46 protein-coding genes (1 of these 46 only partly in view) are annotated in these 42,209 nt (G+C 47.4%); 43 read left to right on the top strand and 3 right to left on the bottom strand.

Features of this window, described 5'->3' with window-relative positions:
- Nucleotides 1-45: 45 nt before the first annotated feature.
- From HR45_RS13750 to flgA, 3 genes are all read right to left on the bottom strand, one after another.
- Complete coding sequence (locus HR45_RS13750; RefSeq protein WP_187327383.1) at nucleotides 46-474, bottom strand: flagella synthesis protein FlgN; 429 nt, start codon at nucleotides 472-474, stop codon at nucleotides 46-48.
- Entirely contained in the window at nucleotides 474-791 is a 318-nt protein-coding gene (gene flgM / locus HR45_RS13745; protein ID WP_037443920.1) for a flagellar biosynthesis anti-sigma factor FlgM, read from the bottom strand. Before flgM ends, HR45_RS13750 begins: the two co-directional genes overlap by 1 nt.
- Before the next feature lie 76 nt (nucleotides 792-867).
- Nucleotides 868-1,575, bottom strand: a complete 708-nt coding sequence (gene flgA, locus HR45_RS13740) for a flagellar basal body P-ring formation chaperone FlgA (protein WP_037443957.1) — start codon at nucleotides 1,573-1,575, stop codon at nucleotides 868-870.
- 190 nt (nucleotides 1,576-1,765) lie between these two features.
- Here flgA and HR45_RS13735 point away from each other — a divergent pair, with 190 nt between their 5' ends.
- The 43 genes from HR45_RS13735 to HR45_RS13525 form a co-directional block, all read left to right on the top strand.
- Nucleotides 1,766-2,686, top strand: coding sequence for a chemotaxis protein CheV (locus tag HR45_RS13735; RefSeq protein WP_037443918.1), 921 nt, complete (start codon nucleotides 1,766-1,768; stop codon nucleotides 2,684-2,686).
- Between the two features lie 138 nt (nucleotides 2,687-2,824).
- Nucleotides 2,825-3,658 (top strand): CheR family methyltransferase, encoded by an 834-nt coding sequence (locus HR45_RS13730; protein WP_037443915.1) that lies wholly within the window; start codon nucleotides 2,825-2,827, stop codon nucleotides 3,656-3,658.
- Nucleotides 3,659-3,838: 180 nt separating this feature from the next.
- On the top strand, nucleotides 3,839-4,237 hold the full coding sequence (gene flgB, locus HR45_RS13725; RefSeq protein WP_037443913.1) for a flagellar basal body rod protein FlgB: 399 nt from the start codon (nucleotides 3,839-3,841) through the stop codon (nucleotides 4,235-4,237).
- A gap of 2 nt (nucleotides 4,238-4,239) precedes the next feature.
- A complete protein-coding gene (flgC, locus tag HR45_RS13720) occupies nucleotides 4,240-4,662 on the top strand; it encodes a flagellar basal body rod protein FlgC (RefSeq protein WP_037443912.1) in 423 nt (140 codons plus the stop codon).
- 13 nt (nucleotides 4,663-4,675) lie between these two features.
- The gene (locus tag HR45_RS13715; RefSeq protein ID WP_430742025.1) at nucleotides 4,676-5,359 is read left to right on the top strand and encodes a flagellar hook assembly protein FlgD; all 684 of its coding nucleotides are present in this window, start codon (nucleotides 4,676-4,678) and stop codon (nucleotides 5,357-5,359) included.
- A gap of 49 nt (nucleotides 5,360-5,408) precedes the next feature.
- Entirely contained in the window at nucleotides 5,409-6,773 is a 1,365-nt protein-coding gene (flgE, locus tag HR45_RS13710; protein WP_037443908.1) for a flagellar hook protein FlgE, read from the top strand.
- 170 nt (nucleotides 6,774-6,943) lie between these two features.
- Nucleotides 6,944-7,687 (top strand): flagellar basal-body rod protein FlgF, encoded by a 744-nt coding sequence (gene flgF, locus HR45_RS13705; RefSeq protein WP_037443905.1) that lies wholly within the window; start codon nucleotides 6,944-6,946, stop codon nucleotides 7,685-7,687.
- An 11-nt stretch (nucleotides 7,688-7,698) separates the two neighbouring features.
- A complete protein-coding gene (flgG, locus tag HR45_RS13700; RefSeq protein WP_037443902.1) occupies nucleotides 7,699-8,487 on the top strand; it encodes a flagellar basal-body rod protein FlgG in 789 nt (262 codons plus the stop codon).
- A 12-nt stretch (nucleotides 8,488-8,499) separates the two neighbouring features.
- The gene (flgH, locus tag HR45_RS13695) at nucleotides 8,500-9,177 is read left to right on the top strand and encodes a flagellar basal body L-ring protein FlgH (RefSeq protein ID WP_037443900.1); all 678 of its coding nucleotides are present in this window, start codon (nucleotides 8,500-8,502) and stop codon (nucleotides 9,175-9,177) included.
- Between the two features lie 11 nt (nucleotides 9,178-9,188).
- Nucleotides 9,189-10,277 carry a flagellar basal body P-ring protein FlgI gene (locus tag HR45_RS13690; protein WP_037443898.1) on the top strand — a complete coding sequence of 363 codons (1,089 nt, stop codon included), beginning with the start codon at nucleotides 9,189-9,191 and terminating at the stop codon, nucleotides 10,275-10,277.
- 17 nt (nucleotides 10,278-10,294) lie between these two features.
- Entirely contained in the window at nucleotides 10,295-11,356 is a 1,062-nt protein-coding gene (gene flgJ / locus HR45_RS13685; RefSeq protein ID WP_052074739.1) for a flagellar assembly peptidoglycan hydrolase FlgJ, read from the top strand.
- Entirely contained in the window at nucleotides 11,346-13,271 is a 1,926-nt protein-coding gene (gene flgK / locus HR45_RS13680; RefSeq protein ID WP_037443896.1) for a flagellar hook-associated protein FlgK, read from the top strand. The genes flgJ and flgK overlap by 11 nt, the downstream gene beginning before the upstream one ends.
- A gap of 12 nt (nucleotides 13,272-13,283) precedes the next feature.
- The gene (gene flgL, locus HR45_RS13675; protein WP_037443893.1) at nucleotides 13,284-14,489 is read left to right on the top strand and encodes a flagellar hook-associated protein FlgL; all 1,206 of its coding nucleotides are present in this window, start codon (nucleotides 13,284-13,286) and stop codon (nucleotides 14,487-14,489) included.
- 104 nt (nucleotides 14,490-14,593) lie between these two features.
- Nucleotides 14,594-15,391: a flagellin N-terminal helical domain-containing protein gene (locus tag HR45_RS13670; RefSeq protein WP_037443891.1), complete on the top strand. Its 798-nt coding sequence runs from the start codon at nucleotides 14,594-14,596 to the stop codon at nucleotides 15,389-15,391.
- Between the two features lie 235 nt (nucleotides 15,392-15,626).
- Complete coding sequence (locus HR45_RS13665) at nucleotides 15,627-16,424, top strand: flagellin N-terminal helical domain-containing protein (RefSeq protein WP_037443889.1); 798 nt, start codon at nucleotides 15,627-15,629, stop codon at nucleotides 16,422-16,424.
- Between the two features lie 119 nt (nucleotides 16,425-16,543).
- Nucleotides 16,544-16,927 carry a flagellar protein FlaG gene (locus tag HR45_RS13660; RefSeq protein WP_037443887.1) on the top strand — a complete coding sequence of 128 codons (384 nt, stop codon included), beginning with the start codon at nucleotides 16,544-16,546 and terminating at the stop codon, nucleotides 16,925-16,927.
- A 22-nt stretch (nucleotides 16,928-16,949) separates the two neighbouring features.
- Nucleotides 16,950-18,317, top strand: coding sequence for a flagellar filament capping protein FliD (gene fliD / locus HR45_RS13655; RefSeq protein WP_037443885.1), 1,368 nt, complete (start codon nucleotides 16,950-16,952; stop codon nucleotides 18,315-18,317).
- A gap of 10 nt (nucleotides 18,318-18,327) precedes the next feature.
- On the top strand, nucleotides 18,328-18,654 hold the full coding sequence (locus HR45_RS13650) for a hypothetical protein (RefSeq protein WP_037443883.1): 327 nt from the start codon (nucleotides 18,328-18,330) through the stop codon (nucleotides 18,652-18,654).
- A gap of 6 nt (nucleotides 18,655-18,660) precedes the next feature.
- Nucleotides 18,661-19,065, top strand: coding sequence for a flagellar export chaperone FliS (gene fliS / locus HR45_RS13645; protein ID WP_037443881.1), 405 nt, complete (start codon nucleotides 18,661-18,663; stop codon nucleotides 19,063-19,065).
- A 282-nt stretch (nucleotides 19,066-19,347) separates the two neighbouring features.
- Nucleotides 19,348-20,778: a sigma-54 dependent transcriptional regulator gene (locus HR45_RS13640; protein WP_037443879.1), complete on the top strand. Its 1,431-nt coding sequence runs from the start codon at nucleotides 19,348-19,350 to the stop codon at nucleotides 20,776-20,778.
- Nucleotides 20,779-20,867: 89 nt separating this feature from the next.
- Nucleotides 20,868-21,947 carry a sensor histidine kinase gene (locus HR45_RS13635; RefSeq protein ID WP_037443877.1) on the top strand — a complete coding sequence of 360 codons (1,080 nt, stop codon included), beginning with the start codon at nucleotides 20,868-20,870 and terminating at the stop codon, nucleotides 21,945-21,947.
- A complete protein-coding gene (locus HR45_RS13630) occupies nucleotides 21,944-23,281 on the top strand; it encodes a sigma-54-dependent transcriptional regulator (protein ID WP_037443875.1) in 1,338 nt (445 codons plus the stop codon). Before HR45_RS13635 ends, HR45_RS13630 begins: the two co-directional genes overlap by 4 nt.
- A 151-nt stretch (nucleotides 23,282-23,432) precedes the next feature.
- Entirely contained in the window at nucleotides 23,433-23,771 is a 339-nt protein-coding gene (gene fliE, locus HR45_RS13625) for a flagellar hook-basal body complex protein FliE (RefSeq protein ID WP_037443873.1), read from the top strand.
- Between the two features lie 34 nt (nucleotides 23,772-23,805).
- The gene (fliF, locus tag HR45_RS13620; RefSeq protein ID WP_037443871.1) at nucleotides 23,806-25,515 is read left to right on the top strand and encodes a flagellar basal-body MS-ring/collar protein FliF; all 1,710 of its coding nucleotides are present in this window, start codon (nucleotides 23,806-23,808) and stop codon (nucleotides 25,513-25,515) included.
- The gene (gene fliG / locus HR45_RS13615) at nucleotides 25,505-26,545 is read left to right on the top strand and encodes a flagellar motor switch protein FliG (protein ID WP_037443869.1); all 1,041 of its coding nucleotides are present in this window, start codon (nucleotides 25,505-25,507) and stop codon (nucleotides 26,543-26,545) included. The genes fliF and fliG overlap by 11 nt, the downstream gene beginning before the upstream one ends.
- A gap of 11 nt (nucleotides 26,546-26,556) precedes the next feature.
- Nucleotides 26,557-27,456, top strand: a complete 900-nt coding sequence (gene fliH / locus HR45_RS13610; protein WP_037443868.1) for a flagellar assembly protein FliH — start codon at nucleotides 26,557-26,559, stop codon at nucleotides 27,454-27,456.
- Complete coding sequence (gene fliI, locus HR45_RS13605; protein WP_037443953.1) at nucleotides 27,425-28,765, top strand: flagellar protein export ATPase FliI; 1,341 nt, start codon at nucleotides 27,425-27,427, stop codon at nucleotides 28,763-28,765. The genes fliH and fliI overlap by 32 nt, the downstream gene beginning before the upstream one ends.
- Before the next feature lie 10 nt (nucleotides 28,766-28,775).
- Complete coding sequence (gene fliJ, locus HR45_RS13600; RefSeq protein ID WP_037443866.1) at nucleotides 28,776-29,219, top strand: flagellar export protein FliJ; 444 nt, start codon at nucleotides 28,776-28,778, stop codon at nucleotides 29,217-29,219.
- Nucleotides 29,220-29,366: 147 nt separating this feature from the next.
- On the top strand, nucleotides 29,367-31,118 hold the full coding sequence (locus tag HR45_RS19090; RefSeq protein WP_052074738.1) for a flagellar hook-length control protein FliK: 1,752 nt from the start codon (nucleotides 29,367-29,369) through the stop codon (nucleotides 31,116-31,118).
- Between the two features lie 52 nt (nucleotides 31,119-31,170).
- Nucleotides 31,171-31,692 (top strand): flagellar basal body-associated protein FliL, encoded by a 522-nt coding sequence (gene fliL / locus HR45_RS13590; protein ID WP_037443865.1) that lies wholly within the window; start codon nucleotides 31,171-31,173, stop codon nucleotides 31,690-31,692.
- Between the two features lie 36 nt (nucleotides 31,693-31,728).
- Nucleotides 31,729-32,757, top strand: a complete 1,029-nt coding sequence (gene fliM, locus HR45_RS13585; protein ID WP_037443863.1) for a flagellar motor switch protein FliM — start codon at nucleotides 31,729-31,731, stop codon at nucleotides 32,755-32,757.
- An 11-nt stretch (nucleotides 32,758-32,768) separates the two neighbouring features.
- Nucleotides 32,769-33,152, top strand: a complete 384-nt coding sequence (gene fliN / locus HR45_RS13580) for a flagellar motor switch protein FliN (protein WP_037443862.1) — start codon at nucleotides 32,769-32,771, stop codon at nucleotides 33,150-33,152.
- Between the two features lie 4 nt (nucleotides 33,153-33,156).
- The gene (gene fliO, locus HR45_RS13575; protein ID WP_037443861.1) at nucleotides 33,157-33,537 is read left to right on the top strand and encodes a flagellar biosynthetic protein FliO; all 381 of its coding nucleotides are present in this window, start codon (nucleotides 33,157-33,159) and stop codon (nucleotides 33,535-33,537) included.
- Nucleotides 33,534-34,280 (top strand): flagellar type III secretion system pore protein FliP, encoded by a 747-nt coding sequence (fliP, locus tag HR45_RS13570; protein ID WP_037443859.1) that lies wholly within the window; start codon nucleotides 33,534-33,536, stop codon nucleotides 34,278-34,280. Before fliO ends, fliP begins: the two co-directional genes overlap by 4 nt.
- 8 nt (nucleotides 34,281-34,288) lie before the next feature.
- A complete protein-coding gene (gene fliQ, locus HR45_RS13565) occupies nucleotides 34,289-34,558 on the top strand; it encodes a flagellar biosynthesis protein FliQ (RefSeq protein ID WP_037443857.1) in 270 nt (89 codons plus the stop codon).
- Between the two features lies 1 nt (nucleotide 34,559).
- Nucleotides 34,560-35,357, top strand: a complete 798-nt coding sequence (fliR, locus tag HR45_RS13560) for a flagellar biosynthetic protein FliR (protein ID WP_037443855.1) — start codon at nucleotides 34,560-34,562, stop codon at nucleotides 35,355-35,357.
- Entirely contained in the window at nucleotides 35,357-36,493 is a 1,137-nt protein-coding gene (gene flhB, locus HR45_RS13555) for a flagellar biosynthesis protein FlhB (RefSeq protein WP_037443853.1), read from the top strand. The genes fliR and flhB overlap by 1 nt, the downstream gene beginning before the upstream one ends.
- A gap of 126 nt (nucleotides 36,494-36,619) precedes the next feature.
- On the top strand, nucleotides 36,620-38,719 hold the full coding sequence (flhA, locus tag HR45_RS13550; RefSeq protein WP_037443851.1) for a flagellar biosynthesis protein FlhA: 2,100 nt from the start codon (nucleotides 36,620-36,622) through the stop codon (nucleotides 38,717-38,719).
- A gap of 12 nt (nucleotides 38,720-38,731) precedes the next feature.
- A complete protein-coding gene (gene flhF / locus HR45_RS13545) occupies nucleotides 38,732-40,129 on the top strand; it encodes a flagellar biosynthesis GTPase FlhF (RefSeq protein WP_037443849.1) in 1,398 nt (465 codons plus the stop codon).
- Nucleotides 40,130-40,133: 4 nt separating this feature from the next.
- Nucleotides 40,134-41,015 (top strand): MinD/ParA family protein, encoded by an 882-nt coding sequence (locus tag HR45_RS13540; protein ID WP_037443948.1) that lies wholly within the window; start codon nucleotides 40,134-40,136, stop codon nucleotides 41,013-41,015.
- On the top strand, nucleotides 41,008-41,727 hold the full coding sequence (locus HR45_RS13535) for an RNA polymerase sigma factor FliA (protein WP_037443846.1): 720 nt from the start codon (nucleotides 41,008-41,010) through the stop codon (nucleotides 41,725-41,727). Before HR45_RS13540 ends, HR45_RS13535 begins: the two co-directional genes overlap by 8 nt.
- Before the next feature lie 46 nt (nucleotides 41,728-41,773).
- On the top strand, nucleotides 41,774-42,157 hold the full coding sequence (gene cheY / locus HR45_RS13530; protein WP_037443843.1) for a chemotaxis response regulator CheY: 384 nt from the start codon (nucleotides 41,774-41,776) through the stop codon (nucleotides 42,155-42,157).
- A gap of 13 nt (nucleotides 42,158-42,170) precedes the next feature.
- Nucleotides 42,171-42,209 carry the 5' end (the start) of a protein phosphatase CheZ gene (locus tag HR45_RS13525; protein ID WP_037443842.1) on the top strand. 699 nt of this gene lie beyond the right edge of the window, so only the first 39 of its 738 coding nucleotides appear in the window; the start codon lies at nucleotides 42,171-42,173; its stop codon lies off the right edge, out of view.

The raw sequence follows: 42,209 nt of genomic DNA, 5'->3' as shown, positions 1-42,209 counted from the left end.
GCCACCTGCTATGCAGGTGGATTTTTACTATAAATTCTGAAACGATTAGGCTTTTAAATCATTACCTAAGGTAGCGATAGTTGAGGTTTTGCCCTTGCCATCATAGGTTAGGCTACTGGCATTGCGGCTCATTTGCAGCGCTTGAGCCAGACGATTAATACTGGCATTGCATAGTTCGATAAGTTTGCCGTTTTCTTGGTTTTTAACCTGACATTCTGACATCAATACCTTGGCATCGTTTACCATAGTGGCGATGGGCTCTTTGGCGAAGTCGTCTTTTTCTGGATGGTTGGCAAGCTGAGTATCAATTTCTTTGACGTTATCGAGCAACGTCGACTTATCACCTGCGAGGGATAGTAGCTTTTCAGCGTCGCGGCTGATCAGTGCTTGCTTTTCTTGGTCGATCAAAAACAGCAGGCGCTCGAGATTGAGCGTCTGCTTGTTCAGAAGCTGTTCCAAGTCTGGCAATTGCATTAAGCCTCCAGATTAACGTCGTTCATATCGGCTTCAAATTGCGCAATATTACCTGCCAGTTTCTCTGGATCGACTTTATAACGGCCTTCAGCAATTGCTGCTTTTATTTCCGCTACTTTTTTTACGTCGACGTCAGGCAGTGACGAAATTTTACTCTGTAGACCTTGCAGTTGCTGTGCTTGACTTGAGACAACAACTGAGTCTTTGCTGTTGCCAGCCACAGCAGTTTGTGCACTTTCAGAGCCTGCTGATGTACTGGTCTTTTGGGAGTTGACAGTTGTCACTCGCGGTTGATTTTGCAGTTGTTTAATGTCCATAGCCGTTCGGGCTCCAGCGTTGAATCTAGGTACTCAGACTCTTTATCGGCAGATCAGTTTATTGCTTGAGCAATTTTTACATTTTTACGCGAACTTCGCCAACTTTTGCGACTATGGCATCTATCACCTTGTTTGACCTAATGTTTTTTACTCTAATTTGTTCACCAATATTGCCGTCCTGCAGCGCTTCGCCAACGGTTTTTATCTGAAAGTTTTCGGTTGATGCCAAAATCGATACTTGGTCACCTTTACAGACAAAACAGACATTCGCAGCAAAAATTGGATAATCCTTAGTTGTTCTTCGTTTCAGTTTGGCACCAATGAGCGGCGTCATATCATCAAACTGCTGACCGTTCAGGCTATATTGATCAATGTAACGCAGTGTCAGGTTAGATTTATCCAGCACAGTCCCTTGGGACAAAGTCTCATTAGGCACGACGACAGGGAAGTTGATATCTACGCGCACCGACATAAAAACTTGCCATGGATAAGCTTGGTCTGCGACATCGCAACTCACTTTAACGGTGTTATTGCGACTGATGGGGCGGTCTGCGGCCAACTCTACTTTCAGCGGCGAAATGCAGTTCGGGAGCATTAAACGCGGATCTAGCGTTTGTGGTGAAATTTCCACTCTCGCAGATGTGGGCGCGTCGATCTTTTTTGACACCGTTTCTTTAGCTAACTTTTGTATAGCCGATATACTAGGTGTATCGGCTTGAGCGCCAGCCACTGTAACTGTGGCTAACAAGGCAGCGGAAAAAAAGTGTGCTAAATTTACTTTCATAATGAACAGGCTAGATAGATAAATAGTTTTACACTTATACTTCAGGCAGTTTAAAAAATACCGCAACATCATTCGATGCAACTGCGTCATAACTTTGACTGAAGCTCGGATTATCGGTGTAAAAGCAATATGCATGCCTTCCTGATATTTCAGTGAGGTTAGGGTTGTACAATCATTACAAGGCAGACTTATGTCAGGCATTCTTGAATCGGTCAATAAAAGAACCCAGCTTGTTGGACAAAACCGACTAGAGCTGTTGCTGTTTAAGCTAAATGGCAGACAGCGGTTCGGGATTAACGTATTTAAGGTCAAGGAAGTCCTACAGTGCCCACCTTTGACTTTGTTGCCTAAATTGAATCCCTTTATTAAAGGTGTGGCACACATTCGCGGAACCACCATTTCCGTTATCGACCTAAGTGCGGCAACAGGTGGTCGTCCCATTGAGGATGTGACTAACTGCTTTATTATTATTTCTGAGTACAACCGCAGTGTGCAGGGATTTTTGGTCAAGTCTGTTGAGCGTATCATCAACATGAATTGGTCTGCGATTATGCCACCACCACAAGGAGCAGGGCGTGCTTCTTATTTGACCGCAGTGACTGAGATCGATGGTGAACTGGTCGAAATCATCGATGTGGAAAAAATCCTAGATGAAATCTCACCCGTTAAAACTGATATCAGTAAAGAAGTTGATGAAGCGTTGACCATCGATAGAGAGCAGAATTTTCATATTATGGTGGTGGATGACTCTGCGGTTGCGAGAAAACAGATTATTCGTGCCCTCGATGCGCTCAATTTGCAAATTGATACAGCCAAAGATGGTAAGGAAGCGCTGCAAAAATTGAAGGCGATTGCCTCTGAAATGGATAACGTGTCCACCGAAATTCCGTTGATTATCTCAGATATTGAGATGCCAGAGATGGACGGTTACACCTTAACTGCGGAAATTCGTGACGATCCTAAACTCAAGCATATCAAAGTGGTGTTGCATACTTCGCTAAGCGGTGTCTTCAACCATGCTATGGTGCAGAAGGTTGGCGCCAATGATTTTATTGCCAAGTTCAACCCAGATGAATTGGCGGCAGCTGTTAACAAACATTTAAGTTTGTAACCTTTGCATTATATTGATGTATTAAAATAGAAGTGTCGCTTGTCATGCTGATAAAGCTGCGGTATAACGCAGCCCGATAAAGTAGCAGGACAGCGTTCACTCCTAAACGGCGATGTTCATCAACGACGGGAAGCCAAGGTGCAAGATAAGTCGCTCGCAGAAACCGAGTACAATCAATTTAGACTGTTTTTAGAACAGCACAGCGGGATTGTGCTTGGTGAAAATAAGCAATATCTCGTCAGAAGCCGGCTTGCGCCATTAATGGGTAAATACGGCTTGCCGTCCTTGTCCGAAGTCGTCAAACAATCAATGCGACCTACGGAACGTCAATTGCGTGCCGAAGTAATTGATGCCATGACCACCAATGAGACACTCTGGTTTCGCGACAAATATCCTTTTGATTTGATGGCAACTCAATTGTTGCCGCAATTTGCGAAGTTAGGGCGGCCATTGAAAATATGGTCGGCAGCGTGTTCATCAGGTCAGGAACCTTATTCTCTGGCTATGACATCGCTTGAATACCAGCAGCGTAAACCTGGCGGTTTACCGGGAGGCGTATCGATTCAGGCAACGGACTTATCACCGTCGATGCTAGAACGGTGTAAGAACGCAGAATATGACGGTTTAGCGCTCGCGAGAGGGTTATCAGAAGAACGTAAGCGTCAGTTTTTTGATGCTTTGCCTAACGGCAATATGCGATTGAAAGAAAATGTACGCCGTTTGGTGAGTTTTCGTGCCCACAACTTGCTGGAAAGTTACACGTTATTGGGCAAGTTTGACATTATTTTTTGTCGGAATGTGTTGATTTACTTTGCCCCTGAAGCCAAGGCAAAGATACTGCGGCAATTTGCTGCCGCTCTCAATCCGAAAGGCATCCTGTTCTTGGGGGCTTCGGAATCTATCGCCGGTCTGACTGACGAATTTGATATGATTCGTTGTAACCCCGGTATCTACTATCAGAAGAAAACCTGACGTCTCTGCCAAATCTCAGCTACTTATTGAAATGCCAGCTTGTTTAACAACAGCTGGCATTTTTATTGCTTGCTTTTTAACAAAGCATTGAGTGGTGGCATTTGTCGCAGTCAACATTGAATTGGTTTTGTGGCATGTAAATTGCTTTGTTTTAACTACTCAATGACGGAGGATAATTTTATGGCGATTAGTTTCGATAAAGCGCTTGGCGTTCACCAGTACACGCTGGGGATCCGTGCTGAGCGTGCTGAAGTGCTCTCCAGCAATATCGCTAACGCTGATACACCGCATTACAAGGCGCGTGATGTCGACTTTTCTTCCGCATTACAAGGGGCAATGAGCCATCAGCAAGGGCTGAAAATGGCCGCGACCTCTGATAAACATTTTGATTTACAAGCGCTGACTCAACAGAACGTGAAGTTTCGCGTGCCAGATCAACCCGATACTGGTGATGGCAATACTGTTGATATGCAACATGAGCAACAGGCATTTATGCAGAACTCTCTCGAGTACCAGATGTCGCTGGGATTTCTCAGTGGACGTTTCTCCGGTATGAAAAAAGCGATTAGAGGAGACTAATCATGGGGCTTTATAACATCTTTAATATCGCAGGTTCTGGTATGTCTGCACAGTCGGTGCGGCTCAATACCACTGCCAGTAATATCGCCAACGCTGATTCCGTGGCTAGTAGTGTCGATAAAACATATAAAGCCCGACACCCGGTATTTGAAGCTGAATTAGCGCGTGCAACCAACGGCCAGCAACAGTCAGAGTCTTATTCGGTAAAGGTGCAGGGAATAGTTGAGAGCGATAAACCGCTGTTAAAGGAATATTCGCCAGGTCATCCGTTAGCGGATGCTGATGGTTATATCTACAAGCCAAACGTTAATGTCGTCGAAGAGATGGCCGACATGATTTCCGCCTCCCAGTCATATCAGATGAACGTGCAGGTTGCGGATGCTACAAAGTCGATGCTGCAACAGACACTGCGTCTTGGTCAATAAGGAGAGTTAAATCGTGGCAATTAACTCATTGAATTCTCTACTGGATACTTCGAGTGCTAATGCGGCGACTTCGCAAGTTAGCAACAGTAACCAAAGTTTGACACAAGAAGATTTCTTCTCGTTGCTCAGTACCCAGTTATCAATGCAAGACCCGTCAAACCCGGTAGATAACGACCAAATGATTGCCCAGATGGCATCGTTTTCGACCGTTGACGGTATCGGCAAGCTTAATGATCAAATCGTCAATCTTAATACTGTGATGACGTCGAGTCAGGCGCTGCAAGCTTCGGGGCTGGTAGGCCAAAAGGTATTGGTCCCTTCAGGTTCTAATTATCTGGCAGCTGATGATGCCAGCTTAAGAGGGGTTATCAGCACTACAGATCCTATCAACGTGATCAAAGTGTCGGTAAAAGATGAATCTGGACAAGTAGTGAAAACCTTCAACGTCGATGGCAGCAGTGGCGGCAATATCGATGTGGAGTGGGATGGTACTGATAGTGCTGGTAACCCAATGGCACCAGGCACTTATACCATTACCGCCAACGGTACCGTTGACGGCACTGCGCAGGAGCTGGCGGTGAGCACCTATGGCCATGTCAGCAGTGTATCACTCAACTCTACTAGCGGTGCGGTGCTTAACGTGCGCGGTGTTGGTGGCGTGTTGCTTGCTGACGTTCTGGCAGTATCTGAAAGTTAATTTGCGCCGGAGTTTTTCGGGCGGTATTCAATAGATTAAGAGGTGAATTATGTCTTTTAACATTGCTCTCAGCGGGATCAACGCGGCGCAGAAAGATCTCAACACGACAGCGAATAACATTGCAAACGTGAACACTACCGGCTTTAAGGAGTCGCGTGCTGAATTCGCTGATGTCTATGCTACGTCGCTGTTTTCAAACAGTAAGACTACGGTAGGTGGTGGTGTAACGACTACCCAAGTTGCACAGCAGTTCCATCAAGGTAACTTATTATCGACTAATAACGCCTTGGATATGTCAATCAATGGTAACGGCTTCTTTGTAACGTCATCGGGCATTGGCAGTAGTGATTATTCGTTCACGCGTGCCGGTGCGTTTAAACGTGATGAAGATGGCTTCTTGGTGGATTCTGACGGCAACTTTTTGCAAACCTTTCCGGTTGACGGTGACGGTAATGCCGCGTCAGTAAGCTTAAGTACTACTACGCCGATTCAAATTCCTGACACGGCGGGTAGCCCACAAGCTACGCAAAGCGTCACCATGAGTATGAACTTAAATTCAAACGCTGAAACACTTGATCCAGCGGCATTTGATCCAACCGATTCAACAACATTTAATAATTCTACCGCAGTTACCATTTATGACTCTTTGGGTGAGTCTCATACACTGACGACTTACTTCGTGCGTCCGCAAAATGGTGCCTATACCGGTGAAAGTAACTGGGTAGCATTTTACGCGTTGGATGGCCAACAGGTGAATCTGCCGTCCGCCGGAACCTACAGCGCAGATACCGACTTGGACGGTACTGCTGCGGGAAATACAACCTTGAGTGCGACCACAGCTGGTGGCTGGAACGGCGCAGTCTTGAGTTTTGACGCATCTGGCAACTTTACCGGTACAGATCCTGCTGCCATTACCACTGAGCAACTGGGCATCTCTGGCGCCAATGTTTTGTCTGCGGCTGCTGATGGCTCGCAAACATTGACCATTGGCTTTAACCGCCCAACGCAGTATGCAGAAGCGTTTAACACTACTGAACTGGATCAAGACGGTATCACTGTAGGTCGTTTGACCAACGTAGAAGTGGGCGCTGATGGTTTGATTTCTGCCAACTACAGCAATGGCGCCACAGTACCATTAGGGCAGGTAGCGTTGGTTCGTTTTGCCAATGAACAGGGGCTCACTCAAGTGGGTAACACCTCTTGGAAAGCGAGCCTAGATTCAGGTGAAGCGTTAGCTGGTGAAGCTAATAGCGGTGTGTTTGGTGCGATTCGCTCTTCATCTCTTGAGCAGTCAAACGTTGACCTGACCACTGAGTTGGTGGACTTGATTTCGGCGCAGCGTAACTTCCAAGCGAACTCGCGTACGTTGGAAGTGAACAACACGCTACAGCAAACTATTCTACAGATCCGCTAAGTCGTTCCTAAACGGCAAGGTGTTGCAATGCGGCAATACCTTGCCGCTTTTCTCCTTTCCGTCCTTGTTATCTCGCTAACTCTTTGTCTGCGCTAACATATGTTTTTAGTTATTTAGTGGCATGAAGCTTGCTTTAATCCGATTAAGCTCAAATTTTGACGGAGCAAGCAGTGGACAAACTTCTCTATATATCAATGACTGGCGCCAGCCAGAATATGAATGCTTTGGCGGTAAGAGCCAACAACTTGGCTAACGCTAAGACTGATGGCTTTAAAGCTGATCTCAACCAAGCCCGTTCAATGCAGGCATTTGGTGAAGGTTTGCCTACGCGTGTATTTGCTATGACCGAGAAGCCTGCATCCGATTTTAAAGCGGGTCCAGTGCAAACCACCGGCAGAGATCTGGATATTGCCGTTAAAGGCGAAGGTTGGATCGCTGTTCAGGCGGCAGATGGCTCTGAAGCCTACACCCGCTCCGGTGCTTTAACGGTGGACGCGACCGGTATGTTACGTAACGGCCGCGGCGATGCCGTGATGGGAGACAACGGTCCGATTTTATTACCGCTGCCTATTTCCAAAGTTGACATCGGCTCTGATGGAACGATTTCTGTTCGGCCACAGGGTGCAACGCCGGAAGTCATTGATGAAGTTGCCCGTATCAAGCTGGTTAATCCCGGTAATGACAACATGATGCGTGGCGAAGATGGCTTATTCAGAACCATGAATGGTCAACCCGCATTGGCCGATCCTACCGTCAACGTCATCAATGGTGCGGTAGAAGGTAGCAACGTGAGCGCTGTGAAAGAGATGGTGGCGATGATTGACTTGCAACGTCAGTTTGAAATGCAAGTCAAGATGATGAAAACCGCTGAAGACAACGACAAAGCGTCAGCCTCGTTGCTGCGTATTAGCTAGGAGTAACCAATATGCATCCCGCTTTATGGATCAGTAAAACTGGCTTAGATGCCCAGCAAACCGATATTTCGGTGATTTCAAACAACGTCGCTAACGCCAGTACCGTTGGCTATAAAAAAGGGCGTGCTGTCTTTGAAGATCTGCTCTATCAAACCGTTAACCAAGCCGGTGGCGTCAGCGCCGCTAATACACGTTTGCCAAACGGCTTAGAGCTGGGCGCCGGTACTAAGGTGGTATCTACGCAAAAAATCTTCTCTCAAGGCAACATGCTAACGACTGACAACTCGCTTGATTTGATGATTGAGGGGCCAGGTTTTTTTGAAATCCAGATGCCTGATGGCACCACAGCCTATACCCGTAATGGTCAGTTCACGCTGGATGACACTGGGCAAATGGTGACGTCTGGTGAAGGTTACGTATTGCAGCCAGCCATCAACATTCCCGACAACGCGACCAGCATTACGGTGTCTTCTGAAGGTGAAGTATCGGTTAAAACCCCGGGCAACGCGCAAGAGCAAGTCGTTGGTCAGTTAACGGTATCTGATTTTATTAACCCATCCGGTTTAGACCCAATTGGACAAAACTTGTATTTAGAAACCGGTGCGAGTGGTGCGCCCGTGCAAGGTACGGCATCCGTTGACGGCATGGGCAGCATTCGTCAAGGCGCATTGGAAACATCAAACGTGAATGTCACCGAGGAACTGGTGAATCTGATCGAAAGTCAGCGTGTGTATGAGATGAACTCGAAAGTTATCTCTGCCGTGGACCAGATGCTGGCTTACGTGAATCAGAATCTCTAATGAGGTGATGATATGAGAGCGTTATTCCTTTTATCCTGCTTGGCGTTGTTGGGTGGCTGTGCCTCCAGTAGTGGTGGCAAGCCAATCCCGGACGACCCTTATTATGCGCCGGTATACCCTGATGACACTAATATCAACCAGCCACCAAGCGGGTCGATATTCAGTGATTCGCGGGCGAGCTCTTTGTTCTCTGATCTTAAAGCGCATCGCGTCGGCGATATCGTCACTATTGTACTGACGGAATCAACACAAGCATCCAAAAGCGCCAACAACCAAATTGCCAAGGGCTCGAACCTGACTGTCAATCCGCTGACAGCCGCGGGCAGTAATGTGACCATCAATGGTAACTCTTTGGATTTGGGCTATTCAGATGCGATGGATACCAACCGTCAAGCGGGAACAGACCAAAGCAACAGTTTATCAGGGCAGATCTCTGCCAACGTAATGCAGGTTCTCAGCAACGGTAACTTGGTAGTTCGTGGCGAAAAATGGATCACCATCAACAACGGTGATGAGTTCATTCGTGTGACGGGCATTGTGCGGCCACAAGATATTGATACCGACAATATGGTGCAGTCGCCACGCGTCGCTAATGCGCGAATTCAATACAGTGGTACTGGCACCTTTGCCGATTCGCAAAAGGTCGGTTGGTTGAATAAATTCTTCCTCTCTGACTGGTGGCCCTTCTAAGGAGTAAGGCAATGAAATTGCTAAAAGTGTTGATTTTGTCTTTGCTGCTTAGTCCGGTTGTCCATGCTGAGCGTTTGAAAGACATCGCTGATATTCAAGGGGTTCGTGACAACCAACTGATTGGATACGGCCTAGTGGTTGGTTTACCGGGCACAGGTGAGAAAACCCGTTACACCGAACAGACCTTTATGACCATGCTGAAGAACTTCGGCATTAATTTGCCAAGTGGTGTGCGTCCTAAGATCAAAAATATTGCGGTGGTGGCGGTGCATGCCGATATGCCTCCCTTTATTAAGCCGGGACAAACGATTGACGTCACCGTCTCTAGCCTCGGTGAAGCAAAAAGCTTGCGTGGCGGTAGCCTACTGCAAACCTTTCTCAAAGGTGTCGATGGCAAAGTCTATGCGATAGCCCAAGGAAGTTTAGTGGTGAGTGGTTTTAGCGCTGATGGCATGGACGGTTCTAAGGTCGTCAATAACACGCCTACCGTAGGCCGTATTCCCAATGGCGCGATTGTCGAGCGCGAAGTACCAAGTCCATTTGGCACTGGCGACTACCTCACATTCAACTTGCACGACGCTGATTTTACGACCGCAAAACGCACCGCGGAAGCGATAAATAATCTATTAGGCCCCGGCATTGCACGCGCCTTGGATGCATCCTCTATCCAAGTTACCGCACCGCGAGATGTTTCGCAGCGTGTGGCTTATCTATCTACTTTGGAAAACATTCAGGTAGAGCAAGCGGATGAAGCGGCTAAGGTAATTGTTAATTCACGCACCGGCACCATTGTTGTGGGTAAAGATGTGCGGCTTTTACCGGCGGCGATTACTCATGGTGGTCTAACCGTCACTATCGCAGAGTCGCCACAAGTGAGTCAGCCAAATGCGTTGGCAAATGGCAACACTGCGGTGACGCAAAACAGCAATATCAACGTAAGCCAGGCCGATCGCCGTATGTTTATGTTCAATCCCGGCACCACGCTTGATGAGTTGGTCAGAGCGGTCAATATGGTAGGCGCGGCCCCTTCAGATGTGCTGGCAATCCTTGAAGCATTAAAAGTGGCCGGAGCTTTGCATGGTCAGCTTATCGTGATTTGATTTTTGACGGTTTGTAAATGGATCGCCTAGCAGATACCCAACAATTTATGGACTTGGCGGGCCTCGATGGCCTGCGTTCAAGAGCCCAGAAAGATCAAAAGGCTGCGCTTAAAGAAGTGGCGCAGCAGTTTGAGGGTATTTTCGTGCAAATGCTGATGAAAAGTATGCGTGAAGCGAACCAAGCTTTTGAAGCCGACAGTCCATTTAACAGCCAGTACACCAAGTTTTATGAAAGCATGCATGACCAGCAGATGTCAGTGAATCTGTCGAGCAAGGGCATGTTGGGTCTAGCGGACCTTATGGTGCAACAGCTATCGCCAGAAGGTACCAAGATGACGCCAGCATCTGTGCTACGGACTCATGAAGCACCAGCTGCAGCAGAAAAATCAGAAGCACCAGTGGCTACAGTCGCAAACTTGGATAAGCAGCCTACGGCTACGACAACGGAATATAAGCTGCCAGAACGCCAGCATGTATTTCCAGAACAACAGCAATTAGCAGCGGTTTTGCGCGGCGAAAAGTTGCCGACCCAAGCGGCAAATGAAGATATGCGTAGCCCAGAAAGCTTTGTCAAAACGCTTTATCCCTATGCCAAAGATGCGGCAGAACAACTTGGTACCACGCCAGAAGTGTTATTAGCGCAATCGGCGTTAGAAACGGGCTGGGGCCAGAAAATGACCAAAGCGGATAACGGTCAATCAAGTAATAATCTGTTCAATATCAAAGCGGGTAGTCGATGGTCCGGTAATACCACTGCGGCTAATACTTTGGAATATGAGCAAGGGCAGGCAGTAAGTAAAAAAGAAGAGTTTCGCGTGTATGACTCGATAAAAGCCAGCTTTGATGACTACGTGAATCTGATCAGCGGCAGTGAGCGCTATCAGGCAGCACGTGAAAATGCGGCGAATCCAGGATCGTTCATTAAGGGCCTTGCCGACGCTGGTTACGCCACCGATCCGCAATATGCGCAGAAAGTGATGCGGGTGCTACACAGTATCAAGCAGGATGTCAGCCAATGGTTAGGGGCTGAACAGTCATCTAACTCGTCAGTATCAGGAGCAATAAGCTATGGCGATTGATTTATTGAGTATTGCCCGTACTGGCGTGTTGGCGGCGCAGTCGCAGTTGGGGGTTACCAGTAACAATATCAGTAACGTCAATACTGAAGGCTATAACCGCCAAGTCGCCAACCAGGTTACTGACAACTCATATTATCTTGGTGGCAACTATTATGGCACTGGTACTTATGTGAATGATGTTAAGCGCATTTACAACGAGTTCGCTGCCAGAGAAATGCGCAGTTCGCAAACGGCATTAAGCGCTGCTGAAACCACACATGACAAGCTGAGCCAATTAGATGAACTGTTCTCTAAAGTTGGCATTGCGGTACCTTCATCACTGAATGATTTTTATGCCAGTTTAAATAGCTTGGCAGATCTGCCTGATGACGCTGGTATTCGCCAGAATGTGCTGACATCAGCCAATCAGTTAGCCACCAGCCTGAACCAAATGGATGGCTATCTTGATAGTCAAATGAGCCAAACCAACGATGAAATTAGCTCGATTGCGACTCGTATCAATGAGATCAGCACTGAAGTTGCCAACATCAACCGCGAATTACAGAAAAACCAAGGCGTTGATCCACAACTATTAGACAAGCAAGACAAGCTAATCCAAGAGTTGAGTCAATATGCCGAAGTCAATGTGGTGCCGTTAGATAACGGCGGTCGCAGTGTGATGTTTGGCAGCAGTTTTATGCTGGTGTCAGGCGAACAGGCCATGACCTTGGGGACACAAGAGGGACAACCCTACCCAACTGAGCCAGACCTGACCTACACCCTAGGTAATACCACATTAAAAGTTGATGCCAGCAAAATTGGCGGCCAATTGGGGGCGCTGTTTGATTATCGCGAAAACATATTGCAACCCGCAAATCAACAACTGGGGCAATTGGCGCTGGGCGTCGCAGATGCTTTCAACAGCCAACAAGCGCAGGGGCTAGATCTTAACGGCAATGTCGGCGCCAATATTTTTACTGACATTAATGACCCGACCTTTGCCTCATCACGATTGGCAGCGTTTACCTCAAATAATGGCTCTGCCAATCTGAGTGTCGATTTAACCGATGTTGGAGCCCTGACGGGAAACAGTTACCAACTTCGATATGACGGCACAGCTTACCAATTAACTAACCTGCAAACTGGCATGGTTGATTCAACATTAACCTTGAACGGTAACACGCTTGAGGGCGCGGACGGCTTTGTTATCAATATCGATAACCCAGCCTTAATGGCTGCGGGAGATCGCTTTGAAATCCGCCCCACAGGTAATGCTGCGCAGCAGATAAAAGTTGAGATGACTGATCCGAAAGGGATTGCCGCCGCCGGTGCATATACTGCGGACGCGGCAAACTCTGCCAATACTGCCATTAGTATGGTGAGTGTTGATAACCGCAACGCGGCAACCTTCCCCGAATACGGTAGTGAACTTACCTACATTATTGACTCATCTGGCGCCCCAATTACCTATCAGGCGGTTGATGCCAATGGTACGACTGTCAGTACAGGTAGCGCTGCTGGTACACCGCCACAAATCAGTGATAACGGGTTTACCTTCCAATTGGACAGTGTTTCTGGCGGTACTGATCGCTTCACCTTTGACCTAAGTGCTGCTTCCGGTGATAACACCAACGTTTTGGCCATGGCAAAACTTAGCGAAAACAAAATGATGAACGGCGGTAAAGCGACACTGGCGGATGTTTATGAACAGACCAAGCTCGGCGTTGGCAGCGATACCAAAGCGGCAGAAACCCGGGTTAACTCAGCGCAAAGCATTTATGACCAAGCCTATACCCGTGTGCAGTCAGAATCTGGCGTCAACTTAGATGAAGAAGCTGCCAACTTATTGAAGTTTCAACAAGCATACCAAGCGTCGGCGCGGGTAATGACCACCGCCAACACCATCTTTGACACACTATTTAACGCTGTGCGTTAGGAGGCGTAAATCATGAGGATCTCCACAGCACAACTTTATAACCAAAGCGTCAGCAGCATTAACCAGCATCAAAGCAGTTCGTCGGCGCTGATGGATCAAATCTCTAGCGGCAAGCGTGTTAACACTGCTGGCGATGACCCGGTTGCATCAATCGGAATTGATAACCTCAGCCAACAGAACACCTTGATCGATCAGTTTTTGAAGAATATTGATTACGCTAAAAACCATCTCGGATTAGCTGAGACTCAAACAGACAATGCTGAAACTGTCTTGTCGTCGATGCGTGAAAAAATATCAGCGGCGGTTAACGGCACATTGACGGATGATGAGCGGCAAGGTGTTGCCGATGAACTCAATGCCGGTTTGCAAGAATTACTCACTATCGCAAATAGCAGAGACGAATCAGGTAACTATGTATTTGCTGGTACCGCCTATGATCAACAGCCTTTTGCTTTTGATAACAGCGGAAATATCGTTTACAGCGGAAACAATGGTGTTCGCACTGCTGTAGTCGCTTCTGGTGTTGCTATTCCTACCAACATTGCCGGCGATGCCGTGTTTATGAATTCACCTAGTGGCTTGGGCGATTTTAACGTCAATTATTCGACATCTCAGACTGGCGAATTCAATGTCACTAGCGCTCAAATTACCAATAGTGCGAGTTATGTTGAAGATGACTATACGCTGAGCTTTACGGCCAATGGCAGCGGCGGTGTGGATTTACAGGTCTTTGACTCTGCTAGCAATTTGATCTCCACCGTCAATAATTACGATGCATCAAATCCTATATCTTTCAATGGGATAGAAATTAAACTTTCTGCTACTCCGGCTGATGGGGATAGTTTTAGCATCACCCCAACAGAAAACGTCAGCATTTTCGACACAATCCAACAAGCCATTTCGCTGCTCCAAGACGATACCGCGATAAACTCTCCTTATGGACGTTCAGAGTTGGCACAGTTATTGAATAATTTTGATAGCGGTACAGATCAAGTCCGTATCGCAAGGGGAATTGCGGGCAATAGTCTCAATAGCTTAGATAGTTATACAGATGTTCATTCGTCGGCCGAGTTGGCTAACACATCTGCGCTATCAGTGCTGCAGGATTTGGATTATGCCTCAGCAGTGACGGAGTTTGAAAAGCAGCAAGTGGCGCTTAATGCTTCATCGCAACTATTTGGCAGACTTAGCTCTTTCAATCTGTTTGATTTTATCTAACAGAAAAAGCTGTTGAAGCATTGAGATTCGACAGAAATGAAACTTGTTAACAACGTGAGCCAAGCTCCAAGTCTTGGCGTAAAAACTGGGAAGAGGAACTGAAAATGGCTATTACGGTAAATACCAATGTGACCTCTATGAAGGCACAAAAGAATTTGAATGCTTCGGGATCTGCGCTTGCTACGTCAATGGAACGTTTATCTAGTGGATTGCGAATCAACAGCGCTAAAGATGATGCGGCAGGTTTGGCAATCTCTGACCGTCTGAACTCGCAAGTTCGAGGTTTGGATGTCGGTATGCGTAATGCAAACGATGTAATTTCGGTTGCACAAATCGCTGAAGGCGCAATGCAAGAGCAGACTAATATGCTGCAGCGGATGCGGGATTTGTCCATTCAAGCCGTTAACGGTGCAAACTCCAGTTCGGACATTGCAGCGCTGCAGGCTGAATATGATCAGTTGGTAACTGAGATCAATAATATCGGTACTAATACAGCATTCGGACAAACGAAACTGCTGGATGGTACTTTTGCGTCGAAAACTTTCCAAACCGGACATACCGCAGCAGAAGCTGTCACTATTTCTATTGCTGACATGAGTGGCCTGTCTATTACGGGGTCAGTTGGTACTGCAACGCTTGCATTGGCGGATACTGCAATTGCGACAATTGACGATGAACGCGCCAACTTAGGTGCAATTCAAAACCGCATGACACACAACATTGCTAACTCTGCGAACGTACAAGCCAACGTGGCTGATGCTAAGAGTCGTATTGTTGATGTAGATTTTGCGAAAGAAACCGCAGCGATGACCAAGAACCAAGTGTTGCAACAGACCGGTTCGGCGATGTTAGCGCAAGCTAACCAACTACCTCAGGTAGCTTTGTCTTTACTCGGTGGTTAAGGCTTAGTCGCTTTCATGTCATCAATAGCGGTGTAGTTTTTAGTACTACACCGCTTTTTATTTTTACTGCCTAATTCATTGATTTAAAGTCGTTTATTAAAAATTGGCGATTTTTTATAAAAATTTACTAAAGATCGAAAATCCTCTGCCGTTAGATATGGTGTAAGCAAACAGCTCCGCCTGGCTTAGTCAGACAGGCAAGTGATTAAGTCAGATTCAGTTAGAGGAAACAATCATGGCGATTACTGTAAATACAAACGTTACTTCAATGAAGGCTCAGAAAAACCTAAACGCTACTGGTAATGCGTTAGCAACCTCTATGGAGCGCCTTTCTAGTGGTCTTCGCATCAACAGTGCAAAAGACGATGCTGCAGGTTTGGCAATTTCTGACCGTCTGAACTCTCAGGTTCGTGGTTTGGAAGTGGGTATGCGTAACGCGAACGACGTAATCTCGGTTGCGCAAATCGCAGAAGGTGCAATGCAAGAACAAACAAACATGCTGCAACGTATGCGTGATTTGTCTGTCCAAGCAACCAACGGCGCGAACTCTTCTTCAGATATCGCGGCTCTGCAAGCTGAATTCGATGAATTGGTAACTGAAATCGATAATATCGGTGCTAACACTGCATTCGGTGATACCAAATTACTAGACGGTTCTTTTTCTGGCAAAACATTCCAAACTGGCCATACTGCGGCTGAGAACATCAGTATCTCTATTTCAGATATGAGTGGTGTGGGAACCTCAGCATCAGGAACTGTTGGTACTGCTACCCTGGCTAACGTCGATGCACAGATTGCAGCTGTAGACGCTGAACGTGCAAACTTAGGTGCGATTCAAAACCGTATGTCGCACAATATTGCTAACTCAGCCAACGTACAAGCTAACGTAGCTGATGCTAAGAGCCGTATCGTGGATGTCGACTTCGCGAAAGAAACCTCGGCAATGACTAAGAACCAAGTGTTGCAACAAACTGGTTCAGCAATGCTGGCGCAGGCTAACCAACTTCCACAAATTGCATTATCTCTGTTGTAATTATAAACAAGTAACGCAATTCTGGAATGTGGTTAAAGGGAGGTTCGGCTACGGATCTCCCTTTGTCATCTTAATTGGCGCAAAGTAAATTTGTAGGTTTGGAAGTCGGAGGTGCAATAATGGATATTAATGTATCGCCATCCAGTAGCACATTTGTTAAAAGTGATTCAGCTGCAAAAACTGTGCAACAGATGGATGTTGTCGACAGCAAGGTTGTCGATAATCAGAATGTTAGTGAATCTGACGTAGCTCAGTCTAATCAATCTGAGCCTGAATCGTCTCAAGAGCAGCTTTCTCTGATAGCGGATCAACTGTCAGAAACTATGTCGATGATGCGAAAAGGGTTAGCATTTAGAGTAGATGACGATTCTGGTAAAAATGTAGTTAGCGTTATGGATATTGAATCTGGTGACATTATTCGACAGATCCCATCCGAAGAAGCGTTAAAGTTGGCTACGAAGCTCTCAGAGGTGGCTGGTCTATTAATGAAGACCGAAGCCTGAAGAAAAGATAGCGAGGTGGATTATGGCACTTACGGCAACAGGTATTGGCTCTGGACTTGATATTTCGACAATCGTCGAAACGCTGGTCGATGCCGAAAGAACACCTAAAGAAACCTTACTAAATAGCCGAGAGCAGACACTTGAGTCTAAAGTATCTGCCATTGGTACTTTGAAGAGTGCATTATCAACGTTTCAAGATGCAGTTAATAAGCTCAGCGATGGTGCGGCTCTCAATATCCGTAAAGTCACGCAGAGTTCGACGAGTTACTTAACCGCAACCGCCGATAAGAATGCGCGCGCCGGTGCATACCAAATAAAAGTCCAATCTCTCGCTCAATCTCAAAAGTTAGCCGGAGTGGCCACTCAAAATCCGTCGAGTGTCGGAGAGGGAAGTTTGTCATTTGATGTTGCAGGGCAAAGTTTCTCGGTTGATGTCACGTCGACCGACTCTCTAGAAAATATTGCAGACAAAATCAATAACGCTGAAGACAATGCAGGTGTTACTGCCACTGTTATCTCAACCGACAGCGGGCAGCGCTTAGTATTTACGTCCGATGAAACTGGTACTGCAAATACGGTCTCGGTAACCGCAACCGACACCACCGGATCTGGCTTGACCGATATGTTCGGCACGGGAAACCTTGAAGAAATTCAACCTGCTGCGAACTCGGTTATTTTTATTGACGGACAGCAATTAACCTCATCAAGTAACACGGTAGAAAACGCTATTTCTGGCGTGACATTAGATTTGACCAAAGCTGATCTCAATGAAACAACAACCGTAACGATTGCTCAGGATGATGGTGCTGTTAGCAAAAATATTCAGAATTTTGTTGATGCATACAATACTCTGATGAGCAAAATGTCGGATATGACGCGCTATGATGTGGATACGGATACCGCTTCAGTTTTGCAAGGTGATTCTATTGTTCGCTCTTTGCAGTCCCAACTGCGGAACATGGTGAGTAATCGAGTAGATGATGGTAATGGTGGTACCATAGCATTATATGACATAGGCATCTCGGCCGACGCACAAGGGGAGTTGACCGTTGACTCTGATAAGCTCGAGGCAGCGTTGTCTTCCAACATGTCTGGTATAGAAACGCTTTTTGCGACGAAAGACACAGGTATAGCTGCTAAAATGGACCAAGTGATTGATGGTTACGTTAAGAGTGGCGGAGTTATTGATTCACGTAATAACTCATATACAGAAGAACAAAAGCGTATTGATGATCAACGAGATGCATTAGATCGTAAGATGGATCTCTTAATGGATAGACTCACCAAGCAGTTTAACGCGATGGACTTAGTCGTTGCGAATCTTAATTCGCAGAGCTCTAGCGTGTTAAGCGCGATTAGCTCACTACCTGGCGTTGTAGCGAGCAACTAAAGGCAAATAGATGACGACGGTTGTAACTGAGCTTGAACAGAAAAATGCAGATATTGATGCATTACTTGACGTACTGGTGACATTGCCGTTCGAAGATGAACAGTCTGACATTTTGGTATCAAAGTTGCAGGAACTGATTAACGACCGTCAAAAGATGTTATCGCAATTTATTGCCGTAGAAAAAAATGCTGAGTCGTTAAAGGAACAACTTGAGGTAACTCGTCGCTTGGAACTCAAGGCGAGTGAAATTCGCCAACATCGGCGAGACTTAATGCTGACTAAGAGTCGTAAAAGCCGTCAGTTGAATGTTTATAAGTCAGTAGATTCAAATAGGTAGGTTGTCATGAGAGGCTCGTTACAATCGTATCGCAAGGTATCGTTGGAAAGCGAAATAGCTGTTGCGTCTCCGCATCGTTTGGTGCAATTGATGTTTAAAGGCGCATTAGAGCGCATTGCTCAGAGTCGTTATGCCATTGAGCAGGGAAATATCGCAGCCAAGGGGGAATACATTGGTAAAGCTATTGGCATTATCAATGGACTCCAAAATAGCTTGAATATGGATGCTGGTGGCGATATTGCGAACAATTTAAATCGTCTTTATGAGTATATGGTTCGCCGAATGACCGAAGCCAATCTCCTTAGTGATGTTGAAGCGCTTGATGAAGTTGCTGCATTACTGCGTGAAATTAAAGAGGCTTGGGACGCAATTCCTGCGGAAATGCATAACATTACTTCTGAAAAACAGTAACTGATTAGTTAATATACAAAAGGCAGGCACTCATTGGGTGCCTGTTTTTTGTTTAGTGTCATAATATTGACGCATCAACAAGCAGTGAATCAAAATTTAGTCTAAAATCGGATAGATAGGGTCATTAAAGTCACAGTAGACTTGCTTAAATTGAGCCTTTAATACAATATTCAGCAATAGATTTTGAAGCCACTTGTGTAACGTGATTGTTGCAGCAAAAAATGGCGTTCAATGTAGATATTCTCAGAATCAATAATTTACCAGAGCTTAGCGGCCTACTGAATGATGCAGATAGAACAACGGATTTTACTTGTCGGAACCCCATCAGAGAGTGCCAATCGTCTTAGTAATGTATTGGAATTTATTGGCGAGCAGGTCGAATTAGTTGCAGCTGATGTTGCCGAAAAGCTCACTCCGGAAAAGCGCTATCGTGCGCTGATTTTGTTGACCGAAACGTTGGCTGAATTTGAAATTCAGCTGTTGGTTACGCGTTTACCGTGGCAGCCCATATTGTCTATGGGGACGCTTGAGGTATCTTCTTCGAACCTGCTTGGCCAATTAGAATCACCACTCAATTATCATCAAGTCACTGAGCTGCTCCATTATTGCCAAGTTTTCGGTCAGGTAAAACGTCCACAAGTGCCCACCAGCGCTAACCAAACTAAGTTGTTCCGAAGTCTGGTTGGGCGTAGTGATGGCATCGCCCATGTTCGTCACCTTATTGGGCAAGTAGCATCATCTGATGCGACAGTTTTGGTATTAGGGCCATCTGGCACTGGTAAAGAGGTGGTCGCACGTAATATCCACTACATGTCGGAGCGACGCGACGGGCCGTTTATTCCGGTTAACTGTGGTGCGATTCCGCCTGAGTTGCTGGAAAGTGAATTATTCGGTCATGAAAAAGGCTCATTTACCGGTGCTATTAGTTCACGTAAAGGTCGCTTTGAGCTGGCTGAAGGCGGCACGCTCTTTTTGGATGAGATTGGTGATATGCCGCTGCAGATGCAAGTTAAACTGCTGCGCGTATTGCAAGAGCGTGTGTTTGAGCGCGTCGGTGGTAACAAGCCGATTCAAGCCGATGTTCGTGTAGTTGCGGCGACGCACCGTAATCTTGAGGCGATGATTGAAGAAGGGGACTTCCGTGAAGACCTGTTCTATCGCTTAAATGTGTTTCCAATCGAAATGCCACCGCTTTGTGAGCGCCAAGAAGATATTCCGCTGTTGCTGCAAGAGTTGGTGAGTCGTGTATTTAATGAAGGCAAAGGCCGAGTGCGTTTTACCCAACGGGCGATTGACTCTCTAAAGGAGCACGCGTGGTCGGGCAACGTACGTGAGCTATCGAACTTAGTCGAGCGCTTAACTATTCTTTATCCCGGTGGTTTAGTTGACGTGAATGACTTGCCGATTAAGTATCGTCATATCGATGTGCCTGAATACTCGGTCGAAGTGAGTGAAGAGCTACAAGAGCGTGATGCGCTGGCGTCTATCTTTAGCGATGATGAGCCAGTAGAAATTCCAGAAACACGTTTCCCAAGCGAGTTGCCACCAGAAGGGGTCAACCTGAAAGACCTGTTGGCCGAACTGGAAATTGATATGATTCGCCAAGCATTGGATCAGCAGGACAATGTGGTTGCCAGAGCCGCCGAAATGTTGGGTATTCGCCGCACTACACTCGTTGAAAAAATGCGTAAATACGGTATGACTAAAGAATAAAGTTCTTTATTTCATTGATTTTAAAAATAAATTTTATGGCATAATATCTGCATTTACTCCGTCAATCGTATTTTTTTGACGGAGTGCCCATGGCAACTCAATCGCTGGCCAAACTTGAAACTATTTCCCATCGTGGACATCAGTGGATCCAGATGAGTGAAGCGGCCAATATGTCCGACCGTATGGAACATATTCTGCAGGCCATGCCTTCCGGGATTGTTATCCTCAATGAAGACGGCTTAGTGTCTGAAGCCAACCCCGTCGCTGAATCTCTATTAGGTCTACCGCTTGTTGGGCAACGCTGGCTGACCATTATTAATCGTTCCTTTGCGCCGCAGAAAGATGATGGACATGAAGTGTCTTTGCGCAATGGGCGTCGCGTTAAGCTGCAAATTACGCCACTCGGCCAAGATAATGGTCAGCTTATCGTGATCACAGACCTTACCGAAACACGTTTACTGCAACAGAACCTTGCACATCTGCAACGTCTTAGCGCGTTAGGACGCATGGTGGCCAATCTTGCGCATCAGATCCGTACGCCGCTGTCAGCTGCACTGCTTTATGCGGCCAACTTGGGAAATCCTCGTTTAAAAGCCGACTCCCGCGGTAAGTTTCAGGAAAAGCTAATTGACCGTCTCGGTGAACTAGAGCGACAAGTCAACGATATGTTACTTATCGCGAAAGGGAAGCAAGATCAGCAGGGCGAAGAAGTTGCCATCACCGATCTATTGCAGTTGGTATTTGCCAATTGCGAGCCGATCTGCAGCAAACAGCGGGCAAACTTGCAGTTTGGCGATGAAGTTGATGCGGCAATACTCGCCAATATTCATGGCCTAAGCTCTGCCATCAATAACTTGGTGCTCAATAGCTTAGATGCTGGTGCCAATGAAATTCTGCTTTCAAGTCGAGTCGATGAACAAAAGGTGCTGATCACTGTCAGCGACAATGGCAAAGGCATGGATGCGGAATTGCAGCAAAAAGTGTTAGAGCCATTTTTCACCACCAAAGCTCATGGAACAGGGTTAGGCCTAGCTGTGGTCCATTCGGTAGTAAAAAGCCATGGCGGTGAACTATCCATCCATTGTGTACCTAATCAAGGGTGCGCGATCACGCTGAGTCTGCCGCTGATCAGTCACGCCAAACCAGCATCTGTAGGAGTCAACTCATGAACGACATCAAATTGTTATTGGTTGAAGATGATCATGCGTTGCGAGAGGCACTGATTGATACCCTGTCTTTGGCTGACTATCAGTGTGTTGATGTTGCTAGCGCCGAAGAAGCCATCGTGGCACTGAAGAAATGTAGCTTCGACATGGTAATTAGTGATGTGCAGATGGATGGCATTGGAGGTATGGGCTTGCTTGACCATCTCAAGCAATACTACCCACAAATCCCCGTGTTATTGATGACGGCTTATGCCACCATTGATAGTGCCGTGAGCGCTATCAAGCTGGGCGCGGTTGATTACTTAGCCAAGCCGTTTTCGCCTGAAGTGTTACTTAATCAGGTGAGCCGTTATTTGACGCCGAAAAAAGTCAGTGGCGACCCAGTCGTTGCCGATGATAAAAGTATTGCGCTGTTGGAGTTGGCTAAGCGGGTAGCGCAGTCTGATGCTTCTGTGATGATCCTCGGCCCCAGTGGCTCTGGTAAAGAGGTGTTAGCACGCTACATACATCAAAAAAGCTCGCGAGTTGAAGCGCCTTTTGTCGCCATCAACTGCGCGGCTATCCCTGAAAACATGCTGGAAGCCACGCTATTTGGTTATGAAAAGGGCGCATTTACCGGTGCATATCAAGCCTGCCCAGGTAAGTTTGAACAGGCACAAGGTGGTACTTTGCTGCTCGATGAAATATCTGAGATGGATTTGGGCTTACAGGCAAAATTGTTGCGTGTTTTACAAGAGCGTGAGGTGGAACGCTTAGGTGGCCGTAAAACCATCAAGCTCGATGTGCGCGTACTGGCAACATCAAACCGCGATTTAAAAGAGTCGATTGCGAAAGGCGAGTTCCGTGAAGATCTCTATTATCGTATTAACGTATTCCCGTTAGTGTGGCCAGCGCTGAATCAACGTCCGGCGGATATTATCCCGTTGGCTAAGCATCTGATCAGTAAACATGCCAGTGCTAGTCATATCAAGCCAATTCCGCAGTTGGATGATGGTGCCATTCGTAAGCTACTCGGGCATCGTTGGCCCGGCAACGTGCGGGAGCTGGATAACGTCATTCAACGGGCCATGATTTTGCAGCGAAATAGTGTGATAGAAGCTGCTGACATCATTATCGATTTGTATGACGTGACGCAACCCATCGACAGCCGCCCGACCGAAAGCAACGATGCCTTGGGCGATGAGCTAAAAGCACAGGAACATCAAATCATTCTTGAAACCCTGACGCAATGCCAAGGCTCGCGCAAGTTAGTGGCGGAAAAACTGGGGATCAGTGCACGTACGCTACGTTATAAGATGGCGCGCATGCGTGATATGGGGATTGATATTCCGGCGTAGGCGGAAGTAAAAAATGACACAACGGTGATGACTTATCAGTCTTCACCGTTTTTTGTGTTTAATTACATATAGATATAAATTTTGGCAACTTATTTGCATTACCAGGTAATAATGGTAAACGCTCGTCAATTCCCTGACGAAGGAGCTAAGAATGCAAATCGGTGGCAATTCATTACTGCAGGAAATGCAATCACTTAAGGGTGAGATTGCGCCAACGCCCGGTGCTATTTCTCCTTCTCCTCTACAAAACGTCAAAAATTCCTCCGGCGCTGAATTTGCTGATTTACTGGCGCAAGCGGTTGGTCATGTGAGTGGCTTGCAAAGCACTGCTGGCGACTTATCAAGACGGCTGGATATGGGTGATACCAGTGTGACTCTATCGGACACTGTGATTGCCAGAGAAAAAGCCAGCGTGGCGTTTGAAGCGACGGTGCAAGTGCGCAACAAGCTAGTTGATGCATACAAAGAAATCATGAGTATGCCTGTATAGGCTATTTCGTCAAATTAGTTAGCAGGTAATTATTGTGGCCACAGATTTAGTCGCAGATCCAACAGGTGCAGGCGCGGTTGCCAATACTGGCATCCAGCAAGAAAACAAATCAGGCATGATGTCCTCTTTTGGCAGCGCTGACACACTGAAACAGATCACTATGATCCTCGCGCTGGCGATATTGCTGGCGGTTGCGGTATTTATTGTGATTTGGGCGCAGGAACCTGAGTATCGTCCAATCGGGAAAATGGATACCGAGCAGATGGTTCAGGTGTTGGATGCGTTAGATAAAAACCGCATTCCATACAAAATCGATGTCGATGTTATCAAGGTGCCAGAAGACCAATATCAGCAAGTCAAAATGATGCTGAGCCGTGAAGGTATCGACAGTGGTACGGGTGACAAAGATGATTTTCTGAACCGAGACTCTGGTTTTGGCGTGAGTCAACGTTTGGAGCAAGCCCGTTTAAAGCACAGCCAAGAAGTGAACCTAGCGAAAGCGATTGAAGAGCTGAGCAGTGTCAGTCGTGCGAAAGTGATTTTGGCATTACCTAAAGAGAACGTGTTTGCCCGCACTCAGGCGCAACCGAGTGCAACCGTTGTGGTGAATACTCGACGTGGCGGTTTGGGCCAAGGTGAAGTGGATGCGATTGTAGACATCGTAGCGTCAGCCGTTCACGGAATGGATCCAACCAAAGTCACGGTAACGGATGCCAGTGGTCGCTTGCTTAACTCCGGCAGTCAAAATGCTGTTTCTGCACGCGCCCGTCGTGAATTGGAACTCGTACAACAAAAAGAAAACGAATACCGCAATAAAATTGACTCCATTCTGATCCCAATTCTTGGCCCGGAAAACTTTACCTCTCAAGTGGACGTGAACATGGATTTCACTGCCGTTGAGCAAACTGCCAAGCGTTATAATCCCGATCTGCCAGCGCTGCGCAGTGAAATGACGGTTGAAAATACCTCGACCAATGGCACTAACGGCGGTGTTCCCGGCGCGCTGACCAATCAACCTCCAATGGATGCCAATATTCCGGAGAATGCCACGGCTGATGGCGCCGGTACGCCAACGGCAAGCAATATCCATAATGAAGCAACACGTAACTTTGAACTGGATACCACCATTAGCCATACGCGTCAGCAAGTCGGCGTTGTACGCCGCGTGAGTGTGTCGGTAGCGGTAGACTTTAAGGCGGGAACTGCGGCAGAGGATGGACAGGTCTCGCGCGTGCCGCGCACCTCTGAAGAGATGGCCAATATTCGTCGTTTGCTAGAAGGTGCGATTGGTTTTAACACCCAACGCGGTGATGTCATTGAAGTGGTGACGGTACCCTTTATGGATCATCTGGTGGACGATGCACCAGAAGTTCCAATGTGGGAGCAGCCTTGGTTCTGGCGTGCCGTAAAACTTGCTATCGGTGCTATCTTGATACTGGTACTGTTCCTGTTTATCGTACGCCCAATTATGAAGAAGCTTATTCTGTCAGAAGATAAGAATATGCCGGATGAACCTGGCTTAGGCCACGAGTTGGCGGATATTGAAGATCAATTTGCTGCTGACACTCTGGGGATGTTAGGTAAACATGAAGCAGAATACTCCTATGCAGACGACGGTTCGATTTTGATCCCCGATCTGCATAAAGATGATGACATGATTAAAGCGATTCGTGCTCTGGTCGCCAATGAACCTGAGCTTTCTGTTCAAGTAGTGAAAAACTGGTTGCAAGACGATGGCAAATGAAACAACTGAAAAAGCCCCGAGCTTTGACATCAGCTCACTGAGTGGCATTGAAAAAGCTGCCATTCTGTTGCTGAGTCTTAGCGAGTCGGATGCGGCGTCAATCCTCAAGCATCTTGAGCCAAAGCAGGTACAAAAAGTCGGCATGACCATGGCTAGCATGGACGAGTTCGGTCAGGAGCGGGTTCAAGGGGTGCATAAGTTGTTTCTGGATGATATTCAGAAGTATTCCTCTATCGGCTTTAACAGCCATGAATTTATTAAGAAAGCGCTGACCGCGGCATTGGGTGAAGATAAAGCGGGTAATCTGATTGAACAGATTGTCATGGGCTCTGGTGCTAAGGGCTTGGATTCACTTAAGTGGATGGATGCGCGCCAAGTGGCCAGCATCATTCAAAACGAACACCCACAAATCCAAACTATCGTGTTGTCGTATCTCGAACCAGACCAAGCGGCGGAGATTTTCTCGCAATTCCCTGAAAATACGCGCGTTGACTTGATGATGCGGATTGCCAATCTGGAAGAAGTGCAACCTGCAGCCTTGCAAGAGTTGAATGACATCATGGAGAAACAGTTTGCTGGCCAAGGTGGTGCGCAAGCCGCCAAGATGGGCGGCCTGAAGGCGGCGGCAAACATCATGAACTACCTCGATACCGGCGTCGAAAGCCAATTGATGGAAACCCTGCGCGAATCCGACGAAGAGATGGCACAACAGATCCAAGATTTGATGTTCGTGTTCGAAAACCTTATCGATGTCGACGATCGTGGCATTCAGACCTTGCTGCGTGAAGTACAGCAGGATGTCTTGATGAAGGCACTGAAAGGCGCCGACGATGCGCTGCGTGAAAAGATTTTGGGCAATATGTCGAAACGTGCGGCCGAATTGCTGCGTGATGATTTGGAAGCAATGGGACCCATTCGTGTCAGCGAAGTTGAAGTGGCACAGAAAGAGATCCTGTCGATTGCCCGTCGTCTGTCTGAAGCAGGCGAGATCATGTTGGGTGGTGCAGGTGCTGGTGATGACTTCCTGTAAGGTGAAGTAACATGGCTGAACATGAAAAAACGTCAATAATGGCGGATGATGAGCAAGAAGACGTGTCATCATGGGAGCTTCCAGATGTCGGGGCGTCGCTTGTTGTTCCCGAGACCAATGTGTTTGGCCGTAAGACATCTGCTCCGAAACCCGTTGCGGCCTCAAAACCTATTGCGCCACCGACCATTGCCGAGATCGAACAGATCCGCGAAGAAGCAGAACAGGAAGGTTTTGCTCAAGGCCATACTGAAGGCGTTGCCAAAGGACTGGAAGAGGGGCGACTACAGGGACTTGAACAAGGTCATAGTGAAGGTTTTGAGCAGGGCAAAGAGCAAGGTTTTGCGGAAGGATTGGCACAGGCTCAGGCATTAGTTTCCCGCTTTGACACACTTTTGACCCAATTTGAAACCCCGTTAGCCTTAGTTGACAATCAGGTTGAACAAAGCTTGCTGGGATTGGTGCAAACGTTAGTGAAAACGACCTTGCATCATGAGTTGACGACACATCCAGAACATCTGCTCGCTGCCCTACGGGCCGGCGTAGATGCCTTACCTATGCGTGAACAGCGCGTCGATATCCGTTTGCACCCTGACGACTTTGTCCTAGTTGAACAGCTCTATGGTGAAGAGCAACTGCAGAAAAATCACTGGCAATTGCAAAAGGATCCTGGACTGACTCCCGGAGGCTGCATTGTTGAGTGTCATCGTTCACAGGTAGATATGCAGCTAGAGCAACGACTTGCCGCCGTGTTGTCCACAGTGGAACAACAGCAGCAACGCTTACAGCAAACAGAACAACAACTGCAAACCGACATCGAACAACATATTGAGCAACATGCGCAATCCGCTGAACCGGACTCCGACGCGGAGGTAAGTGATGATGACACAGCGTCAGACTCAACTGCTGAATAGTCTCTCCAATCTACAACAAAAAATTCCGCCATATCGACCAGTGTCCAGTGGCCAACTCGTACGCGTGGTGGGACTCACGCTGGAAGCAAGTGGTTGCCGCGCCCCGGTCGGAAGCTTATGTGAGATTGAAACCAGCGAAGGTTCGCTCGATGCCGAAGTTGTGGGTTTTGATGACCAATTACTTTATCTAATGCCAGTTGAAGAACTGCGAGGGGTAGTGCCCGGTGCGCGCGTTACGCCTAAAGGTCAGCAAGCAGGCTTAAAAGTCGGTATGCAACTGCTGGGACGGGTGCTGGATGGCAGCGGTTTGCCGCTGGATGGTTTAGGACCTGTTAATGCGGATCAAACTACCTCAACTCACGCGCAGCCCATTAATCCGTTGGCTCGACGTGCCATTTCAGAACCGCTCGATGTCGGCGTGCGCGCCATCAACACTATGCTGACCATAGGTAAGGGCCAGCGCATGGGGTTATTCGCAGGTTCTGGGGTTGGTAAGAGTGTGCTCCTCGGCATGATGACCCGCGGCACCTCGGCAGATGTGATTGTGGTGGGGCTAGTGGGTGAGCGTGGTCGTGAGGTAAAAGAATTCATTGAAGAGATTTTAGGTGTTGAAGGGCGCAAACGCTCAGTCGTCATTGCGGCACCAGCGGATACTTCACCGTTAATGCGCTTACGTGCTTGCGAAACCTCTACCCGGATTGCCGAATACTTTCGCGACCAAGGTTTAGATGTACTGCTGCTGATGGATAGTTTGACTCGTTATGCGCAGGCGCAACGTGAGATTGCACTGGCTGTGGGTGAGCCGCCTGCGACCAAAGGTTATCCGCCATCAGTATTTGCTCGCTTGCCACGTTTGGTTGAGCGCGCCGGAAATGGCGGCGATGGTCAGGGCTCAATTACAGCCTTCTATACGGTGCTGACGGAAGGCGATGACCAACAAGATCCAATCGCTGATGCCTCAAGAGCCATTCTTGACGGTCATATTGTGCTGTCACGGAGTTTAGCGGATTCAGGACATTATCCAGCGATTGATATCGAAGCGTCGATTAGCCGGGTTGCGCCTATGGTGATCCCGGCAGAGCATTTGGAAGCGATGCGCCGGGTCAAGCAGGTCTATTCGCTCTACCAGCAAAACCGTGACCTGATTTCAATCGGTGCATATTCTCAGGGGAGCGATCCTCGTATCGATAACGCCATTCGTTTGCAGCCTGCCATGAACGCATTTTTACGGCAGCGTATGCATGAAGCGGTGAGTTTTACCGATAGTCAACAAATGCTTGGGCAGCTGGCTGCTCAATGCAAAGTGTAGTGCTTAGCGTATGGCGAAAGATCCGTTACTGACAGTGCTCAAACTCGCGCAAGAGGCAGAGGAGCAAGCGGCGCTAAAACTCAAGGCGGCACAGCTCGAATGCCAAAAACGTAATGCGCAGCTGCAGGCACTTCATAGCTATCGGCTTGACTATATGAAACAACTGACAGGCAAGCAGGGGCAGCAGATCCGCGCCGAAGCATATCAACAGTTCCATCGCTTTATTCAGCAAGTGGATACCGCCATTAAGCAACAGAATGCAGTCGTTCAAGAGGCGGAACAGCAAAAGCTACATCGACAACGCTATTGGATGGAAAAGCAGCAAAAACGTAAGGCGGTCGAATTACTACTGGAAAAAAAGGCGGCTGCCGCCGAAGCCAAACAGCTCAAGCAAGAACAGAAAATGACCGATGAATTTGCCGCTCAGCAGTTTTTTCGACGGAAATTAAATTAGCCATGGCCTGTATTGCGGCGGTACACAGCGAGCGCTGTCGCTAACTTGTTAATATGTTGGCTTGTTATTTGCTTAGATTCTGCAGAACGCCAAATATCAGCTACCGTATCGCCTTAAATTGACCTTGATACGGCCTTGGAGGATCGCATGCAGCAGTTAGCTAGCCAAATGTCGCCCAGTAACAGCAGTGCACAAACAGTGTCATCAACGGATAAGATGTTGATGACAGGGAAAAGCAACGCTTCAGAAAATCTTCAAGAAAACGCTAGCTTTAACGACGTCTACCAACGCGCGCAGGGAATGCTTGAGCGTCCACAAAAGCCGCGTCAACACATCGAACCTTACCAGCCGCCAGCATCGAATAAGACAGTTGCGACAGATGATGTTCCGGCTAGCGATACAACGGATGCGGTTGCCTCGACCCTGCAACAGATTGCCTTAGGAAAAAAGTTGCCGGATGAATCGGCAACAGAGGATGAACTGTCGACCGCTGATATGATGCAGTTTTTGACTAAATTGTCTCCCGCAGTAAAGCAGCAGTTATCTGAGTTGTCGGACGATGAGCGGCAACAACTGAGTGACGTACTGCATGGCATGTTAAACATGCTCATTGGTAATGCTGAGATGGACGATACCTCGGCAACTGACGGCGACGAAAATGCCAGCATGTCGCTGCAACAACTGTTGGCGACAATTTCGCAGGGGGGCGAGCAAGACTCAGTTGCGTCTGATAACGATGCTACGCCTGAAGATCTACAACAGTTGCTCGCTTCTATAGTGCAGCAAGCACAAGTGGGAAATAACACTGGCGAGGCAACGCAAAGTGCGGCTATGGATAGTGATTCTTTAGCTAAATCAGATGAGCTGTTGGCGAATAGCGCGAGTGCCGATACTCAGATCACAGCTGAAGACGCCAAAGATTCTGCCGCAGCGACAAATGTAGAGGAATCACAGACGCAAGAAGACGACAAAATCGCGCAACTCGCCGTAACGCTCGTGGCTGCGCTAGTGGGAACTCCCGCCACGGCAAATGCGATTAATCAAGTGAGCAGCAATGCTAATGCTTCCGATAATGCCGCCTTGGTTCTCAACAACAATTCCGCGGCGAAGCAATCACAACAGGCTATTTTGCAGCAATTAGCACAGTTTTTCGGCGCTGCTGCGAGTGATGCAGAAGCGCAAAATACCGCAGATACAGCTAATGGGGCGAATGATTTTAGTGACAAGATCGCATCACTACTAAAAGCGGCAAGCGCTGACAATGTGGCGGCAGTCGTCAGTAATAAGGCTGATAAGGATTCAGACGGGCAATTACTGAAATCTTTGGCTGGTGCTGATAGTGTGGCGGTAAAAGATGCAAGCTTGATGGGGGGGCAACTGCATCAAGCTCAACATCAAGGGACTCAGTCACAGAATATGACGCAATACCAAATGTCGTTGCGGCAAACCAATGAACAACAGGTGCAACAACAAGAGCTGATTCAACGTTTTGCGCCAGCGATGAAACAGCAACTGCTGACCATGGTGAAAGACGGTATTCAACATGCTGAAATTCGTCTTGACCCGCCAGAATTGGGCGCAATGACGGTAAAAGTCCAGGTGCGGGGCGATCATACTCAGGTTCAGTTTCATGTAACGCAGACTCAGGCAAAAGACTTGATCGATCAGGCGATGCCGCGTTTACGCGACTTATTGCAGCAACAAGGAATGAACTTAGCGGATAGCCAAGTCTCTTATGGCGGTTCTGGACAGCAGTCACAAAGTGGCGCTACTGGCGATGGCTATTTTGCGGGGAACGGTGCCGGAACGGCAGATTCTGATGAAACTTCAACCGAAGTAGCAATTCAGCCGTTAAATATTTCAGAGAGTTACGCTTCAGGTATAGATTATTACGCTTGAGAAGGTAACCTATTAGCACTTCAGATTTCGTGAGTCAGGCAAGGGTAGGCGAATGGCAGAGCAACAGCAAGAGCTAGAGCTGGCAGAAAAAGACGGTAAGAGTAAAAAAATGCTGATTATCATCATTGCTGTTGTAGTGATCTTGATTGGCGGTGGTGCTGCAGCATTTTTCTTATTAAGTGGTGGTGATGATGCGCCAGTGGCTGCCGAGCAGGCGACAGCAGAAGATGCTGCAAACGCTGCAACTACCAGCCAAGAGGCGCAATATGTGCCGATGCCGAGACCATTTCTGTTCAATGTTGCGGGTACTGCCAGATCTCGTTTAGTCGAGATCAAAGTGCAACTCATGGTGCGTGGCGAAGAAAATGACACAACCTTGAAGAAACATATTCCGTTAGTTGAAGATGCGTTGTTGACCACCTTTAGTGGTGCCAGCGAAGAAAAGCTAAGTACTCAAGCGGGTAAAGATGAGTTGCGACAAGTCGCGTTATTGAACGTGCAAAATACGCTGCAACCTATCACTGGGCGAAAAGTGGTCGAAAAGGTGTTGTTTACCGGATTCGTCATGCAGTGATGCTGTCAGACTGACTTTTGATGCTAGGGCGAAATTGTGAGCGATATATTAAGCCAAGACGAAATTGATGCGCTGCTCCACGGCGTGGATGATGTTGAAGAAGAAGAGATTGATGCGGGCGGGCAGATAGCGCAGTCATACGACTTTTCTTCGCAAGATCGTATTGTTCGTGGCCGTATGCCAACCTTGGAAATCGTCAACGAGCGATTTGCACGTCATTTACGTATTAGCATGTTCAACATGATGCGCCGCTCAGCAGAGGTTTCTGTGAACGGTGTGCAGATGCTGAAATTTGGTGAGTACGTACACACGCTGTTTGTGCCAACCAGTTTGAACATGGTGCGCTTTAGTCCGCTAAAAGGCACAGCATTGATCACCATGGAAGCCCGTTTAGTATTTATTTTGGTAGACAACTTTTTTGGTGGTGATGGACGTTTTCATGCCAAAATCGAAGGACGTGAGTTTACCCCCACTGAACGTCGCATCATTCAGTTATTATTGAAGATTATTTTTGAAGATTACAAAGATGCGTGGGCACCGGTGATGGATGTTGAGTTCGATTATCTCGACTCAGAAGTTAACCCGGCAATGGCCAACATCGTCAGTCCTACAGAAGTGGTGGTGGTGAGTTCATTTCATATTGAAGTCGATGGTGGTGGTGGTGATTTCCACATCACCATGCCGTACTCGATGATTGAACCTATCCGTGAACTATTGGATGCGGGCGTACAGAGTGACAAGCAAGATACTGACATGCGTTGGTCGCAGGCATTGCAAGATGAGATCATGGATGTTGCTGTCAGTTTAGATGCTAAATTGGTTGAAAAACAGATGAGTTTACGTGATGTCATGGAGCTCAAAGCCGGCGATATTATTCCGGTGGAAATGCCTGAACATCTGGTGATGAAAATTGAAGACTTACCTTCATATCGCTGTAAATTAGGCCGAGTTAAAGACAATTTAGCATTGCAGATTTCAGCGAAAATTCCTCGACCTGAAACAGTTAAGAGCGAACTTCAATTAGTTACGCGTAAGAATAAAGCCAAAGATATCTCTGAAATATAAGGTTTATTAGTATGAGCACTGAAGAGATGGATGATTGGGCCGCAGCAATGGCCGAGCAAGCTGAAGAAGAGGCAAAAGCGGTTGATCTGGAAGAGTTCAACGGTGAAAAGTCGAAAAAGATGACTGACGAAGAATCAGCCAAGCTTGACACTATCTTAGATATTCCGGTCACCATTTCGATGGAAGTCGGCCGCAGTTTTATCAGTATTCGTAACCTGCTGCAGTTAAACCAAGGTTCTGTCGTAGAGTTAGATCGCGTTGCGGGCGAACCGCTGGACGTGATGGTGAATGGCACCTTGATTGCGCATGGCGAAGTGGTGGTGGTTAACGATAAGTTTGGTATCCGTTTGACTGACGTTATCAGTCAGACTGAACGTATTAAGAAACTCAAATAATATAATGATGACTTTATTGTTGGCTGAGGCCACGACATTAGCGCCCACAGCAAGTACCACAGTGAATCACAGCGGCGTTGACTATACCTCTATTGCGGGAATGTTTGGCGGGCTATTAGTTGTATTACTGCTAATTTTTGTACTTGCCTTTATCGTCAAACGACTCAACTTAGCCACTGGTAATAGTGCCGCGATTAAAGTCAAAGCGCAGTCTGCTTTAGGGCCGAAGGAGCGCGTTGTGCTGGTGGAATTAGATGGCCAGCAGTATCTGTTAGGTGTGACCTCTCAGCAGATTTCGCTGCTGGATAAGTATGATTCACCGGTCAATATTGAGACGACCTCATTTTCGCAACGTTTGAAGCAGGTGAGGGCAAGTCAACAATGAGATATGTGACGGTACTATTGTTGCTATTGGGGGGGAGTCTGCCAGAACTGGCTTGGGCACAGGATGGGCTTTTTCCCGCGGTAACGGTCACCACAGGAGCCAATGGCAATACCGAGTATTCGGTTACCATGCAGATCCTGCTGTTGATGACGGCGCTGAGCTTCTTGCCTGCGATGCTCATCATGCTCACCTCGTTTACCCGCATAATCGTAGTACTGTCAATTTTGCGGCAGGCCATCGGTTTGCAGCAAACCCCATCAAATCAGGTGCTTATCGGTATCAGCCTGTTTATGACCTTCTTCATTATGCATCCCGTGTTCGAGAATATTTATGATAATGCGGTGCAGCCTTATATGAATGAAAGTATGACGCTGCAGCAAGCCTACGATACTGCGCAAAAGCCGCTTAAAGCCTTTATGTTGTCACAGACCCGTAATACTGATCTTAATTCCTTTATTGAGATTGCGGGTTATACCGATATCAAAACGCCAGAAGAAACACCAATGACGGTGGTGATCCCTTCATTTATCACCAGCGAACTTAAAACCGCGTTTCAAATTGGGTTTATGTTGTTTATTCCGTTTTTGGTGATTGACCTAGTGGTCGCCAGTATTTTGATGGCGATGGGGATGATGATGTTATCGCCTATGATTGTCTCATTGCCATTTAAGATCATGCTGTTTGTATTGGTAGACGGCTGGACGCTGGTGATGGGAACTCTTGCTGGCAGTTTCGGGAATTAGGAGGACGTATGTCACCTGAAGCCTTTGTTGATGTGTTACGCGAAGCATTATCGATTATTGTCATCATAGTGTCTGCCGTGGTTGTGCCAAGCCTAGTGGTGGGCCTTATTGTGTCAGTCTTTCAGGCGGCGACCTCAATTAACGAACAAACCTTGAGCTTTTTACCACGCTTGCTGACCACGTTATTGGCGTTGATGTTCATCGGCCATTGGTTGGTGCAGACGCTGATGGACTTCTTTATGGAGATGGTGCAGCGGATCCCGCAAGTGGTGGGTTAGCATGGACTTTCTGTTTGCGACTTTGCAACAGACCATAGCGGCGTATGCGTGGCCGTTATTTCGTATCTCCAGTATGTTGATGGTGATGGCAATTTTTGGTGCCACCACAACCCCAACCCGAGTGCGACTGTTAATGGCGGTGGCCATCACAGTTGCTGTTGCGCCTATGTTACCGCCGATGCCAAAAGCGGATTTACTCTCAGTCGAATCGACTTTTATTACCCTGCAGCAAGTCTTAATTGGCGTGACGATGGGATTCGTTTCGCTGATGTTAATGCAAATTTTTGTGTTAACTGGACAGATCATCGGTATGCAAACCAGTCTCGGGTTTGCCTCTATGGTGGATCCCTCTTCTGGGCAGCAAACACCGGTAGTGGGTAATTTTTTCTTGGTACTGACCACGCTGATTTTTTTAAGTGTTGATGGTCATCTGGTCATGGTGCGCATGCTAATCGCCAGTTTTGACTCCATTCCAGTCTCGACCAGTGGTCTCGATATTGGCACTTATAGAAAAATCGCTGAATGGGTTGGGTATATGTTTGGTGCGGCGCTAACGATGTCGCTGTCATCCATAATCGCGTTATTAGTGATTAACTTATCATTTGGTGTGATGACGCGAGCCGCGCCGCAATTAAATATTTTTGCCATTGGTTTTCCGGTGACGATGATCGGTGGTCTAATTATTTTGTGGTTGACCTTGGATCAGATCATGGCCCACTTTGGTGAGGTTTGGCAGAGCGCGCAGGTACTCTTGTGCGATGTTGCTGGCTTGCAATGTAATCTTGATGGAGTGCCCTAATGGCGGAAAATCAGGACGGTCAGGAAAAAACCGAAGAAGCCACCTCGCGAAGGTTAGAAGAAGCCCGTGAGAAAGGCCAAGTTCCCCGCTCTCGGGAGTTGGGGACGTCTGCCGTGTTACTTGCGGCGGCACTTGGCTTTGCGATTGCCGGGCCAAGTCTGACTAGTGGCTTATCCACGATGATGAAAAGCTTGTTTACCATTGAACGAGATCAGATTTTTGATACTCGCAGTTTGTTCAATGTCTGGGGAACAGTGATATCTGAAATTGGTTTGCCAATTCTTGGATTTATCGCCTTTCTTGCGTTGGTGTCCTTTATCGGCAACATAGTCGTTGGCGGGATCAGCTTTAGTGCACAAGCCATTACGCCTAAAGGCAGTAAGATGAACCCGCTTAGCGGCTTCAAGCGTATGTTCGGTTTGCAGGCGCTAGTGGAGCTTACCAAAGGCATAGCAAAGTTTTCTGTCGTAGCACTGGCCGCTTACTTACTTTTATCTCTTTATTTCCCCGATATTTTAAATCTGTCGCAGGACCACTTGCCGGGCAACTTGTTGCACGCCATGGATCTGCTATGGTGGATCTTTACTCTGTTGTGTGTGTCTACCTTGCTGATTGTGATTATTGATGTGCCCTATCAAATCTGGAATCACAACAAACAGTTACGTATGACTAAACAGGAAGTAAAAGACGAATATAAAGACACTGAGGGTAAGCCTGAAGTGAAAGGACGCATGCGGCAACTGCAACGCGAAATGGCGCAACGTCGCATGATGGCCGAAGTCCCCAAAGCGGACGTGATTGTTGTGAACCCTGAGCATTATGCGGTGGCGGTGAAGTACGATGCCAAAAAAGCTGCCGCACCCTATATTGTGGCGAAAGGTACTGATGATGTTGCCTTTAAAATCCGCGAAATAGCGCGCGAATATAACATCACCATTGTTTCTGCGCCGTTGCTTGCGCGGGCGATTTATCACACGACCAAGTTGGATCAGCAGATCCCTGAAGGCTTATTTACCGCGGTGGCGCAGGTACTCGCTTACGTGTTCCAACTGCGTCAATACCAAAAAGGGCGGGGGCGTAAACCCACCCCAATCCCACTCAATCAGCCTATTCCTGATGAGTTCAAAAAGTATTAAACGTTGTTACTAGCTGGCTAATTTATCGACGTTCAAGGCTATGTCGCGTCGTTGTGATGGCGCTCAATCACTATTGGCGCGAAGTTTGCTTTTACCCTGCAAAGTGTCAATTCTCAGGCTGACGTGATGGATGTAAGAGCAACTCTAGGGCAATGGCGCCAGGTTCGACCTGCCAATTTTAAAGGCGTAGGGACGCCGTTATTAGTACTGGCAACTCTGGCAATGATTGTATTGCCAATGCCTGCATTCCTGTTAGACATCCTGTTTTCTTTCAATATCGCGCTGGCGCTGGTGGTGCTGCTGGTGGCGGTTTATACCAGTCGACCGCTAGATTTTGCGGCATTTCCTACTGTCTTGTTGGTCGCGACCTTGATGCGTTTGGCGTTGAACGTCGCCTCAACGCGGGTTGTATTGCTGGAAGGTCATAACGGCGCTGACGCCGCCGGTAAGGTGATTGAGGCATTCGGCTCGGTGGTTATCGGCGGTAACTATGCCGTGGGTCTGGTGGTGTTTCTTATTCTGATCATTATCAACTTTGCGGTAGTGACCAAAGGTGCTGGTCGTATTTCTGAAGTTAGTGCTCGCTTTACCTTGGATGCGATGCCGGGTAAACAAATGGCGATTGATGCAGACTTAAACGCTGGCATTATCAATCAGGAACAAGCCCGTTTACGCCGTGCAGAAGTTACCTCTGAAGCTGATTTTTACGGCTCAATGGACGGTGCCTCCAAATTCGTAAAGGGTGACGCAATTGCCGGTATTTTGATTCTGGTAATTAACATTCTCGGTGGTTTTATCATTGGTATGGTGCAGCATGGACTCGACTTTTCCCAAGCTGTCGAAATCTATACCTTGCTGACCATCGGTGACGGTTTGGTGGCACAAATCCCTGGACTGTTGCTGTCAATTGCCGCAGCGTTAATGGTGACCCGCCAAAATGAAAGTGGCGACATGGGCGAGCAGGTCGTGCAGCAAATGTTCGACAACCCTAAGTCGCTGATGATTGCTGCTGCAGTATTGTTCATCATGGGCATAGTGCCAGGCATGCCACATTTGGCATTTCTGAGCTTTGCCATTGTGGCCGCAGCAGGCGCTTACTTCATCAATCGTCGTAATGAAAACAACAAGAAGAAAGCATTGGAGCTGGCGAAAAACGGTCCGGTTGAGAAAGCGAGTGCAGAACCTAAAGAATTGAGCTGGGACGATGTGCGCCCTGTCGACACAATAGGTCTAGAAGTGGGTTACCGCCTGATCCCGTTAGTGGATAAAGGTCAAGGTGGCGAACTACTCGGACGGATTAAAGGTGTTCGTAAGAAGTTATCGCAAGAGTTGGGCTTTCTGGTGCCAGCGGTTCACATTCGCGATAATCTGGATTTGGCCCCCTCTGCTTATCGTATTTCATTAATGGGTGTCGCTTCAGGTGAAGCGGAAATTCGTCATGATTGCGAGCTCGCAATCAATCCCGGCCAAGTGTTTGGCAAATTAGACGGTGTAGAAACTAAAGATCCTGCCTTTGGGTTAGAAGCGGTATGGATTGCGCCAGAGATGCGTGAGCATGCACAGACTCTTGGCTATACCGTTGTTGACGCCTCTACCGTAATAGCAACCCATTTAAGCCAATTGCTCACGAATAATGCCGCTAAATTGCTCGGCTACGAAGAAGTACAGCAACTGCTTGATATGCTGTCTAAACGCGCGCCTAAGCTGGTGGAAGGTTTTGTTCCGGAAGTGATGAGCCTAGCAACAGTAGTAAAAGTGATGCAGAACCTGCTGAACGAAGGCGTATCGGTCCGTGACCTACGCACTATTGTGCAAACCCTGTTGGAATACGGACCTAAGAGCACAGATCCAGAAGTGCTGACCGCCGCTGTACGTATTGCGCTGAAACGGATGATCGTACAGGAGATTGCTGGGCCGGAAGATGAAGTACCTGTCATTACTTTGGCGCCTGAGTTGGAACAAATGTTGCATCAGTCAATGCAAGCGACAGGTGGCGACGGCCCTAACATCGAACCCGGTCTTGCGGAACGTATGCAGCGCTCCATGATGGAAGCTGCACAGAAGCAAGAAATGGTGGGACAACCGGCTATTTTGCTGACCTCTGGTATGCTCCGTGCCACACTGTCACGCTTTGTTAAGCACACAATTCCAAACCTAAGAGTGATCTCTTATCAGGAAGTGCCTGACGAAAAACAGATTAGAATTGTCGCGGCAGTAGGCCAGTAGGAGTAAGCAACAGTGAAAATTAAACGTTTTTTTGCCAAAGATATGCGAACTGCACTGGCGCAGGTGAAAGACACTTTAGGCTCTGATGCTGTCATCATGTCCAATAAAAAAGTAACCGGCGGCATCGAAATTGTCGCTGCTGTCGATTACGACGAGCCTCAGCCAAAAACGGCACCGCCACAAACGGCTATTTTCTCTGATATTAGCGACGATAAAGTCTCCATTGGTCACGTAAAAACCGAAACGCGCCCAGCGAAAGCTGCCGCCCCCGCCGCCGATTCTTTGCAAGCATTGCTCGAGCGTCAGCACGCTCGCTTAAAACAGCAAATTAACGATAACAATGCACAACAGACTGTGGCAGCGGAAACGCCTGCTTGGGCGTTAGGCTTGGATAAGCCGCAGCAACCAGAACCGCGCAATGTTGCAGATAGCTTGTCATTCAACAATCACAATGCCAGTAAAAACAATAATGCTAAGCAAAGTAAAGAATTAGAATCTATGCGTGAAGAGTTAGCGTCGATTCGTAATTTGCTGACGCATCAAATGAATGCTTTGATGAAAGATCAGAAGAATCGTACTGACCCTGTTGGCGCCATGCTGGAGCGTAAACTGCTAGAAGCAGAATTTTCACCAGCGGTGTCTGCGCAGCTTGCTTCGTTGAGCGAGCATTACACTCCGGCCGATTTAGTACGGGCGTTGCCACAGGCGTTAGCGAATTTACTTGATAACAAAGGTGACGATGTCGTGCGCCAAGGCGGTATAGTCGCGTTGGTTGGTCCTACCGGAGTGGGAAAAACCACAACATTGGCTAAAATTGCAGCGAGATTTGTCGCGCATCACGGTCCAGATTCAGTCGTACTTATCACGACCGACCATTATCGCATCGGAGCCTTTGAGCAATTAGCAACTTATGGCAAGATAATGGGATGTCCAGTAAAACAAGCCAATGATCTTAAAGAGTTGGAACAAATTGTCTATCAATTCCGCAATCGTAAACTGGTGTTGATCGATACCGCTGGAATGGGACAACGAGATATGAGATTGTGCGAGCAACTCGACAACTTGGCCGCTAACAGCCGTTTACCAATTCGCAGTTATTTGGTGTTGTCATCAACGGGACAACGTCGTGTGTTAGAAGAAGCGGTAACGCATTTTCAGCGAATTCCGTTAGCGGGTGCAATTTTGACTAAACTCGATGAATCAGTTTCTTTAGGGGCTGCATTGAGTGTATTGATTCAAAGTGGTTTATCATTGAGTTACATCACTGATGGCCAGAGGGTACCTGAAGACATGCAAGTCGCAGATACCCTGTCGTTGGCAAAGCAAGCATTAGCCTTGTTAAACAAGACAGAGACACAAGAATTTAACCCTAGAGCCAGGTCACCAGAGATGACCTATGCATTTGAGTAAAGTTATGACCCGGGACCAAGCGAGCGGTTTACGAAAAATGAATCAGGAATATAACGACAAAGTGAAAGTAATAGCCGTTACTGGTGGCAAAGGCGGGGTAGGTAAAACGAGCGTCTCCATCAATACAGCTGTTGCATTAGCAGAGAAAGGTAAGCGTGTTGTTGTACTCGACGCAGACCTTGGGTTGGCAAACGTGGACGTGATGTTGGGCCTGCGTGCCGAACGCAATCTTTCCCACGTGCTGTCAGGCGAAGCGGAATTAGATGATGTCATTGTCAGAGGCCCGAAAGGTATTGGGATTATTCCTGCGACTTCAGGTACTCAGGCAATGGTGGAATTGAGTCCAGCACAACATGCTGGGCTTATCCGCGCTTTTAGTGAAATGAAAACCCAATTCGATGTGCTGATTGTAGACACCGCTGCTGGTATTTCCGATATGGTGCTGAGTTTCTCTCGCGCTTCTCAGGATGTGCTGGTGGTTGTTTGTGATGAGCCTACCTCAATTACCGATGCTTATGCGCTGATCAAAATCCTCAGTCGCGAGCACGGTGTGTTCCGCTTCAAAATTGTTGCCAATATGGTACGAAGCTTGCGCGAAGGCATGGAATTATTTGCTAAGCTGAGTAAAGTTACAGACCGATTTTTAGATGTCGCGTTAGAATTGGTGGCAACGATTCCGTTCGATGAAAACTTGCGAAAATCAGTACGTAAGCAAAAATTGATTGTAGAAGCGTTTCCTAAATCTCCAGCCAGTATCGCTTATCATGGATTGGCAAATAAAGTGATTAGTTGGCCAATTCCACAGCAACCGGGTGGCCACTTAGAGTTCTTTGTGGAGCGACTGGTTAAAAAGCCAGAATACCAAGAGGAAGGTGCGAGTGAATAAAGTGGCAGCGTATGCTGGAGCAAACGATAAGACCCTTATCGTTGAGCAGTATGCGCCACTTGTTAAACGCATAGCGCATCATATGTTGGCGCGTTTGCCTGCGTCAGTTCAAGTTGATGACCTGATTCAGGCCGGCATGATCGGCTTGTTGGAAGCTTCATCCAAATATGATGGTGGCAAGGGCGCAAAATTTGAGACCTTTGCTGGTATTCGCATCCGAGGTGCCATGATTGATGAAATTCGTCGTGGTGATTGGGTGCCTCGTTCAGTTCATCGCAATCAACGTATGATTTCTCAGGTGATAGATGAATTAGAACAGGAACTCGGGCGAGATGCGCGCGATACCGAAATTGCAGAACGACTTAATATTTCGTTGGATGAATATCATCACATACTTACAGACGTATCTGCTGGTAAAATAATAGGAATTGAAGATCTTGGAGTATCTGCCGATGTAGTGGTGTCGGAAGATATGATTGAAAACGATACCTTTGAAAGCTTGGCATCGAGTCAGTTTCAATCAGCGCTGACTGAAGCAATAAAACAAATACCGGAAAGGGAAGCGTTGGTACTGTCGCTCTATTATGACGAAGCACTTAACCTAAAAGAGATTGGTGCTGTGTTGGATGTAAGCGAATCGCGAGTGAGTCAGATCCATAGTCAGGCGATGCTTAGACTAAAAGCCAAGCTCAAACACTGGACCCAGATATAGAACTAATTGTGAGCCGTAGATAATTACCTGCTCAGCGGAGGAAACCTTGGACAAGAATATGAAGATTCTCATTGTTGACGACTTTTCAACAATGAGGCGCATCATCAAGAATTTGCTGCGGGATCTTGGGTTTAATAACACTCAAGAAGCCGATGACGGTTCAACAGCGTTGCCAATGCTGCAAAAGGGCGATTTTGACTTTGTGGTCACCGACTGGAACATGCCGGGCATGCAAGGTATCGATCTGCTCAAAGCGGTTCGCGCTGATGAAAACCTCAAGCATATCCCTGTGTTGATGGTGACTGCTGAAGCCAAGCGAGAGCAGATTATTGCAGCGGCGCAGGCCGGGGTTAACGGATATGTCGTTAAGCCTTTCACTGCCGCAACCCTGAAAGAGAAGTTAGATAAAATCTTTGAACGTCTCGGTTGATTGGGGTGATGCTATGAACGCTGGAACGTCCAAACTGATTACGCTTGAACAA

It is taken from the genome of Shewanella mangrovi, assembly GCF_000753795.1.
Classification (GTDB): Bacteria; Pseudomonadota; Gammaproteobacteria; order Enterobacterales; family Shewanellaceae; genus Shewanella; species Shewanella mangrovi.
This window is presented reverse-complemented; position numbering and strand designations above follow the sequence as displayed.

Coding starts and splice junctions, on each gene's coding strand:
- flgM (WP_037443920.1), bottom strand. CDS start 791: ATGGACATTAAACAACTGCAAAATCAACCGCGAGTGACAACTGTCAAC.
- fliH (WP_037443868.1), top strand. CDS start 26,557: ATGGCTGAACATGAAAAAACGTCAATAATGGCGGATGATGAGCAAGAA.
- HR45_RS13650 (WP_037443883.1), top strand. CDS start 18,328: ATGACGACGGTTGTAACTGAGCTTGAACAGAAAAATGCAGATATTGAT.
- HR45_RS13665 (WP_037443889.1), top strand. CDS start 15,627: ATGGCGATTACTGTAAATACAAACGTTACTTCAATGAAGGCTCAGAAA.
- flgK (WP_037443896.1), top strand. CDS start 11,346: ATGGCGATTGATTTATTGAGTATTGCCCGTACTGGCGTGTTGGCGGCG.
- HR45_RS13630 (WP_037443875.1), top strand. CDS start 21,944: ATGAACGACATCAAATTGTTATTGGTTGAAGATGATCATGCGTTGCGA.
- HR45_RS13670 (WP_037443891.1), top strand. CDS start 14,594: ATGGCTATTACGGTAAATACCAATGTGACCTCTATGAAGGCACAAAAG.
- fliQ (WP_037443857.1), top strand. CDS start 34,289: ATGTCACCTGAAGCCTTTGTTGATGTGTTACGCGAAGCATTATCGATT.
- flgL (WP_037443893.1), top strand. CDS start 13,284: ATGAGGATCTCCACAGCACAACTTTATAACCAAAGCGTCAGCAGCATT.
- HR45_RS19090 (WP_052074738.1), top strand. CDS start 29,367: ATGCAGCAGTTAGCTAGCCAAATGTCGCCCAGTAACAGCAGTGCACAA.
- HR45_RS13660 (WP_037443887.1), top strand. CDS start 16,544: ATGGATATTAATGTATCGCCATCCAGTAGCACATTTGTTAAAAGTGAT.
- fliI (WP_037443953.1), top strand. CDS start 27,425: ATGACACAGCGTCAGACTCAACTGCTGAATAGTCTCTCCAATCTACAA.
- fliG (WP_037443869.1), top strand. CDS start 25,505: ATGGCAAATGAAACAACTGAAAAAGCCCCGAGCTTTGACATCAGCTCA.
- flgJ (WP_052074739.1), top strand. CDS start 10,295: ATGGATCGCCTAGCAGATACCCAACAATTTATGGACTTGGCGGGCCTC.
- flgA (WP_037443957.1), bottom strand. CDS start 1,575: ATGAAAGTAAATTTAGCACACTTTTTTTCCGCTGCCTTGTTAGCCACA.
- fliD (WP_037443885.1), top strand. CDS start 16,950: ATGGCACTTACGGCAACAGGTATTGGCTCTGGACTTGATATTTCGACA.
- flhB (WP_037443853.1), top strand. CDS start 35,357: ATGGCGGAAAATCAGGACGGTCAGGAAAAAACCGAAGAAGCCACCTCG.
- flgH (WP_037443900.1), top strand. CDS start 8,500: ATGAGAGCGTTATTCCTTTTATCCTGCTTGGCGTTGTTGGGTGGCTGT.
- flgG (WP_037443902.1), top strand. CDS start 7,699: ATGCATCCCGCTTTATGGATCAGTAAAACTGGCTTAGATGCCCAGCAA.
- fliO (WP_037443861.1), top strand. CDS start 33,157: ATGATGACTTTATTGTTGGCTGAGGCCACGACATTAGCGCCCACAGCA.
- fliS (WP_037443881.1), top strand. CDS start 18,661: ATGAGAGGCTCGTTACAATCGTATCGCAAGGTATCGTTGGAAAGCGAA.
- HR45_RS13735 (WP_037443918.1), top strand. CDS start 1,766: ATGTCAGGCATTCTTGAATCGGTCAATAAAAGAACCCAGCTTGTTGGA.
- HR45_RS13690 (WP_037443898.1), top strand. CDS start 9,189: ATGAAATTGCTAAAAGTGTTGATTTTGTCTTTGCTGCTTAGTCCGGTT.
- HR45_RS13540 (WP_037443948.1), top strand. CDS start 40,134: ATGACCCGGGACCAAGCGAGCGGTTTACGAAAAATGAATCAGGAATAT.
- fliR (WP_037443855.1), top strand. CDS start 34,560: ATGGACTTTCTGTTTGCGACTTTGCAACAGACCATAGCGGCGTATGCG.
- flgB (WP_037443913.1), top strand. CDS start 3,839: ATGGCGATTAGTTTCGATAAAGCGCTTGGCGTTCACCAGTACACGCTG.
- HR45_RS13640 (WP_037443879.1), top strand. CDS start 19,348: ATGATGCAGATAGAACAACGGATTTTACTTGTCGGAACCCCATCAGAG.
- fliE (WP_037443873.1), top strand. CDS start 23,433: ATGCAAATCGGTGGCAATTCATTACTGCAGGAAATGCAATCACTTAAG.
- fliP (WP_037443859.1), top strand. CDS start 33,534: ATGAGATATGTGACGGTACTATTGTTGCTATTGGGGGGGAGTCTGCCA.
- flgE (WP_037443908.1), top strand. CDS start 5,409: ATGTCTTTTAACATTGCTCTCAGCGGGATCAACGCGGCGCAGAAAGAT.
- fliN (WP_037443862.1), top strand. CDS start 32,769: ATGAGCACTGAAGAGATGGATGATTGGGCCGCAGCAATGGCCGAGCAA.
- fliJ (WP_037443866.1), top strand. CDS start 28,776: ATGGCGAAAGATCCGTTACTGACAGTGCTCAAACTCGCGCAAGAGGCA.
- fliL (WP_037443865.1), top strand. CDS start 31,171: ATGGCAGAGCAACAGCAAGAGCTAGAGCTGGCAGAAAAAGACGGTAAG.
- flgC (WP_037443912.1), top strand. CDS start 4,240: ATGGGGCTTTATAACATCTTTAATATCGCAGGTTCTGGTATGTCTGCA.
- HR45_RS13635 (WP_037443877.1), top strand. CDS start 20,868: ATGGCAACTCAATCGCTGGCCAAACTTGAAACTATTTCCCATCGTGGA.
- flhA (WP_037443851.1), top strand. CDS start 36,620: ATGGATGTAAGAGCAACTCTAGGGCAATGGCGCCAGGTTCGACCTGCC.
- HR45_RS13750 (WP_187327383.1), bottom strand. CDS start 474: ATGCAATTGCCAGACTTGGAACAGCTTCTGAACAAGCAGACGCTCAAT.